General features: G+C 71.4%; 54 protein-coding genes and 5 tRNA genes (2 of these 59 only partly in view). 43 read left to right on the top strand and 16 right to left on the bottom strand.

Features of this window, described 5'->3' with window-relative positions; translation table 11 throughout:
- The 4 genes from ACIRB7_RS26275 to ACIRB7_RS26290 form a co-directional block, all read right to left on the bottom strand.
- Positions 1–26, bottom strand: the 5' end (the start) of a protein-coding gene (locus ACIRB7_RS26275; RefSeq protein ID WP_351214952.1) for an ATP/GTP-binding protein. Its footprint begins 556 nt before the window's first position; 26 of the gene's 582 nt are visible here — the first part of the coding sequence; the start codon lies at positions 24–26; the stop codon falls past the left edge of the window.
- Positions 7–411 carry a DUF742 domain-containing protein gene (locus ACIRB7_RS26280; protein WP_024756254.1) on the bottom strand — a complete coding sequence of 135 codons (405 nt, stop codon included), beginning with the start codon at positions 409–411 and terminating at the stop codon, positions 7–9. Before ACIRB7_RS26280 ends, ACIRB7_RS26275 begins: the two co-directional genes overlap by 20 nt.
- Positions 412–569: 158 nt before the next feature.
- Positions 570–983 (bottom strand): roadblock/LC7 domain-containing protein, encoded by a 414-nt coding sequence (locus ACIRB7_RS26285; RefSeq protein WP_030496942.1) that lies wholly within the window; start codon positions 981–983, stop codon positions 570–572.
- A gap of 9 nt (positions 984–992) precedes the next feature.
- Positions 993–4,865, bottom strand: coding sequence for a nitrate- and nitrite sensing domain-containing protein (locus ACIRB7_RS26290; protein WP_403603144.1), 3,873 nt, complete (start codon positions 4,863–4,865; stop codon positions 993–995).
- A 568-nt stretch (positions 4,866–5,433) separates the two neighbouring features.
- Here ACIRB7_RS26290 and ACIRB7_RS26295 point away from each other — a divergent pair.
- The 9 genes from ACIRB7_RS26295 (at position 5,434) to ACIRB7_RS26335 (ending at position 9,356) form a co-directional block, all read left to right on the top strand.
- Positions 5,434–5,637, top strand: coding sequence for a hypothetical protein (locus tag ACIRB7_RS26295; protein ID WP_403603146.1), 204 nt, complete (start codon positions 5,434–5,436; stop codon positions 5,635–5,637).
- A gap of 81 nt (positions 5,638–5,718) precedes the next feature.
- Complete coding sequence (locus ACIRB7_RS26300) at positions 5,719–6,504, top strand: fumarylacetoacetate hydrolase family protein (RefSeq protein WP_403603148.1); 786 nt, start codon at positions 5,719–5,721, stop codon at positions 6,502–6,504.
- On the top strand, positions 6,497–7,972 hold the full coding sequence (gltX, locus tag ACIRB7_RS26305) for a glutamate--tRNA ligase (protein WP_403603150.1): 1,476 nt from the start codon (positions 6,497–6,499) through the stop codon (positions 7,970–7,972). The genes ACIRB7_RS26300 and gltX overlap by 8 nt, the downstream gene beginning before the upstream one ends.
- A gap of 26 nt (positions 7,973–7,998) precedes the next feature.
- On the top strand, positions 7,999–8,721 hold the full coding sequence (locus tag ACIRB7_RS26310) for an HAD family hydrolase (protein WP_403603152.1): 723 nt from the start codon (positions 7,999–8,001) through the stop codon (positions 8,719–8,721).
- A gap of 92 nt (positions 8,722–8,813) precedes the next feature.
- Positions 8,814–8,885 (top strand) — tRNA-Gln (locus ACIRB7_RS26315).
- Between the two features lie 43 nt (positions 8,886–8,928).
- Positions 8,929–9,001 (top strand) — tRNA-Glu (locus tag ACIRB7_RS26320).
- Positions 9,002–9,085: 84 nt separating this feature from the next.
- Positions 9,086–9,158 (top strand) — tRNA-Glu (locus ACIRB7_RS26325).
- A gap of 14 nt (positions 9,159–9,172) precedes the next feature.
- Positions 9,173–9,244, top strand: a tRNA-Gln gene (locus ACIRB7_RS26330).
- A 39-nt stretch (positions 9,245–9,283) separates the two neighbouring features.
- Positions 9,284–9,356: transfer RNA gene (locus ACIRB7_RS26335), tRNA-Glu, on the top strand.
- Positions 9,357–9,481: 125 nt separating this feature from the next.
- Here the strand turns inward: ACIRB7_RS26335 and ndgR are convergent.
- Positions 9,482–10,198 carry an IclR family transcriptional regulator NdgR gene (gene ndgR / locus ACIRB7_RS26340; RefSeq protein WP_015036427.1) on the bottom strand — a complete coding sequence of 239 codons (717 nt, stop codon included), beginning with the start codon at positions 10,196–10,198 and terminating at the stop codon, positions 9,482–9,484.
- A gap of 140 nt (positions 10,199–10,338) precedes the next feature.
- On the opposite strand from ndgR, the gene leuC reads away from it, so the two are divergent.
- The 4 genes from leuC (at position 10,339) to ACIRB7_RS26360 (ending at position 13,552) form a co-directional block, all read left to right on the top strand.
- Positions 10,339–11,763, top strand: a complete 1,425-nt coding sequence (gene leuC, locus ACIRB7_RS26345) for a 3-isopropylmalate dehydratase large subunit (RefSeq protein ID WP_403603154.1) — start codon at positions 10,339–10,341, stop codon at positions 11,761–11,763.
- Positions 11,764–11,769: 6 nt separating this feature from the next.
- Positions 11,770–12,363: a 3-isopropylmalate dehydratase small subunit gene (leuD, locus tag ACIRB7_RS26350; protein WP_403603156.1), complete on the top strand. Its 594-nt coding sequence runs from the start codon at positions 11,770–11,772 to the stop codon at positions 12,361–12,363.
- Between the two features lie 104 nt (positions 12,364–12,467).
- A complete protein-coding gene (locus ACIRB7_RS26355; RefSeq protein ID WP_030206244.1) occupies positions 12,468–12,695 on the top strand; it encodes a hypothetical protein in 228 nt (75 codons plus the stop codon).
- 143 nt (positions 12,696–12,838) lie between these two features.
- Complete coding sequence (locus tag ACIRB7_RS26360) at positions 12,839–13,552, top strand: HU family DNA-binding protein (RefSeq protein ID WP_403603158.1); 714 nt, start codon at positions 12,839–12,841, stop codon at positions 13,550–13,552.
- A gap of 92 nt (positions 13,553–13,644) precedes the next feature.
- Here the strand turns inward: ACIRB7_RS26360 and ACIRB7_RS26365 are convergent, their stop codons facing one another.
- Positions 13,645–13,854: a hypothetical protein gene (locus ACIRB7_RS26365; protein WP_403603160.1), complete on the bottom strand. Its 210-nt coding sequence runs from the start codon at positions 13,852–13,854 to the stop codon at positions 13,645–13,647.
- Positions 13,855–13,864: 10 nt separating this feature from the next.
- Entirely contained in the window at positions 13,865–14,548 is a 684-nt protein-coding gene (gene cofC, locus ACIRB7_RS26370; RefSeq protein WP_403603162.1) for a 2-phospho-L-lactate guanylyltransferase, read from the bottom strand.
- Positions 14,549–14,675: 127 nt separating this feature from the next.
- Between cofC and ACIRB7_RS26375 the strand changes: the two genes are divergently transcribed.
- The 3 genes from ACIRB7_RS26375 to ACIRB7_RS26385 all read left to right on the top strand — a co-directional run bounded on the left by ACIRB7_RS26375 (position 14,676) and on the right by ACIRB7_RS26385 (position 17,651).
- A complete protein-coding gene (locus ACIRB7_RS26375) occupies positions 14,676–15,428 on the top strand; it encodes a lysophospholipid acyltransferase family protein (RefSeq protein WP_403603164.1) in 753 nt (250 codons plus the stop codon).
- Complete coding sequence (locus ACIRB7_RS26380; RefSeq protein ID WP_403603166.1) at positions 15,425–16,426, top strand: NAD(P)H-dependent glycerol-3-phosphate dehydrogenase; 1,002 nt, start codon at positions 15,425–15,427, stop codon at positions 16,424–16,426. Before ACIRB7_RS26375 ends, ACIRB7_RS26380 begins: the two co-directional genes overlap by 4 nt.
- Positions 16,427–16,511: 85 nt before the next feature.
- Positions 16,512–17,651: a D-alanine--D-alanine ligase family protein gene (locus tag ACIRB7_RS26385; protein ID WP_403603168.1), complete on the top strand. Its 1,140-nt coding sequence runs from the start codon at positions 16,512–16,514 to the stop codon at positions 17,649–17,651.
- A 50-nt stretch (positions 17,652–17,701) separates the two neighbouring features.
- Here the strand turns inward: ACIRB7_RS26385 and ACIRB7_RS26390 are convergent, their stop codons facing one another.
- Together ACIRB7_RS26390 and ACIRB7_RS26395 are read right to left on the bottom strand one after the other, a co-directional pair.
- Complete coding sequence (locus ACIRB7_RS26390; protein WP_403603279.1) at positions 17,702–18,181, bottom strand: DUF3515 domain-containing protein; 480 nt, start codon at positions 18,179–18,181, stop codon at positions 17,702–17,704.
- Positions 18,182–18,204: 23 nt separating this feature from the next.
- A complete protein-coding gene (locus tag ACIRB7_RS26395) occupies positions 18,205–18,438 on the bottom strand; it encodes an Lrp/AsnC ligand binding domain-containing protein (protein ID WP_351214925.1) in 234 nt (77 codons plus the stop codon).
- 233 nt (positions 18,439–18,671) lie between these two features.
- Between ACIRB7_RS26395 and ACIRB7_RS26400 the strand changes: the two genes are divergently transcribed.
- Positions 18,672–19,634 (top strand): thiamine-phosphate kinase, encoded by a 963-nt coding sequence (locus tag ACIRB7_RS26400; protein WP_073819075.1) that lies wholly within the window; start codon positions 18,672–18,674, stop codon positions 19,632–19,634.
- Positions 19,631–20,431 (top strand): bifunctional hydroxymethylpyrimidine kinase/phosphomethylpyrimidine kinase, encoded by an 801-nt coding sequence (gene thiD, locus ACIRB7_RS26405; RefSeq protein WP_403603171.1) that lies wholly within the window; start codon positions 19,631–19,633, stop codon positions 20,429–20,431. Before ACIRB7_RS26400 ends, thiD begins: the two co-directional genes overlap by 4 nt.
- Positions 20,432–20,557: 126 nt before the next feature.
- Here thiD and rpmB read toward each other — a convergent pair whose 3' ends face one another.
- Complete coding sequence (gene rpmB / locus ACIRB7_RS26410; protein ID WP_003957616.1) at positions 20,558–20,743, bottom strand: 50S ribosomal protein L28; 186 nt, start codon at positions 20,741–20,743, stop codon at positions 20,558–20,560.
- Between the two features lie 276 nt (positions 20,744–21,019).
- Between rpmB and ACIRB7_RS26415 the strand changes: the two genes are divergently transcribed.
- The 9 genes from ACIRB7_RS26415 (at position 21,020) to mutM (ending at position 29,943) form a co-directional block, all read left to right on the top strand.
- A complete protein-coding gene (locus ACIRB7_RS26415) occupies positions 21,020–22,630 on the top strand; it encodes a DAK2 domain-containing protein (RefSeq protein WP_403603173.1) in 1,611 nt (536 codons plus the stop codon).
- 27 nt (positions 22,631–22,657) lie between these two features.
- Complete coding sequence (recG, locus tag ACIRB7_RS26420) at positions 22,658–24,850, top strand: ATP-dependent DNA helicase RecG (protein ID WP_403603175.1); 2,193 nt, start codon at positions 22,658–22,660, stop codon at positions 24,848–24,850.
- 67 nt (positions 24,851–24,917) lie between these two features.
- Complete coding sequence (gene rsmD, locus ACIRB7_RS26425; RefSeq protein ID WP_403603177.1) at positions 24,918–25,499, top strand: 16S rRNA (guanine(966)-N(2))-methyltransferase RsmD; 582 nt, start codon at positions 24,918–24,920, stop codon at positions 25,497–25,499.
- A 26-nt stretch (positions 25,500–25,525) separates the two neighbouring features.
- Positions 25,526–26,005: a pantetheine-phosphate adenylyltransferase gene (gene coaD / locus ACIRB7_RS26430; protein ID WP_351215036.1), complete on the top strand. Its 480-nt coding sequence runs from the start codon at positions 25,526–25,528 to the stop codon at positions 26,003–26,005.
- A gap of 110 nt (positions 26,006–26,115) precedes the next feature.
- Positions 26,116–27,168, top strand: a complete 1,053-nt coding sequence (locus tag ACIRB7_RS26435; RefSeq protein WP_403603179.1) for an ATP synthase F0 subunit B — start codon at positions 26,116–26,118, stop codon at positions 27,166–27,168.
- 138 nt (positions 27,169–27,306) lie between these two features.
- Positions 27,307–27,960, top strand: coding sequence for a YceD family protein (locus tag ACIRB7_RS26440; RefSeq protein ID WP_403603282.1), 654 nt, complete (start codon positions 27,307–27,309; stop codon positions 27,958–27,960).
- Between the two features lie 2 nt (positions 27,961–27,962).
- On the top strand, positions 27,963–28,136 hold the full coding sequence (gene rpmF, locus ACIRB7_RS26445; RefSeq protein WP_015036448.1) for a 50S ribosomal protein L32: 174 nt from the start codon (positions 27,963–27,965) through the stop codon (positions 28,134–28,136).
- A 20-nt stretch (positions 28,137–28,156) separates the two neighbouring features.
- A complete protein-coding gene (gene rnc, locus ACIRB7_RS26450; RefSeq protein ID WP_403603181.1) occupies positions 28,157–28,969 on the top strand; it encodes a ribonuclease III in 813 nt (270 codons plus the stop codon).
- A gap of 113 nt (positions 28,970–29,082) precedes the next feature.
- Positions 29,083–29,943 (top strand): bifunctional DNA-formamidopyrimidine glycosylase/DNA-(apurinic or apyrimidinic site) lyase, encoded by an 861-nt coding sequence (gene mutM, locus ACIRB7_RS26455; protein WP_403603183.1) that lies wholly within the window; start codon positions 29,083–29,085, stop codon positions 29,941–29,943.
- A 28-nt stretch (positions 29,944–29,971) separates the two neighbouring features.
- On the opposite strand, the gene ACIRB7_RS26460 is transcribed toward mutM, so the two are convergent.
- Entirely contained in the window at positions 29,972–30,358 is a 387-nt protein-coding gene (locus tag ACIRB7_RS26460; RefSeq protein WP_403603185.1) for a winged helix-turn-helix transcriptional regulator, read from the bottom strand.
- 103 nt (positions 30,359–30,461) lie between these two features.
- Positions 30,462–31,430, bottom strand: a complete 969-nt coding sequence (locus tag ACIRB7_RS26465; protein WP_403603187.1) for a CAP domain-containing protein — start codon at positions 31,428–31,430, stop codon at positions 30,462–30,464.
- 209 nt (positions 31,431–31,639) lie between these two features.
- On the opposite strand from ACIRB7_RS26465, the gene ACIRB7_RS26470 reads away from it, so the two are divergent.
- The 4 genes from ACIRB7_RS26470 (at position 31,640) to ACIRB7_RS26485 (ending at position 37,996) form a co-directional block, all read left to right on the top strand.
- Positions 31,640–31,921, top strand: a complete 282-nt coding sequence (locus tag ACIRB7_RS26470; RefSeq protein ID WP_403603189.1) for an acylphosphatase — start codon at positions 31,640–31,642, stop codon at positions 31,919–31,921.
- A gap of 391 nt (positions 31,922–32,312) precedes the next feature.
- Positions 32,313–32,531, top strand: a complete 219-nt coding sequence (locus tag ACIRB7_RS26475; protein WP_030206333.1) for a hypothetical protein — start codon at positions 32,313–32,315, stop codon at positions 32,529–32,531.
- A 289-nt stretch (positions 32,532–32,820) separates the two neighbouring features.
- On the top strand, positions 32,821–36,384 hold the full coding sequence (smc, locus tag ACIRB7_RS26480; protein ID WP_403603191.1) for a chromosome segregation protein SMC: 3,564 nt from the start codon (positions 32,821–32,823) through the stop codon (positions 36,382–36,384).
- A gap of 178 nt (positions 36,385–36,562) precedes the next feature.
- Positions 36,563–37,996 carry a sugar porter family MFS transporter gene (locus ACIRB7_RS26485; RefSeq protein WP_403603193.1) on the top strand — a complete coding sequence of 478 codons (1,434 nt, stop codon included), beginning with the start codon at positions 36,563–36,565 and terminating at the stop codon, positions 37,994–37,996.
- 89 nt (positions 37,997–38,085) lie between these two features.
- Here ACIRB7_RS26485 and ACIRB7_RS26490 read toward each other — a convergent pair whose 3' ends face one another.
- Together ACIRB7_RS26490 and ACIRB7_RS26495 are read right to left on the bottom strand one after the other, a co-directional pair.
- Positions 38,086–39,057, bottom strand: a complete 972-nt coding sequence (locus tag ACIRB7_RS26490) for an LLM class flavin-dependent oxidoreductase (protein WP_403603195.1) — start codon at positions 39,055–39,057, stop codon at positions 38,086–38,088.
- Positions 39,058–39,115: 58 nt separating this feature from the next.
- A complete protein-coding gene (locus ACIRB7_RS26495) occupies positions 39,116–40,573 on the bottom strand; it encodes a cytosine permease (RefSeq protein ID WP_403603197.1) in 1,458 nt (485 codons plus the stop codon).
- Positions 40,574–40,658: 85 nt separating this feature from the next.
- Between ACIRB7_RS26495 and ftsY the strand changes: the two genes are divergently transcribed.
- On the top strand, positions 40,659–41,888 hold the full coding sequence (gene ftsY, locus ACIRB7_RS26500) for a signal recognition particle-docking protein FtsY (RefSeq protein WP_403603199.1): 1,230 nt from the start codon (positions 40,659–40,661) through the stop codon (positions 41,886–41,888).
- Positions 41,889–41,953: 65 nt separating this feature from the next.
- Here the strand turns inward: ftsY and ACIRB7_RS26505 are convergent, their stop codons facing one another.
- Positions 41,954–42,607 carry a bifunctional DNA primase/polymerase gene (locus ACIRB7_RS26505; RefSeq protein ID WP_403603201.1) on the bottom strand — a complete coding sequence of 218 codons (654 nt, stop codon included), beginning with the start codon at positions 42,605–42,607 and terminating at the stop codon, positions 41,954–41,956.
- Positions 42,608–43,033: 426 nt separating this feature from the next.
- Here ACIRB7_RS26505 and ACIRB7_RS26510 point away from each other — a divergent pair, with 426 nt between their 5' ends.
- The 6 genes from ACIRB7_RS26510 (at position 43,034) to ftsH (ending at position 52,749) form a co-directional block, all read left to right on the top strand.
- Entirely contained in the window at positions 43,034–44,509 is a 1,476-nt protein-coding gene (locus ACIRB7_RS26510; RefSeq protein ID WP_403603203.1) for a hypothetical protein, read from the top strand.
- Positions 44,510–44,840: 331 nt separating this feature from the next.
- Entirely contained in the window at positions 44,841–46,187 is a 1,347-nt protein-coding gene (locus ACIRB7_RS26515; protein WP_403603205.1) for an ammonium transporter, read from the top strand.
- Entirely contained in the window at positions 46,184–46,522 is a 339-nt protein-coding gene (locus tag ACIRB7_RS26520) for a P-II family nitrogen regulator (protein WP_015036464.1), read from the top strand. Before ACIRB7_RS26515 ends, ACIRB7_RS26520 begins: the two co-directional genes overlap by 4 nt.
- Before the next feature lie 20 nt (positions 46,523–46,542).
- Complete coding sequence (locus tag ACIRB7_RS26525; RefSeq protein WP_403603207.1) at positions 46,543–49,011, top strand: [protein-PII] uridylyltransferase; 2,469 nt, start codon at positions 46,543–46,545, stop codon at positions 49,009–49,011.
- 120 nt (positions 49,012–49,131) lie between these two features.
- Positions 49,132–50,685, top strand: a complete 1,554-nt coding sequence (gene ffh, locus ACIRB7_RS26530) for a signal recognition particle protein (protein WP_403603209.1) — start codon at positions 49,132–49,134, stop codon at positions 50,683–50,685.
- Between the two features lie 138 nt (positions 50,686–50,823).
- Positions 50,824–52,749 carry an ATP-dependent zinc metalloprotease FtsH gene (gene ftsH, locus ACIRB7_RS26535; protein WP_403603212.1) on the top strand — a complete coding sequence of 642 codons (1,926 nt, stop codon included), beginning with the start codon at positions 50,824–50,826 and terminating at the stop codon, positions 52,747–52,749.
- A 149-nt stretch (positions 52,750–52,898) separates the two neighbouring features.
- Here the strand turns inward: ftsH and ACIRB7_RS26540 are convergent, their stop codons facing one another.
- A complete protein-coding gene (locus ACIRB7_RS26540) occupies positions 52,899–53,621 on the bottom strand; it encodes a class I SAM-dependent methyltransferase (RefSeq protein ID WP_403603214.1) in 723 nt (240 codons plus the stop codon).
- A gap of 375 nt (positions 53,622–53,996) precedes the next feature.
- Between ACIRB7_RS26540 and ACIRB7_RS26545 the strand changes: the two genes are divergently transcribed.
- The 5 genes from ACIRB7_RS26545 to trmD form a co-directional block, all read left to right on the top strand.
- Positions 53,997–54,590 carry a hypothetical protein gene (locus tag ACIRB7_RS26545; RefSeq protein ID WP_351214884.1) on the top strand — a complete coding sequence of 198 codons (594 nt, stop codon included), beginning with the start codon at positions 53,997–53,999 and terminating at the stop codon, positions 54,588–54,590.
- Between the two features lie 155 nt (positions 54,591–54,745).
- Positions 54,746–55,189 (top strand): 30S ribosomal protein S16, encoded by a 444-nt coding sequence (gene rpsP, locus ACIRB7_RS26550; protein WP_030206380.1) that lies wholly within the window; start codon positions 54,746–54,748, stop codon positions 55,187–55,189.
- A gap of 2 nt (positions 55,190–55,191) precedes the next feature.
- Positions 55,192–55,431 (top strand): RNA-binding protein, encoded by a 240-nt coding sequence (locus tag ACIRB7_RS26555; RefSeq protein ID WP_030206382.1) that lies wholly within the window; start codon positions 55,192–55,194, stop codon positions 55,429–55,431.
- Positions 55,432–55,552: 121 nt separating this feature from the next.
- Positions 55,553–56,110, top strand: coding sequence for a ribosome maturation factor RimM (gene rimM / locus ACIRB7_RS26560; protein ID WP_403603217.1), 558 nt, complete (start codon positions 55,553–55,555; stop codon positions 56,108–56,110).
- Positions 56,107–56,273 carry the start of a tRNA (guanosine(37)-N1)-methyltransferase TrmD gene (gene trmD / locus ACIRB7_RS26565; RefSeq protein WP_403603219.1) on the top strand. The gene runs 655 nt beyond the window's last position, so only the first 167 of its 822 coding nucleotides appear in the window; it begins with the start codon at positions 56,107–56,109; its stop codon lies beyond the right edge, outside the window. The genes rimM and trmD overlap by 4 nt, the downstream gene beginning before the upstream one ends.

Genomic DNA, 56,273 nt, shown 5'->3' on the forward strand with positions numbered 1-56,273 from the left:
CCGCCGCTAGAGCTTGCGAAGTCCACTGAGCACCCTTTCGAGCAGTGTCACGTCCGGCGTACCGCCGGTCTCTCCGTTGCCCGGCTGGTGGATCGCCACCATGCCGGCCTCCGCCAGGTCGGCGACGAGGATGCGAGCGACACCGAGAGGCATCGACAGCAGCGCCGACACCTCGGCCACCGACTTCACCTCACGGCACAGGTGGCAGATCCGCTGGTGCTCGGGGAGCAGGGTGGCGAGATGCGCCGGGTCGGCCGTGGTGCTGACCAGTGCCTCGATGGCGAGCTGGTAGCGCGGCCGGGTCCGGCCGCCGGTCATCGCGTACGGACGCACCAGCGGCTGGTCGCCCTCGTATCCGTACTCGTCGACTGAGGCGCCGTACGGATCGTGAGAGGCGGGGGGCGGGGTCATGAATCCTCCGGGCGTGACAGCAAGACTTCTGCCGTCTGATGGGGCCGGTGGGGGGCCGGGTGGGGCGGCCGGACGGTGAACGGTGCCCAGGGCGGTACGGAGGGGCGTACCGCCCTGTCGGTCGGTCGTGCGGTGGGGTTGTCCGGGGGCGGTGCCGGCTAGTGGAGCAGGCTGCCCTGGAGCTCCGCGCGGAGGTCCGGGGTGAGGACGCTGCCGGCCCGGTCGACAAGCAGCGCCATCTCGTAGCCCACGAGGCCGATGTCGCACTCGGGGTGGGCGAGCACGGCCAGCGAGGACCCGTCGGAGACGGACATGAGGAAGAGGAAACCGCGCTCCATCTCCACGACCGTCTGTGCGACGGGGCCCCCCTCGAAGATCCGGGACGCGCCCGCGGTCAGCGAGGTCAGTCCGGACGCGACCGCCGCCAGCTGGTCGGCGCGGTCACGGGGGAATCCTTCGGACATGGCGAGCAGGAGTCCGTCGGCGGAGACCACCACCGTGTGCGACACCCCAGGGGTGTTGTCCACGAAATTGGTGATCAACCAGTTCAGGTTCTGCGCCGCCTGGCTCATCGCGTTCAACTAACGCTCCTGCTGATGGTTCGGACCGAGGTGGATGCTACCCGTGGTCGAGTTGCCCGCTTGTCGGCCCTGCTGGATGCCGCGGCGCAGATTGGTCAGCCGGCCGCGGACGTCGTCGGGTGCGCGCGAGACCTGGGGGCCGGCCGTGTGGGCCTGCTCCTGTGCGGTCCCGGGCACGAGGTTGGCCTTCGGCACGCGCCGCGGAAGACCGGAGGTGGTGACTCCGCCGGCCGCGGGCTTGCGCACCCGCTCGGCCTGGCGCACCAGCTCGTCGTTGGGCGAGGTCCGCCAGGCGCCCCCACCGTTCTGCCGGCCGGCGTCGGCGGCCGGGTCACCGGTCTGCCGGTGCGCCGGAGCGGACGGCTGCGGTGCGCCGGGAGCCTGCCCCTGGTGCTGGTGCCAGTTGGTCTCCAGCGTGTCGTACAGCGGCGTGCGGCCGTCGCCCGCGCCGCTCGCCGGCGGCAGGGCCTCCGGACGGCGCGGCTGCTGGAGCTGCGGCTGACGCTGCTGCGGCTGCTGGACCGGCTCGGAACCCGGGCGCGGAGCGCCGAAGTCACCGCCGTCGCGCTGGCGGGGGGCCGGCGGCTGCGGGGCCTGGGCCTGCTGCTGCGCCTGCGGTACGTAGGGCTGCCGGCCGAACTGCTGCTGCTGGCCGCCCTGGTACTGCTGCGGAGCCTGCTGCTGGGCCTGCTGCTGCGGGGCCTGCGGGGGCCGCCCCTGCAGCGGCTGCTGCTGCGCGCCGAAGTCCGGGCGCGGGAACTGGCCGGTGGAGCCGGGGCCCTGCGGGGCGCCGAGGTCCGGGCGCGGGAACTGGCCGGTGGAGCCGGGGCCCTGCGGTGCGTCGAAGTCGGGGCGCGGGAACTGCGCCGTCGACGCCGGGTCCTGGACACCGCCCTGGTACGCCTGCGGGGCCTGCTGCTGCGGACGGCCCTGCTGCTGCCCCGGCGCGCCGAAGTCGGGGCGGGGGAACTGGCCCGTGGAACCGGGGCCCTGGGGGGCCGCCGGAGCCCCGAACAGGCCCGACGTGTCCGACTCCTCGTGACCGCGCGGGGCGTCCAGCGGGGACATCTCCTGGCGCGGGCGCCGCACCGGCTGCTGCTGCGCCGGGTCGTTGCCCCAGCTCGCGGCCTGCGGGCGCTGCGACTGGGGGTTGCCCCCCGGCAGCTCGGCGCGCGGGGAGTCGTACCCACCGGGCCGCCCGCCGCCCTGGGGCGCCTGCTGCGGCGCGCCGGGTCCGGCCTGCGGACCGCCGGTGTTGCCCCACACGTCGGTACGGGAGGGGATGGCGCTCGCGGCGCCGCCGATGAGCCCGCCGCCGGGGCGCAGCGGATCGTGGCTCTGCGGGGCCTGCGGGGCCGGGGGGACCTGCGGCAGCTGGCCGGTCTGGTCGAGCTGAGCGTTCTGCGGCTGCGGGGTACGGGGCTGCGGGGCGCCCTGCGGGCCACCCGTGAGCGGAGCGCCGTCACGGGCGGGCAGCGCGGCCCGGGGACCGCTCGTACCGACCTGGCCGCGCGGGGCTCCGGTGCCGATCCGGCCGGCCGTCGCCGACGGCCCGCCGCCCTGGCCCGGACGTCCGCCGCCGGGGCCACCGGCCGCGCCGGGACCGCCGGGAAGCCGGCCGCCCGGAGCGGAGGCACCCTGCGGCATCGCGCCCTGGCCACCGGCGCCCGGCTTCGGCATGGGCTTCTTGCCGCCCTGGGCGACGTCGACCGGCAGCATGACGAGTGCGGTGGTGCCGCCCGAGTCGGAGGGGCGCAGCTGGATGCGGATGCCGTGTCGCAGGGACAGGCGGCCGACCACGAAGAGGCCCATGCGGCGGGAGACCGAGACGTCCACGGTGGGCGGCGAGGCGAGCCGCTCGTTGATCGCGGCGAGGTCCTCGGGGGAGAGGCCGATGCCGGTGTCGTGGATCTCGACGAGCACCCGGCCGTCGGGCAGCGCGTGGCCGGTGACCCGGACCTTGGTCTGCGGGGAGGAGAACGAGGTGGCGTTCTCGAGCAGCTCGGCGAGGAGGTGCACGAGGTCGTTGACGACGCGGCCCGCGACCTCGGTCGCGGGGACCGCGGCCAGCTCGATGCGCTCGTACTGTTCCACCTCGGAGGCGGCGGCACGCAGGACGTCGACCAGCGGGACCGGGCGGGTCCAGCGGCGGCCCGGCTCCTCACCGGCGAGGACGAGGAGGTTCTCACCGTTACGGCGCATACGCGTCGCGAGGTGGTCGAGCTTGAACAGCGAGGACAGCTGGTCCGGGTCGGCCTCGCGCGACTCCAGCTCGGAGATGAGCGAGAGCTGACGCTGGATGAGGCCCTGGGAGCGGCGCGAGAGGTTGGTGAACATCGCGTTGACGTTGCCCCGGAGGAGGGCCTGCTCGGCGGCGAGGCGGACGGCCTCGCGGTGCACGTCGTCGAAGGCCGCGGCCACCTGGCCGATCTCGTCACGGGAGTGCACACCGACGGACTCGACGGAGGTGTCGACGTCCTGCGGGTCGGACTCGGACAGCTGCTTGACGAGCTCGGGCAGCCGGTCCTGGGCGACCTTGGTCGCGGTGTCCTGGAGCCGGCGCAGCGAGCGGATCATGGACCGGGCCACGACGAAGGCGCCGATGAGCGAGACGCCGAGGACGAGGAGGATCAGCGCACCGTTGATGATGGCCTCGCGCTGCGACTCCTGCCGCAGCTCACGGGCCATGGTCTCCATGTCGCCGAGCAGACCGCGCTCGATGCGGTTCATGGCGGTGATCTTGGTGCCGTACTCGTCGGTGAAGTTCAGGTGACCGCGCCGGGTGCCGCTCTGCATGGCGTCGTCCATGTTGAGGACGCGCTCGGCGTACTTCTCGGCGGCGGCGATCGACGGGTTGCCGGTGTTCAGGGACGCCAGCCGCTCGGTGGCGTCACCACCCGTCGACTCGTAGATCGCCTGGAAGGACTTGAGCTCGTCACCCTCGGAGTTGAGCGCGGCCTCGCCGTAGAGACGGTCACCCTGCTGGATCTTGCCGGGGGTCCGGTCGCTCGCGGGCAGCGCCGCCGCGATGATCGCCTGCTGGATGGAGGCGTACTCCTTGGCGGACGAGAACGCGGCGAGCGCACGGGTCCGCTTGATCATCTCGGGGTTACTGGTCGCCTGCGCCATGTCCTGGGACAGGCTGAGCAGCGAGCGGATGAGGCGGCTGTACGCCTCGACCGTCACCGAGTGGGAGACGCCCTTCTCGTAGGCGTTGCCCCGGATGGTGTTGAGCTGGATGACCTGCGAGGCGATCCCGTTGACGTTCTGGCGGATGCTGCGCAGCGCCTCGTCGCCCTCGGTGGCCGGGATGTCCTCGGTGGCCTCCAGGAAGGCCTTGTACTCGAGGTCCGTCTTCCGGCGCGGGTTGGAGACCTGGTAGTCGCTGACCGGCCGGCCGTTGACCAGCGGGCCCGCGGACAGGTCGCGCTCGGCCTGCAGGGCCTGCGCGAGGTCGGTCGCCTCTCGGGTCAGCTTGGTGAGCAGCTGCATGTGGTCGAGCTGCTCCATGTCCTGGAGCGACTCGCTGATGCGGATGCCGCCCAGGGTGGTCGCGGCGACCACGGGGAGGGTGAGGAGCGCGACCAGGCGCGTGGAGATGCGCCAGTTGCGCAGGGCTATTCGCGGGCCGACCTCGTTCTCGGCCCGGGGCTTGGGGGTTGCCTCGGACGGCTCGGCGGAAGCGGCCGCGGCGCTCGTGCGCCTGCCGCCGTCACCGCCCTCGCCGGACGGTCCCTGACCCTGGTTCGGGGTGTGCGAGGCCGAGGGACCGCGGTCGGTCCCGGCACGCGGTTCCTGCTCCGCCGGAGTATCCGCACGGCCCTTGCGGGCCTGGGGAGACCCCGAGCCATCCCTCTTGAAACGTCCCTGCACTAGCGTCGCAACCTCTGGACCAGGCGCCCTTCCGAATGAACGGAGGACGGTGTCGGCGTCGTTCGGGGTGTGTGGAGCACCCCAGGTGGTCGTCGGTGACCGGCGCAGCTTCCCCCTTCCCCGCCACACGGCCGGCGCTGCGTTGCGCCCCCTGCGCGCCGGCTTGAAACCCGCGGCGGTGCGTGGAATTCCAGCACAGTGCCGGATCTCCAACAAGAGCCGCGTGTCGCGCCGGGAGAGTCATGACAACCCGTGCGCACAGTGTCACCGCATGTAGAAGATGATCACGGAGGATTCGGACTTTTCCCCTCCAATGGCTGTCCGCGCCCGTGTGTCCCAGTCGAGATGATCAGGAGCGGAATAGCGCATTCAGTGGCGGAATGTCCCTTTCCGTGACTCCGGACAGCAGTCCGTAATGCCCGGAATGTAGCGCTGGTGGTGAGCAAACTCACACGAGAATCGATGTCTTAGCCATGCATTCGAAGGGAATCGCATGTTTAGCCTGACGCTTTACACCCTCACGCGCCCGCATGCGGCGCCCGTTCCGGAACAAGGTCAGATCACCGCGATGAAGACGACGACGCCCGGCACCACGGCCAACCCCCGCCGTTCCACCCTCGTCCACCTCTCGGACGCCGCAGAGCTCGGCCGGGGCGCCCAGCCGGAGTACGCGGCCGAGCTGCCCACGCAGACGGCCAACCCGCGCCGCACCATCCTCATGCAGCCCCCGGCCCCGTACCAGCCCGAGCCGTACGCCGCCGCGTCCCGCTGATCACGCGGATCGGCCGCCCCGCGCCGCGTTAGCCTGGAGCGTCAGACTCCAGCCAGCACCAAGTGAGGGGCGACAGCACTCGTGCGCATCGCCAGATTCTCCATCGACGGCAATGTGGCCTTCGGCGCCGTCGAGGGCGAGGGAACCGTCGAGTCCGGCGGCCTCGTCCTCGACATCATCAAGGGCATTCCGTACACCGACTTCGAGCTCAGCGGCACCAAGGTCCCGCTGAGCAAGGTACGGCTCCTGCCGCCGGTGCTCCCCAACAAGGTCGTGGCCATCGGCCGCAACTACGCGGAGCACGCCGCCGAACTCGGTCACGAGGTCCCGGACGTCCCCGTCGCCTTCTTCAAGCCCACCACCTCGGTGGTCGGCTCCGGCGACGCGATCGAGTACCCCTCCTTCTCGAACGAGCTGCACCACGAGGCCGAACTGGCCGTGGTCATCGGCCGCATGTGCCGCGAGGTGCCCCGTGAGCGCGTGAAGGACGTCATCTTCGGCTACACCTGCGCCAACGACGTCACCGCCCGCGACGCGCAGGAGCGCGAGAAGCAGTGGGCCCGCGCCAAGGGCTTCGACACCTCCTGCCCGCTGGGCCCCTGGGTGGAGACGGACCTCGACCCCCGCGACCTGACCATCCAGGCCACGGTCAACGGCGAACAGCGCCAGCTGGGTCGGACGAGCGACATGATCCGCTCCATCGAGGACCTGGTCGTCCACATCACCGAGGCCATGACACTGCTCCCGGGCGACGTCATCCTCACCGGCACCCCCGCCGGGGTCGGCCCCCTCAACGTCGGCGACGAGGTCGCCGTCACCATCGAAGGCATCGGCACTCTCACCAATAAGGTGATCAAGCGTGGCTAACGCGAAAATCCGCGTCCGTTTCTGTCCCTCGCCGACCGGCAACCCCCACGTGGGCCTGGTCCGCACCGCCCTCTTCAACTGGGCCTTCGCCCGGCACAACCAGGGCGCCATGGTCTTCCGCATCGAGGACACCGACGCGGCCCGCGACTCCGAGGAGTCGTACGAGCAGCTGCTCGACTCCCTGAAGTGGCTCGGCCTCGACTGGGACGAGGGCCCGGAGGTCGGCGGCCCGCACGCGCCGTACCGCCAGTCGCAGCGGATGGACATCTACAAGGACGTCGCCGAGAAGCTGCTCGCAGGCGGCTACGCGTACCACTGCTTCTGCACCGCCGTGGAGCTCGAGGCCCGCCGCGACGCCGCCCGCCTGGCCGGCAAGCCGTCCGGCTACGACGGCACCTGCCGCAACCTGAGCGCCGAGCGCATCGAGCGCTACCGCGCCGAGGGCCGCGACTCCATCGTCCGCTTCAAGATGCCGGACGAGCCGATCACCTTCACGGACCTGGTCCGCGGCGAGCTCACCTTCACCCCGGACAACGTCCCGGACTACGGCATCGTGCGCGCCAACGGCGCCCCGCTGTACACCCTGGTCAACCCGGTCGACGACGCCCTGATGGAGATCACCCACGTCCTGCGCGGCGAGGACCTGCTCTCCTCCACCCCCCGCCAGATCGCGCTCTACAAGGCGCTGATCGAGCTGGGCGTCGCCAAGGAGATCCCCTCCTTCGGCCACCTGCCGTACGTGATGGGCGAGGGCAACAAGAAGCTCTCCAAGCGCGACCCCGAGTCCTCCCTCAACCTCTACCGGGAGCGCGGCTTCCTCCGCGAGGGCCTGCTGAACTACCTGTCCCTCCTGGGCTGGTCGTTCTCGGCGGACCAGGACATCTTCACCATCGAGCAGATGGTGTCGAAGTTCGACATCGCCGACGTCAACGCCAACCCGGCGCGCTTCGACCTCAAGAAGGCCGAGTCGATCAACGCGGACCACATCCGCATGCTCGACATGAAGACCTTCGCCGAGGCCTGCGAGCCCTGGCTGCGCGCCCCGCACGCCAACTGGGCGCCCGAGGACTTCGACCGCGCCGCCTGGGAGGCCATCGCGCCGCACGCCCAGACCCGCATCACCGTCCTCTCGGACATCACGGCCAACGTCGACTTCCTCTTCCTCCCGGAGCCGGTCTTCGACCAGCCCTCGTGGGACAAGGCGATGAAGGGCGAGCCCGCGGCCCTCCTCACCACCGCCCGCGAGAAGCTCGTCGACGCCGACTGGAGCGACCCGGAGTCGCTCAAGAACGCGGTCCTGGTCGCCGGCGAGGCCCACGGCCTCAAGCTCGGCAAGGCCCAGGCCCCGGTCCGCGTCGCGGTCACCGGCCGCACGGTCGGCCTGCCCCTCTTCGAGTCCCTGGAGATCCTGGGCAAGGAGAAGACCCTGACCCGCATCGACGCGGCCCTGGCGAAGCTCGCCGGCTGATCGCCTCCGCGCGGTACGGTCGGTCCATGACCATCCGCGCGGTGCTCTGGGACGTCGACGACACGATCTTCGACTACGCCCGCGCCGACCACATCGGCATGAGCGCGCACCTGACGGCCGAGGGCCTGGTGGACGGATTCGACTCCGTCGACCAGGCCCTCCGCCGTTGGCGGGAGCTGACCGCGGTCCACTGGCGCCGCTTCGAGGCCGGCGGGGTCGACTTCCAGGAGCAGCGCAGGGAGCGGGTCCGGGACTTCCTGACGGCGCCCGGGCTCACCGCGGCCCAGGCCGACGCCTGGTTCGAGCGGTACGTCTCCCACTACGAGGCGGCCTGGGAGCTCTTCCCCGACACCGTGCCCGTCCTGGACCTCCTGGCCGACGCGTACCGGCACGGGATCCTGTCGAACAGCAGCCTGCACAACCAGGACCGCAAGCTCCGCGTCCTGGGCGTACGGGACCGCTTCGAGGCCGTCCTGTGCGCCGCCGAGCTCGGCGTGGCCAAACCGTCCCCCGAGGCCTTCCACGCCGCCTGTACGGCCCTCGACCTGCGTCCGGACGAGGTGGCGTACGTGGGGGACCAGCCCGACATCGACGCGCGGGGCGCGGTGGAGGCGGGGCTGCGGGGCATCTGGCTGGACCGCGCCGGCACGGGCGGTCGGCCCGAGCTGAACCGGATCACGGATCTCCGCCAGCTTCCGGACCTGCTCAGCGGGGATACCCGTTTTGGAGCACCGTCCACCTTCGGGTAATGTTCTTCCTGCGCCGAGGGGAACAAGCCGAAAGGCAAGAACCCGGAAAGCGCAAGCCGAGCAAGATCCCCTTCGAGGGGAAGTTGCCCCGGTGGCCTATGGTGTAATTGGCAGCACGACGGTTTCTGGTTCCGTTAGTCTTGGTTCGAGTCCAGGTAGGCCAGCTCGCAGAGCTCATCTGCATCGTACGCGGATCGCATCCGCAAAGCCCCCGTTGTGTAGCGGCCTAGCACGCTGCCCTCTCAAGGCAGTAGCGCCGGTTCGAATCCGGTCGGGGGTACAGATCCATCCTGTAGATCACTTGGGTAGCTCCCGGTGGATCTGCGGTGACATCACCCGGTCACGACCGGGTGGGATCGCTAGGGCCCCCGTTGTGTAGCGGCCTAGCACGCCGCCCTCTCAAGGCGGTAGCGCCGGTTCGAATCCGGTCGGGGGTACGGTGTAACCACCATGGCCTATGGTGTAATTGGCAACACTACGGTTTCTGGTACCGTCATTCTTGGTTCGAGTCCAGGTAGGCCAGCTCGCAGAGCTCATCTGCATCGCGGATCTGATCCGCAGGGCCCCCGTTGTGTAGCGGCCTAGCACGCCGCCCTCTCAAGGCGGTAGCGCCGGTTCGAATCCGGTCGGGGGTACAAGACGAAGAAGCCCTTCCCTTCGGGGAAGGGCTTCTTCGCTGTCCGGCTCAGGACGCACAACTCCGGCCCACCGCTGCGGCGTTGAAGCGGTGGGCCGGGAGGAACGGAACAGAAGGAGAGCGTCAGCCGGTGCGGCGGAGGGCCTCGGACAGACGGGCGGCGGCGTCGATGACCGCCTGGGCGTGCATACGGCCCGGGTGGCGCGTCAGCCGCTCGATCGGGCCGGACACCGACACGGCGGCCACCACCCGGTTCGACGGACCGCGCACGGGCGCGGAGACGGACGCGACGCCCGGCTCCCGCTCGCCGATCGACTGGGCCCAGCCGCGCCGCCGTACGCCCGACAGGGCCGTCGCCGTGAAGCGGGCGCCCTGGAGGCCGCGGTGCAGCCGCTCGGGCTCCTCCCAGGCCATCAGGATCTGCGCCGAGGAGCCGGCCTTCATCGTCAGCGTCGAACCGACCGGGACGGTGTCCCGCAGGCCCGAGAGACGCTCGGCCGCCGCCACACAGATGCGCATGTCGCCCTGGCGCCGGTAGAGCTGGGCGCTCTCGCCGGTGACATCGCGCAGATGCGTCAGAACCGGGCCCGCGGTCGCGAGCAGGCGGTCCTCGCCGGCCGCGGCGGCGAGCTCCGCCAGGCGCGGTCCGAGGATGAACCGGCCCTGCATGTCACGCGCCACCATCCGGTGGTGTTCCAGTGCCACGGCGAGACGATGTGCCGTGGGTCGTGCGAGTCCCGTCGCCGCGACCAGTCCTGCGAGGGTGGCCGGACCGGACTCCAGGGCGCTCAGGACAAGGGCTGCCTTGTCGAGAACGCCTACGCCGCTAGAGTTGTCCATGCAACGATATTCACGTCTCACTCTGTGAAACGCAAGTTCAATTTCCCGAGGAACTTGTCACTCTGGTGAGGCGGCCGCACAACGGCCCGCGAAACGGGTCTCTAGTTGTGCCGGCGTAGACGTCGGCCGGAGGGAAAGCGATGGGTAGGACACTCGCGGAGAAGGTCTGGGACGACCACGTCGTCCGGCGCGCCGAGGGCGAGCCCGACCTCCTCTTCATCGATCTGCACCTGCTGCACGAGGTGACCAGCCCCCAGGCCTTCGACGGCCTGCGCCAGAACGGCCGGCAGGTGCGGCGCCTCGACCTGACCATCGCCACCGAGGACCACAACACCCCGACCCTCGACATCGACAAGCCCATCGCGGACCCCGTCTCCCGCGCACAGCTGGAGACCCTCCGTAAGAACTGTGCCGACTTCGGCGTCCGGCTGCACCCGCTGGGTGACGTCGAGCAGGGCGTCGTCCACGTCGTGGGACCGCAGCTGGGCCTGACCCAGCCCGGCACCACCGTGGTCTGCGGCGACTCGCACACCTCCACGCACGGCGCCTTCGGCGCTCTCGCCTTCGGCATCGGCACCAGCCAGGTCGAGCACGTGCTCGCCACCCAGACGCTCCCGCTGGCGCGCCCGAAGACCATGGCCATCACGATCGACGGCGAGCTGCCCGAGGACGTCACCGCCAAGGACCTGATCCTGGCGATCATCGCCAAGATCGGCACCGGCGGCGGTCAGGGCTACATCCTGGAGTACCGCGGCTCCGCCATCGAGAAGCTCTCGATGGAGGCCCGGATGACCATCTGCAACATGTCGATCGAGGCGGGCGCCCGCGCGGGCATGATCGCCCCCGACGAGACCACCTTCGCCTACCTCAAGGGCCGCGACCACGCCCCCGAGGGCGAGGACTGGGACGCCGCCGTCGCGTACTGGAGCACCCTGAGGTCCGACGAGGACGCGGTCTTCGACGCCGAGGTCGTCATCGACGCCGCCTCCCTGGCGCCGTTCGTCACCTGGGGCACCAACCCCGGCCAGGGCGCGCCGCTTTCGGCGAACGTCCCCGACCCGGCTTCGTACGAAGACGCTTCGGAGCGCCTCGCCGCCGAAAAGGCCCTGGAGTACATGGGGTTGACCGCCGGGCAGCCGCTGCGCGACATCAAGGTCGACACCGTCTTCGTAGGCTCCTGCACCAACGGCCGCATCGAGGACCTGCGCAACGCCGCCGGTCTGCTGGAGGGCCGCCAGGTCGCCGACGGGGTCCGCATGCTGGTCGTCCCCGGCTCCGTCCGGGTCGCCCTGCAGGCCGTCGAGGAGGGCCTGGACAAGGTCTTCAAGGAGGCCGGCGCCGAATGGCGGCACGCGGGCTGCTCGATGTGTCTGGGCATGAACCCCGACCAACTGGCGCCCGGTGAGCGCTCCGCGTCCACCTCCAACCGCAACTTCGAGGGCCGGCAGGGCAAGGGCGGCCGGACCCACCTGGTCTCGCCCCAGGTCGCCGCCGCCACCGCCGTCCTGGGCCATCTGGCCTCCCCGGCCGATCTGTCCGACGTCGCCACCACCGCGGGGGTCTGAGGAACCATGGAAGCTTTCACCACACACACCGGCCGGGCCGTCCCGCTGCGCCGCAGCAACGTCGACACCGACCAGATCATCCCGGCGCACTGGCTGAAGAAGGTCACCCGCGACGGCTTCGAGGACGGCCTCTTCGAGGCCTGGCGCAAGGACTCCGAGTTCATCCTCAACCGCCCCGAGCGGAAGGGTGCCTCGGTCCTGGTCGCCGGCCCCGACTTCGGTACCGGCTCCTCCCGTGAGCACGCCGTCTGGGCGCTCCAGAACTACGGCTTCCAGGCGGTCATCTCCGCCCGCTTCGCCGACATCTTCCGCGGCAACTCGCTGAAGAACGGCCTGCTGACCGTGGTCCTGCCGCAGGAGACGGTGGACGCGCTCTGGGAGCTGACCGAGGCCGACCCGACCGCCGAGGTCACCGTCGACCTGGAGCGGCGCAAGGTCCTGGCCGCCGGGATCGACGCCGACTTCGAGCTCGACGAGAACGCCCGCTGGCGGCTCCTGAACGGCCTCGACGACATCAGCCTCACCCTTCAGAACGAAGCCGACATCGCGACCTACGAGGCGTCACGACCGGCCTTCAAGCCCCGTACAATTACGGCCTGAGCAGCGCTTTTCCAAGACTGCGCCCCCCACCGCCCGGTGGGGGGCGCAGTCGCTTGTTGGGACCCTGTCGGGCGACAACTCGCCCTAGATGGCACAATCGGTGCATGGAACGCGACAGCCAACTCGAGCTCTACGAGGCAGTCGCAGCCCGATTGAAGGAAGCGCACACAAGAGTGCGCTCACTGCAAGTCCCGGAGGGCGTAAGGATGGCGCTGTCCCGGAAGCTGCTGGTCGTGACGGCCGCGGCGAAGCACGATCTCAAGGACGCGGCAGCGCGTCTGGACCGGTTGATGAAGGACCTCGACGAGGGCCGATTCCCAGAGGACGACTGACACCAGGAACTCCGCAGCGGATCTTCCGCGTTGCGGCACTAGGGTGATTAGACCGTTTCGTGTTTGATTTGCGGTATATACATGCCTAACGTGCGAAAAAGCTTGAACACTTTCGTTCTGGCAATGTCTCCGAAGGGGAAGACGTGAACAAGGCGCAGCTCGTAGAAGCGATTGCCGACAAGATGGGCGGTCGCCAGCAGGCCGCCGAAGCCGTCGACCACGTGCTCGACGCCATCGTGCGCGCCGTGGTCGGTGGCGACCGGGTCTCTGTGACGGGTTTCGGCTCGTTCGAGAAGGTCGACCGTCCGGCCCGCTACGCCCGCAACCCGCAGACGGGTGAGCGGGTGCGGGTCAAGAAGACCTCGGTCCCCCGCTTCCGTGCCGGTCAGGGCTTCAAGGACCTGGTCAGCGGCTCGAAGAAGCTCCCCAAGGGAGGCGAGGTCTCCGTCAAGAAGGCCCCGAAGGGCAGCCTCACCGGTGGCGCCTCCGCGACCGTGAAGAAGGCCGCGGCGAAGAAGGCCACCACCGCCAAGAAGGCCGCCGCGAAGAAGGCGACCCCGGCGCGGAAGACCACCACCGCGGCGGCCGCGAAGAAGGCGACCCCCGCGAAGAAGACCACCACCACGGCGGCCGCCAAGAAGGTGACCCCCGCCAAGAAGACGACCACCACCGCGGCGAAGAAGACCGCGAACGGCGCCGCGAAGAAGGCCACCACGGCCGCCGCCGCCAAGAAGGCGACCAAGGCCGCGGCCAAGAAGACCGCGCCGGCCGCGAAGAAGGCCACGGCGACGAAGGCGCCCGCCAAGAAGACGACGGCGCGCAAGACGACCGCCAAGAAGACCGCCGCCAAGAAGTAGGACGAGCGGTAGACACCCGCCGGGCCGGGCTCCCCCCAGGGAGCCCGGCCCGCGGCGCGTCCGTGCGCTCAACGCCAGGGGTGAAGCCCCGCTCAGAAGGTCTGCAGCGTCACCAGGGTGATCCGCGCGCCGGCCCCGGACGTGCCGGGCTCCACGTCGATCCGCACCCGCTGCCCCGGCCGCAGCAGCCGCAGCCCGCCCGCCTCGAAGGCCTCCGCCCCGAACTCCACGGGGGTGCCGTCGTCGAGCAGCACACTGCCGCTGCGGGTCTCGGGGTCGTACGTGAACGCGGTCGCCTGCATGGACCGCAGCCTATCCGGCCGCGGGCAGCCACCGGGCGGCCGTCCGCGGGCCGAGCCCCAGCGCCCCCGCCGCCACCAGATCCTCACCGGTGTCCACGTCCCGGCGTACGGAATCCACCCCGGCCAGCGTGATTTCCACCGCCCCCGAAGACAAATGCCGGAGCCTCGACGGGCCCCCGAATGCCGGTTCCAATTCCACCCCCGGAGCCGCCGAGAGGAATGTCGTACCTATTTCGGCGGCATCCGCGAGAAATGCCCTCGGAAATTTCCGGGCCACGTCGAGCACCCGGGCCAGCTCATCCGGCCGCAGCGCCGGCAGATCCGCGTTGAGCGCCGCCACGCGCGCGCACGGCCGCCCGGACCGCACGGCACGGACCCCGTGCGCGAGCGCCGCGTTGAGCCCCGCCGCCGGGGTGTCCGGCACGACCCGCGCACCCAGGGCGGCGAGGACCGGGGCGGCCGTGGGATCGTCCGTGACGACCACCACATCCCGTACGCGCGCGCAGTTCAGCACCGCCCCCACGGTGTCCTCCGCGAACGCCAGCGCGAGCCGGGGGCGCAGCCGGGCCCCGGCCGCGGCGGCCAGCCTGCTCTTCGCCAGGGCAAGGGGCTTCAGGGGGACGACCAGGGACCAGCCGTCATCCGCGTCCGTGTGCGGGGGGTGCATCGGGTGCCTCGCGTGCGTCGAGTTCATCGGGGGTCATTCTGTCCCGCCCACGCGTTCTCCCGGAGGGCCCGGGGCGTACGGTGTCACTCGACAGACCAGGAGCACGGGGCGACACTTGACCCTCTGCCAGCCAGTCCCGGAGAAAGGTGTCCGAGTGCCCCGCCGCAGAATCGGCTTCTGGTACCGCCTCGCGGCGGTCATCGCCAAACCCCCCCTGGTGGTTCTGTTCAACCGGGACTGGCGCGGTATGGAGCACATTCCGGCCGACGGCGGCTTCATCACCGCGGTCAACCACAACTCCTACCTGGACCCGCTGTCGTACGCGCACTACCAGTACAACACCGGCCGGGTCCCGCGCCTCCTCGCCAAGGCGGCCCTCTTCAAGACCCCCTTCGTGGGCATGATGCTGCGCGGCACCGGCCAGATCCCCGTCTACCGCGAGACGACCAACGCGCTCGACGCGTTCCGCGCCGCCGTCGACGCCATCGAGCGCGGCGAGTGCGTCGCCTTCTACCCCGAGGGCACCCTGACCCGGGACCCCGACATGTGGCCCATGGCGGGCAAGACCGGTGCCGCGCGGGTCGCGCTGCTCACCAAGGCCCCCGTCATCCCGGTGGCCCAGTGGGGCGCCAACCTGGCGATGCCGCCGTACGCCAAGGAGAACAAGCTCCGCCTGTTCCCCCGCAAGACGCTGATCGTGCAGGCCGGTCCGCCCGTCGACCTCTCGCGCTTCCACGGCCTCGAGCCGACGCCCGAGGTGCTCCGCGAGGCGACCGAGGTCATCATGGCCGCCGTCACCGCCGTCCTCGAGCAGATCCGCGGCGAGCAGGCGCCCGCCGAACCGTACGACCACCGCAAGGCCCGTCTCCAGCAGCGGCGCAAGGCGACAGAGGGGGGCACCAAGTGACCAAGGCAGCTGTCTTCGGCAACGGATCCTGGGGCACGGCCTTCGCCATGGTGCTCGCCGACGCGGGGTGCGAGGTGAGCCTCTGGGGCCGCCGCGCCGAACTCGCCAAGGAGATCAACGCCTCCCGGACCAACCCGGACTACCTGCCGGGCGTCGAACTCCCCGCGACGGTCACGGCCACCGCCGACCCCGCGGAGGCCGCCCACGACGCCGACTTCACCGTCCTCGTCGTGCCCTCGCAGACCCTCCGCGGCAACCTCGCCGCCTGGGCTCCGATGCTCGCGCCCGACACCGTGCTCGTCTCCCTCATGAAGGGCGTCGAACTCGGCACCGCCAAGCGGATGAGCGAGGTCATCACCGAGGTCGCCGACGTGCCCGCCGAGCGCGTGGCCGTCCTCACCGGCCCCAACCTCGCCAAGGAGATCGCCGCCAGGCAGCCCGCCGCCGCCGTCGTCGCCTGCGTCGACGAGACGGTCGCCCAGCGGCTCCAGACCGCCTGCCTGACCCCGTACTTCCGCCCGTACACCAACACCGACGTGGTCGGCTGCGAACTCGGCGGCGCGGTCAAGAACGTCATCGGGCTCGCCGTCGGCATCGCCAACGGCATGGGACTCGGCGACAACTCCAAGGCCACGCTCATCACCCGCGGCCTCGCCGAGACCACCCGGCTCGGCCTCGCCATGGGAGCCGACCCGCTCACCTTCTCCGGCCTCGCCGGCCTCGGCGACCTCGTCGCCACCTGCTCGTCGCCGCTCTCCCGGAACAACACCTTCGGCACCAACCTCGGCCGCGGGATGACCCTCCAGGAGACCATCGCGGCCACCAAGCAGACCGCCGAAGGCGTCAAGTCCTGTGAGTCGGTGCTGGATCTGGGCCGCCGCCACGGAGTCGACATGCCCATCACCGAGACCGTCGTCTCGATCGTCCACGAGGGCAAGCCGCCGATCGTCGCCCTCAAGGAGCTGATGTCGCGCAGCGCGAAGCCCGAGCGCCGCTGAGCGGGCCCCCGGCACTGGGCCGTACGGGCCCGCGGGCAGCGGGGCGCACGGCCGTTCGGGAGTCGCAAGGTACGCTCATCGCGATATGAGCGAGAACACCCAGAGCCCCCGTAAGCCGCGCGTGGCCGTCGTCTTCGGCGGACGCAGCTCCGAGCACGCCATCTCCGTCGTCACGGCGGGCGCCGTCCTGAGCGCCATCGACCGGGACAAGTACGACGTGCTGCCCATCGGCATCACGACGGACGGGCGCTGGGCGCTCACCGCCGACGCCCCCGAGCGCATGGCCATCGCCGACCGCGCCCTGCCGAACGTCGCCGACCTGGCCGAGTCGACGGAGGGCGGCGTCGTCCTCTCCGTCGACCCCGCCAACCGCGAGGTCGTCCTCAGCGAGCCGGGCTCCGTGCCCAGGGCGCTGGGCGAGGTCGACGTGGTCTTCCCGATGCTCCACGGCCCGTACGGCGAGGACGGCACCCTCCAGGGCCTCCTGGAGCTCTCCGGCGTCCCCTACGTCGGCGCGGGCGTCCTCGCCTCCGCCGTCGGCCAGGACAAGGAGTACATGAAGCGGGTCTTCGTCTCCTTCGGTCTCCCGGTCGGCCCGTACGAGGTCATCCGGCCCCGCGAGTGGGAGCAGAACCCGGCCGCCGCCCGTAAGAAGATCGTCGAGTTCGCCGCCGACCACGGCTGGCCGCTCTTCGTGAAGCCGGCCCGCGGCGGCTCGTCCATGGGCATCACCAAGGTCGACGACCTCTCCGGCCTCGACGAGGCCATCGAGGAGGCCCGCCGCCACGACCCCAAGATCCTCGTCGAGTCGCTGCTGCGCGGCCGCGAGATCGAGTGCGGCGTCCTGGAGTTCGAGGACGGCCCCCGCGCCAGCGTGCCGGCCGAGATCCCGCCGGTCACCGACCACGACTTCTACGACTTCGAGGCCAAGTACATCGACTCGGCCTCCGGCATCGTGCCCGCCCCGATCGGGGACGAGGCCACCGCCGAGGTCCAGCGTCTGGCCGTCGCCGCCTACGAGGCCGTCTCCTGCGAGGGCCTGGTCCGCGCCGACTTCTTCCTCACCGAGGACGGCGACTTCGTCATCAACGAGATCAACACCATGCCGGGCTTCACGCCCATCTCCATGTACCCGCGCATGTGGCAGGAGAGCGGCGTCGGCTACTCGGAGCTGGTCGACCGGCTCATCCAGGCCGCGCTGAACCGCTCCACGGGCCTGCGCTGACCGGACCCGGCCGGACGGGACAGCACCCGGAAAGACCGTGCCCCGGCCTCTCAGAGGCTCGGCGGCACGGTCTTCCGTACGGGAGCGGCGAGATCGGCGAGCGGCGTCACATCGTGCGCGTACCGCTCGTCGAGCGTCACCTCGACGTACGCCTTGCGGTACGTCGAGGTGAGACGGGGCCCGCTGCCCTCCGGGCGCTCCAGCATCCAGTTCACGCCGTTCGCCTCGATGCCCTGCGCCTTGGGGTCGCTCATCTTTTCGGGCCGGGGCACCCCGCAGCGCAGTACGATCGCACCGTCGCCCCAGCCGGCGGTCAGCTCGGAGCCGGGCTCCGGGTCACTCCGCTCAAGACCCGCCACGGTGTCGGGAAGCTCCTTCGCCAAGGCCTGGCAGAAGGCGGCCTCCGCCGCGGGGGGACGGGGAACCACGACGGACGCCTCGGCGTCCGACGAGGAGCAGCCGGCGGCGGCCAGCAGCGATACGGCGGCCGTCACGGCGGCGGGCAGGCCGAAGGGCCGGTGCGAAGACATCACCGGCCAAGCGTAGACGGGGGCTACAGATGAACGACCGGGCAGGTGAGGGTGCGCGTGATGCCGTCCACTTGCTGGACCTTGGCGACCACCATGCGGCCGAGCTCGTCGACCGTGTCCGCCTGCGCGCGGACGATGACGTCGTACGGACCGGTCACGTCCTCGGCCTGGAGCACCCCCGGGATCTTGGAGATGGCGTCGGCGACGATCGACGCCTTGCCCACCTCGGTCTGGATGAGGATGTACGCCTGAACCACGGAACCTCCAGGGCGACCACGAGGATCTTGTGGGAGAAAGGGACGCCACGGTACCGCGTCGCCACGGGCCGCGGGGAGACCCGCGCGTCCCGGGGCACTGCCGGGGTGGCGTACGCAGGACAGAAGTTGACGGTCTACTTGACGGTACCCAGCACGGTGACGGCCCGCGACCCGCGGCGCGCGACGACGCGCCCCCGCCCGCCGGCCGGCACGAAGACACGAGGTGAGGCGCGGTGAAGGGCACAGTCGGAGAGCTGGGCGAGTTCGGGCTCATCAGAGAGCTCACGTCCCGGCTCACCTCCACCCCGGCGGTACGGATCGGGCCGGGCGACGACGCCGCGGTCGTCTCCGCACCCGACCGGCGCGTGGTGGCCAGCACGGACATCCTCCTCGAAGGACGTCACTTCCGCCGCGACTGGTCGACGGCGTACGACGTCGGCCGCAAGGCCGCGGCGCAGAACCTCGCCGACATCGCCGCCATGGGCGCGGTCCCCACCGCGCTCCTCCTCGGCCTCGTCGTCCCCGCCGAACTGCCCGTCACCTGGCCCACCGAACTCATGGACGGCCTGCGCGACGAATGTCAGGTCGCGGGCGCGGCGGTGGTCGGCGGCGACGTCGTCCGCGGCGACACGATCATGGTCTCCATCACCGCCCTCGGCGACCTCCGCAACCACGACCCGGTCACCCGGGGCGGCGCCCAGCCCGGCGACGTCGTCGCCTACACCGGCTGGCTCGGCTGGTCCGCCGCCGGGTACGCGGTCCTCTCCCGTGGCTTCCGCTCCCCGCGCGCCTTCGTCGAGGCCCACCGCAGGCCCGAACCGCCGTACCACGCGGGTCCCGCCGCCGCCGGTCTCGGCGCCACCGCCATGTGCGACGTCAGCGACGGCCTCATCGCCGACCTCGGCCACATCGCCGAGGCCAGCAAGGTCCGCATCGACCTGCGCTCGGGGCTCATCGACATCCCCACCCAGATGAACGACATCGGCCAGGCCGTCGGCGTCGACCCCATGCAGTGGGTGCTCACCGGGGGAGAGGACCACGCCATCGTGGCCACCTTCCCGCCGGACGTGAAACTCCCCGCCCGCTGGAAGGTCATCGGGGAGGTCCTCAACCCCTCCGCGCTGCCGCAGGTCACCGTGGACGGCGCCCCCTGGCACAGCGTGGGCGGCTGGGACCACTTCGGGGAGACGGAATGACGTCCCGGCCTCCGCTGGTGCTGACCGTCGCCGGCTCCGACTCCGGCGGCGGCGCCGGCATCCAGGCCGACCTGAAGACGATGCTCGCGCTCGGCGTCCACGGCATGAGCGTGCTCACCGCCGTCACCGCGCAGAACTCGCGGGGCGTCCAGGGCGTCTGGGAGCTGCCGGTGGAGGCCGTCCGCGCCCAGTACCGGGCCGTCGTCGACGACATCGGCGTCCAGGCGGTCAAGACCGGCATGCTGGCCACGGCGGCGCTCGTGGAGACCGTCGCCGACCTGCTCGCGGACACCGCCGCCCAGGTCGTCGTCGACCCGGTCGGCGTCTCCAAGCACGGGGACCCGCTGCTCGCCGAGACCGCGCTCGACTCCGTACGCGAGAGGCTGCTGCCCCGGGCGACCGTCGCCACCCCCAACCTGGACGAGGTGGCGCAGCTCACGGGCGTGCACGTCGTCCACGAGAGCGACATGCGGACCGCCGCGGAGGCGATCCTGTCGTACGGGCCGCGCTGGGTCCTGATCAAGGGCGGGCACCTGCCCACGGGCGAGGAGGCCGTCGACCTGCTCACGGACGGCTCCGATGAGCACTGGCTGCGCGCCCCGCGCCACGACAACCGGCACACCCACGGGACGGGCTGCACGCTCGCCTCGGCGACGGCCGCCGGGCTCGCCAAGGGGCTCGGGGTGCCGGACGCGGTGCGGCAGGCCAAGGAGTACGTGACCGGGGCCATAGGCGCCGGGTTCGCCCTGGGCTCGGGCATCGGCCCGGTCGACCACGGCTGGCGGTTCAGGACCTGAGGACCCCGCCGGGCCCCCGGGCCGGCGGGACCCGTCCGCGTCCGGGCATGGCAAAAGGCCGGTTCACCTAGGTGAACCGGCCTTTCAAGGCAACCGCAGGGGCTGCGCTACGACAGAACGTCGCGATTAGCGCGAGACCTTGCCGGCCTTGATGCACGAGGTGCAGACGTTGAGCCGCTTCGGCGTCCGACCGACCACGGCACGCACGCGCTGGATGTTCGGGTTCCAGCGACGGGACGTACGGCGGTGCGAGTGCGAAATGTTGTTGCCGAAGCCCGGCCCCTTGCCGCAGACGTCGCAGTTGGCAGCCACGGGTCACTCCAAAAGCTTCAGGATTTACAGTGAATTCCGGCGCACCGGAATCAGGAGTCTGAAGTGGCTTGCCGGGGGACGGCCCGGTGTGAACCGGGCAACCGAAGCAGCATACAACGCCTGCCTCGGTGGAACGAAACTACCACGATCCGCTCGGACCCCGTCCCGGGCCCTGGTCACTGGGGGTCCCCCCTGGTCGAGCGAAGCCGAGAGCTTGGGGGAGGGAGTCCCCGGGCTCTACCCTGCGGTGAGCTCACCGCCGAAGGAGGACCCCCGTTGTCGCGAGCCCTTCAGCCCTTCGAGGAGCTCGTCGAGCTCGACGCGGAAGCGGTCAGGTCCTGGTGCGCGCGGACGCTCGACGCGCTCGGCCGGGAGCGCGAGGAGATCGACGCGATCAACGTCTACCCCGTGGCCGACGGGGACACCGGCACCAATCTCTACCTGACGGCGGAAGCCGCCCACCAGGCCGTCGAGGCCGTCTTCGCCGCCTCCGCGCCCGACACCGCAGAGACCGTACGGGCCATGGCGCACGGCGCCCTGCTCGGCGCCCGCGGCAACTCCGGAACCATCCTCTCCCAGCTCCTGCGCGGCATGGCCGGGGTGCTCGCCGAGGGGTGTGACGGTGCTCACCTCGCCCGCGCCCTCGCCGAGGCCGCGAGCGCGGCGCGACGGGCCGTCGCCCACCCCGTGGAGGGCACCATCCTCACCGTCGCGGGGGCCGCGGCCGCGGCCTGCGCCTCCGGCGGCGGACTCGTGGAGGTGGCGAGGAACGCCCACGAAGGGGCCAGGACCGCCCTCGCCGCCACCTCGGGGCAACTGGACGTCCTCGCACGCGCGGGGGTCGTCGACGCCGGCGGCCGGGGCCTGGTGACGGTCCTCGGCGCCCTCCTGGAGACCGTCACCGGACAGGCCCCGCCCCCCGCCGACACGGCCGCCGTCCCGTACGCCCCCCGCGAGGAGTGCCCCACCGAGGGCGGGCCCGCCTACGAGGTGATCTACCTCCTGGAGGCCGGGGAAGCCGCCGTGGAGCTGCTGCGGGCCCGGCTCGACGCCCTGGGGGAGTCCCTCGTCGTCGTCGGCGGCGACGGCCTGTGGAACGTCCATGTGCACGTCGACGACGCGGGCGCCGCCGTCGAGGCCGGCGTCGAGGCCGGCCGGCCGCACCGCATCCGGATCACCCACTTCGCGGCCGATACGGCCGCGACCCCCGGCCCGGGCGAGCGCGCCCAGCGCGCCGTCGTCGCCGTCGTCCCCGGCGAGGGCCTCGCCGGGCTGTGCGCCGAGGCGGGCGCGACCACCGTACGGACCCTGCCGGGCGAACCGCCCGCCGGCGACGAACTCCTCGACGCCATCCGCCGGGCCCACGCGCGCGAGGTCGTCCTCCTGCCCAACGACAGCGACCTGCGGCAGACGGCCGTCGCCGCCGCCGAACGCGCCAGGGCCGAGGGCATCCGCGTCGCCCTCATCCCGACCCGGGCCGCCGTCCAGGGCATCGCCGCCCTCGCCGTCCACGAACCCGACCGGCGCTTCGACGAGGACGTCGTCGCCATGACCGCGGCCGCCGGCGCCACCCGCTACGCCGAACTCGCCGTCGCCGAACGGCAGTCCTTCACCTCCGCGGGCGTCTGCCAGGCCGGCGACGTCCTCGGCCTCATCGAGGGCGACGTCGCCGTCATCGGCGAGGACCTCACCGAGACCGCCCGCACGGTGCTCGACCGGATGCTGTCCGCCGGCGGCGAACTCGTCACCCTCGTCGTCGCCGACGACGCCCCGCCCGGGCTCGCCCCCGACCTGGAACGCCACGTCCGGAGCGGCTACCTGGCCGTCGACACCCTCACGTACCACGCGGGCGCGGGGGCCCCACCGCTGCTCATCGGGGTGGAATGACCACGACTGTCGGTCCCGTGGTGTGCAATGGAACGCGTGCCCGCGCTCGACGAACCACTCAAGAAGTCCCTCGGCCCCGCCACCGCCAAGGTCATGGCCGAGGCACTCGACCTGCACACGGTCGGTGACCTGCTCCACCACTACCCCCGCCGGTACGCCGAGCGAGGGGAGCTGACCACCCTCTCCGACCTGCCGCTCGACGAGCACGTCACCGTGGTCGCCCAGGTCGCCGACGCCCGTGTGCTCACCTTCAACGGCTCCAAGGGGCGCGGCCAGCGCCTCGAAGTGACCATCACCGACGGCAGCGGCCGCCTCCAACTGGTGTTCTTCGGCAAGGGCGTGCACAAGCCGCACAAGGACCTGCTGCCGGGCACCCGGGCGATGTTCGCCGGCAAGGTCTCGCTCTTCAACCGGCGCCTCCAGCTCGCCCACCCGTCGTACGAACTCCTCCGCGGCGACAGCGAGGAAGCCGTGGACGTCTGGGCCGGCGCCCTCATCCCGATCTACCCTGCCACCACCAAGCTGGAGTCCTGGAAGATCGCCAAGGCCGTCGACGCCGTCCTGCCCAGCGCCGTCGACGCCGTCGACCCGCTCCCCGACGCCCTCCGCGAGGGCCGCGGCCTCGCCGAGCTCCCCGAAGCCCTGCGCCTGATCCACCGGCCCCGTACCAAGGCCGACATCGCCACCGCCCGCGAGCGCCTCAAGTGGGACGAGGCCTTCGTCCTCCAGGTCGCCCTCGCCCGCCGCCGGCACGCCGACACCCAACTCCCCGCCGTCGCCCGGCGTCCCGTCCCCGACGGCATCCTCGACGCCTTCGACGCCAAGCTCCCCTTCACCCTCACCGACGGCCAGAAGAAGGTCTCCAAGGAGATCTTCGACGACCTCGCCACCGAGCACCCCATGCACCGCCTCCTCCAGGGCGAGGTCGGCAGCGGCAAGACGATGGTGGCGCTGCGCGCCATGCTCGCCGTCGTCGACTCCGGGGGGCAGGCCGCCATGCTCGCCCCCACCGAGGTCCTCGCCCAGCAGCACCACCGCTCGGTCACCGAGATGATGGGCGAGCTCGCCCAGGGAGGGATGCTCGGCGGCGCCGAGCGGGCCACCAAGGTCGTCCTGCTCACCGGCTCCATGGGCGTCCCCGCACGCCGGCAGGCACTCCTCGACCTGGTCACAGGGGAGGCGGGCCTCGTCATCGGCACGCACGCGCTGATCGAGGACAAGGTCCAGTTCCACGACCTGGGCCTGGTCGTCGTCGACGAGCAGCACCGCTTCGGCGTCGAGCAGCGCGACGCCCTCAGGAGCAAGGGAAAGCAGCCGCCGCACCTCCTCGTCATGACCGCCACGCCCATCCCGCGCACGGTCGCCATGACGGTCTTCGGAGACCTGGAGACCTCCGTCCTCGACCAGCTGCCCGCCGGACGCTCCCCGATCGCCAGCCATGTCGTCCCCGCCGCCGACAAACCGCACTTCCTCACGCGCGCGTGGGAGCGGGTCCGCGAGGAGGTCGAGAAGGGACACCAGGCGTACGTGGTCTGCCCGCGCATCGGTGACGAGGAGGACCAGAAGAAGAAGTCCAAGGCGTCCGCCGAGGACGAGGCCGAGAAACGCCCGCCGCTCGCCGTCCTCGACGTCGCCGAGAAGCTCCGCACCGGCCCCCTCACCGGCCTGCGGATCGCCGTCCTCCACGGCAGGATGCACCCCGACGACAAGGACGACGTGATGCGCCGCTTCGCCGCGGGCGAGCTCGACGTCCTCGTCGCCACCACCGTCATCGAGGTCGGCGTCAACGTCCCCAACGCCACCGCCATGGTGATCATGGACGCGGACCGCTTCGGCGTCTCCCAGCTCCACCAGCTGCGCGGCCGCGTCGGCCGCGGCTCCGCCCCCGGCCTCTGCCTCCTCGTCAGCGAGATGCCCGAGGCGACCCCCGCCCGGCAGCGCCTCGGCGCCGTCGCCGCCACCCTCGACGGCTTCGAGCTCTCCCGTATCGACCTCGAACAGCGACGCGAGGGCGACGTCCTCGGCCAGGCCCAGTCCGGCGTCCGCTCCTCCCTGCGGGTGCTCACCGTCATCGACGACGAGGAGGTCATCACCGCCGCCCGCGAGGAGGCCACCGCCCTCGTCCTCACCGACCCCGACCTCACCGCCCACCCGGGGCTGCGCACCGCGCTCGACGCCCTCCTCGACAAGGACAGGGAGGAGTACCTGGAGAAGGGCTGACGCGGGGTGGCGGCCGCCGCCCTAAGCTGTTGCTTACCGCAATGGCCCATGGAGAACGAGGACACCGATGACCCGCGTGATCGCCGGCACCGCCGGCGGGCGCCGCCTGGCCGTGCCGCCCGGCAACGGCACCCGCCCCACCTCCGACCGGGCGCGCGAGGGCCTCTTCTCCACCTGGGAGGCGTTCCACGGCCTGGCCGGTTCGCGCGTCGCCGACCTGTACGCGGGCTCCGGCGCCGTCGGCCTCGAAGCGCTCTCCCGGGGCGCCGCCCACGCCCTGCTCGTCGAGGCGGAGCCGCGCGCCGCGAAGACGATCCGGGACAACATCCGGTCGATCGGGCTGCCCGGCGCCGAACTCCGTACCGGCAAAGCGGAGCAGATCGTGACGGGACCGGCGCCGGCCGAGCCGTACGACCTGGTCTTCCTGGACCCGCCTTACGCCGTCTCCGACGACGATCTTCGCGAGATACTCCTCACACTCCGCTCGGGGGGCTGGCTCACGGACGACGCCCTCGTCACCGTGGAGCGCAGCACCAGAGGCGGGGAATTCGGCTGGCCGGCCGGTTTCGAACCACTGCGGGCCCGTCGTTACGGCGAGGGAACGTTTTGGTACGGTCGCGCCGCCTCTACGTGCGAAGACGCACGATGACCGGACCGGAGAGCGAGGGACCCACGTTGCGCCGCGCCGTCTGTCCGGGGTCATTCGACCCCATCACCAACGGACACCTCGACATCATCGCCCGCGCCTCCAAGCTGTACGACGTCGTACATGTCGCGGTGATGATCAACCAGTCGAAGAAGGGCCTGTTCACGGTCGACGAGCGGATCGAGCTGATCCGCGAGGTGACCGCCGACCTCGGCAACGTCGAGGTGGAGTCCTTCCACGGGCTGCTCGTCGACTTCTGCAAGCAGCGCGACATCCCCGCCATCGTCAAGGGCCTTCGCGCGGTCAGCGACTTCGACTACGAGCTGCAGATGGCGCAGATGAACAACGGCCTCACGGGAGTGGAGACCCTGTTCGTCCCCACCAACCCGACCTACAGCTTCCTCTCCTCCTCGCTGGTCAAGGAGGTCGCGGCCTGGGGCGGCGATGTCTCCCACCTGGTGCCCCCCGCGGTGCTCACCCGTCTGACCGAGCGCCTGGCGCAGAAGTGACGCGCGGCCACCTCCACTGACGCTCCGTCACCTGGTGTCGGATGGACACCGACTGCCCTTACAGTCGTCCCGTCCGTCTCCATCCAGCTGTAGAGAGTGGCGAGCACCCGGTGGACGTACAGAAGAAGCTCGACGACATCGTCGCGACCGTGCAGGGCGCCCGCTCCATGCCCATGTCGGCATCCTGCGTGGTCAACCGGGCCGAGCTGCTCGCCCTGCTCGAAGAGGTACGGGAGGCCCTGCCCGGCTCCCTCGCCCAGGCCCAGGAGCTGATCGGCGGCCGCGAGCACATGGTCGAGCAGGCCCGCCAGGAGGCGGAGCGGATCATCGAGGCCGCCCACGCCGAGCGCGGCTCGATCGTCTCCGACACCCAGGTCGCCCGGCAGTCGCAGGAGGAGGCCGACCGCATCCTCTCCGAGGCCCGCCGCGAGGCCGAGGAGGTCCGCGCGGAGGCCGACGACTACGTCGACTCCAAGCTCGCGAACTTCGAGGTCGTCCTCAACAAGACGATCGGCTCCGTCGACCGGGGCCGCGAGAAGCTCCTCGGCCGCGGCCCGGGCCTCGACCAGAACGGTTACGCGGACGAGGACGCCCCCGAGTACAGCGCCGACCCGCAGACGCTGATCCACCGGGCCGACGAGTACGTCGACGCCAAGCTCGGCGCCTTCGAGGCCGTGCTCAGCAAGACCCTGGAGGCCGTGGGGCGGGGCCGGCAGAAGCTGCACGGCCGGATCGCCTCCGACGCACTGGGCGAGCACATGGCCGCGCAGGACGGCCTCGGCGGCGGCGGTGGGCACACCAGCGACGCCGACTACCTGGCCGGACTCGCGGAGCTGTCCGACCCGGAGCCGGTCCAGATCCCGGCTCAGCAGCAGCCCCAGCAGCAGCCCCACCCCGAGCCGTACGCGGCGTACCAGCAGGTCCCGCAGCAGCAGGACCCGTACGCCGCCTACCAGCAGCAGGTCCAGCAGCAGCCCGACCCCTACGCCGCGTACCAGCAGCCGCAGCAGGCCGACCCGTACGGCTACCAGCAGCAGGACCCGTACGCGTACCAGCAGCCCGTCCAGCCGCAGCAGCAGACCGCCGCGCTCGACGAGACCAGCTTCTTCGACACGAGCATGATCGATCTGGAGCAGCTGCGCCGGTACGAGCAGGGGCACTAAGGTCCCCTAGGCCCGGATTGGGCCCTGGGCGAAGCGTCCAGTATCCTGGCCCTTCGGTCGCGCGTATTCCGCGATCCTTGCTGCCCACGTTCCGGCAGCCTCCTCACGATGTGACACGATCCGAAAGCAGGAAGAGCCCTGAGCACGCGCCTCGACCACCGCAACCCCCTCGTGTTCGACACACACGAGCTGGGGCGGCGTCCTGGTGCCCTCCAGCGGATCTCGCGTTCGATCGAGGCCCCCAGGGACCTGGGCGTCGAAGGAGTGATCGGAGTGCCCGAGGGCGCTCCGGTGGACATCGATCTCCGTCTCGAGTCGGTCATGGAAGGGGTGCTTGTCACAGGCACCGCCCGTGCATCGGCCGAGGGGGAGTGCGTAAGGTGTCTGGAGCCCGTCGAGCTCGAGCTCGACGTGGACTTCCAGGAGATGTTCTCGTACCCCGACTCCGACGACCGGGGCCGCTCGAAGGCGGCCGCGGACGACGAAGCCGAGGAAGACGAGGACATGATCCCCCTCGAGGACGGCATGTTCGACCTCGAACCCATGCTGCGTGATGCGGTGGTGCTCGCACTGCCGATGCAGCCGGTGTGCCGGGAGGACTGTGCAGGCCTGTGTTCCCAGTGTGGAACCAACCTGAACGAGAACCCGGACCACCACCACGACGTCGCCGACATTCGTTGGGCGGCGCTGCAGGGACTCGCCGGTTCGCTGGGAACCGATGAGAAGGACAACATGAGCGGCAAAGCCTCTGACGGGGACGTCCGAAGCGCCGCCGAGAAGCAGGAGAAGTAGCCGTGGCTGTTCCGAAGCGGAAGATGTCGCGCAGCAACACGCGCCACCGCCGGTCGCAGTGGAAGGCTGCGGTCCCCACCCTGGTTTCGTGTGAGCGTTGCCAGGAGCCGAAGCTGCAGCACATCGCGTGCCCGAGCTGCGGCACCTACAACAAGCGCCAGGTCCTCTCGGTCTGATTGGGCTGGTGAGAGGCGCAATGTCTGAGTCCCGCAAGACGGACGACAAGACGGACCATGCCTCGTCCCACACGCTTCTGGAAGGGCGGCTCGGCTACAAGCTCGAGTCCGCCCTTCTGGTGCGTGCGCTGACCCACCGTTCGTTCGCGTACGAGAACGGCGGTCTGCCCACCAACGAGCGTCTGGAGTTCCTCGGGGACTCCGTGCTCGGCCTGGTGGTCACGGACACGCTGTACCGCACCCACCCCGACCTGCCGGAAGGCCAGCTGGCCAAACTGCGGGCCGCGGTGGTCAACTCGCGTGCGCTGGCGGCCGTGGGGCGCGAACTCGAACTCGGCTCCTTCATCCGGCTCGGCCGGGGCGAAGAGGGCACGGGTGGCCGGGACAAGGCGTCCATCCTCGCCGACACCCTTGAAGCGGTGATCGGCGCGGTCTATCTCGACCAGGGCCTCGAGGCGGCGTCCGAGCTGGTGCACCGGCTCTTCGACCCGCTGATCGAGAAGTCCTCGAACCTCGGTGCGGGCCTGGACTGGAAGACCAGTCTCCAGGAGCTCACCGCGGCCGAGGGCCTGGGCGTGCCGGAGTACCTCGTCTCCGAAGAGGGCCCCGACCACGAGAAGATCTTCACTGCTGCCGCCCGCGTCGGTGGTGTCTCGTACGGCACCGGCACCGGCCGCAGCAAGAAGGAAGCGGAACAGCAGGCGGCGGAGTCCGCGTGGCGCGCGATTCGCGCGGCCGCGGACGAACGCGCGGCGGCGGCGAAGGCCGCGGCCGAGGCGGGAACGGGAGAGGTCGCCGACCCCTCTCCGACCGTCCACCGGGCGTCGGCCTGACGGCCCGCACCCGTCGCTTCCCGGGAACCCCGCCCCAGGGCGGGGTTCTCGCATGTCCGGGTACCGGCCCCCGGTAGGGTTGAAGCGCTGTCGAAGACGTCCTGAGGAGTGCCGTGCCCGAGCTGCCCGAGGTCGAGGTCGTACGGCGAGGTCTGGAGCGCTGGATCGCCGGGCGGACCGTGACCGAGGTCGAGGTGCTCCACCCGAGGGCCGTCCGGCGTCACCTGGCGGGCGGCGCCGACTTCGCGGCCCGGCTGAAGGGGCAGCGGTTCGAGGTGGCGCGGCGGCGCGGCAAGTACCTGTGGCTGCCGCTGGCCGACACCGGGACCTCCGTTCTCGGCCACCTCGGTATGAGCGGGCAGCTGCTCGTCCAGCCGGAGAAGGCCCTCGACGAGAAGCACCTGCGGATCCGGATCCGCTTCGACGACGCCGCCGGCACCGAGCTCCGCTTCGTCGACCAGCGCACCTTCGGCGGGCTCTCGCTCCACGACCAGACCCCCGACGGGCTGCCGGACGTCATCGGGCACATCGCCCGCGACCCCCTGGACCCCGAGTTCGACGACGCCGTCTTCCTGAGCGCGCTGCGCCTGCGCCGTACGACCGTCAAGCGGGCGCTCCTCGACCAGTCGCTGATCAGCGGCGTCGGCAACATCTACGCCGACGAGGCACTCTGGCGGTCCCGGCTGCACTACGACCGGCCGGCCGGGACACTGACGCGACCGCGCTCGGCCGAGCTCCTCGGGCACGTCAGGGACGTGATGAACGAGGCACTCGCCGTCGGCGGCACCAGCTTCGACAGCCTGTACGTGAACGTCAACGGCGAGTCCGGCTACTTCGACCGCTCCCTCGACGCCTACGGGCGGGAGGACGAGCCCTGTCGCCGCTGCGGTACGCCGATGCGGCGGCGGCCCTGGATGAACCGCTCCAGCTACTTCTGCCCGCGCTGCCAGCGCCCGCCGCGCGTGACGCTGTAGGGGAGGGGCGCGAGGCGATGGCCGAGGTTCAGGCGGTGGCCGGAGCCGCGCGCTCCGCGTCGTAACTCTCCCGGGCCGCCTCGATCTGGGGCATCCGCCCCTCCACCAGCTCGATCAGGCCGACCAGCCGCTCCGCGACCTCGCGGCCGAGCGGGGTGAGCCGGTAGTCGACCCGCGGCGGGTTGGTGGGCTGTGCCTCGCGGTGGACGAGACCGTCGCGCTCCAGCGCGTGCAGGGTCTGCGACAGCATCTTCTCGCTGACGCCGTCGATCCGTCGCCGCAGCTCGTTGAAGCGGAACGTCCCGTCGTGCAGCGCGCCCAGCGCCAGGCCGCCCCAGCGGCCCGTCACGTGTTCGAGCGTCCCGCGCGAGGGGCAGGCCCGCGCGAACACGTCGTAGGCGAGGTCGTCAGTCATACTGTCCACCGTACTCCCGTGCAGCGCTTACTTCCAGGGGTGCGCTGTCGATGAGTTAGTGCCCTGCCCTGCCCTGCCCTGCCCTGCCCGTGGCCGTACGGGCTCAGTAGCCGAAGTTCTGCGTCCACCAAGGGCCGCCGTCGCCGAAGTGGACGCCGACGCCCAGGGTGGTGAAGTCGCAGTTCAGGATGTTGGCGCGGTGGCCGTCGCTGTTCATCCAGGACTCCATCACGGCCGCCGCGTCCGCCTGGCCGCGGGCTATGTTCTCGCCGCCCAGACCCGAGACGCCCGCCTTCTCGGCGCGCGCCCACGGGGTGTTCCCGTCCGGGTCCGTGTGGTCGAAGAAGCCGCGGGCCGCCATGTCCGAGCTGTACGCCCCGGCCAGCGCGGCCAGCTGCGCGCTCGCGCTGACGGCGGAGCAGCCCACCTTGGCACGCTCGACGTTGACCAGGCGGAGGACCTCGGCCTCGGCGGCCTCGGCCCGGTCGGAGGTGGAGGGGGTCGAGGTCTTCTCGACCGGGGCCTCGGTCGTCGGGTCCGGCTTCGGCGCGGGGGCCTTCGTGGAGGGTGCGACCGTGATCCTCGGCGTCGCGGGCGCGGTCTGCGCGGGCTTGGTGGCCCTGGGGGTCTTGGGAGCGGCCGGCTTGGTCGGAGTCGGCGTCGCCTTCGGGGTCGGCTTCGTGGACGGGGTGGTCGACGGCTTGGCCGACGCCTTGCCGCGGTCCGTACCCGTGCTCGATCCCGTACGCGCGCCCGTGCCGTCGCCGGTGGAGGCGGAGTCGCCCGTCGGGGTCTGGGTGGCCCCGCCCTGTGTCGTCAGCTCCGGGGCCTGCCGGGACTGGCTCGGCCGCTCGGTCGTGCCGGCGCTGCCGACCGTGAACGTGTCCCCGCCCGGCAGCAGGCCGGTCGCGACGGCGACGGCGCCCATCGCGACCGCGGCGGAGGCGCCGAGCAGGCCGGTGCGGACGGGCGCGCCGCGACGCTTGCGGCGGGCACCCCGGTGCCCGCGGTCCGTACCGGCCGCGTACTCTTCTGCGGCGGGTGCGGCTCCGGCGCGACGGTGGCGTCCCATCTGCTCTGCCTTCCTCTGTTGGTGCTGCTGGGTGTGCTGGTTCGACCGGGCTTTGCTGGAACTTTGCTGATCTTTGCTGTCGGTGCCGTTCCGGGCCACCAGTCGAACAGTGCGCGCCCGAACGGGTGAGGCGTGTTCGGTCGGGACTGTAGCCCATGCGCGCCGGGGGTGAAGTGCTCATCGGGCAATCCGCCCGCTAGCGTGCAGTCATGAACGACGACGTACGGATGACCGCCTGGGTGCGCGGCCGGGTACAGGGAGTGGGCTTCCGCTGGTTCACCAGGGCAAACGCCTTGGAGATCGGCGGCCTGGTGGGCTTCGCCCTGAACCTCGACGACGGCCGTGTGCAGGTGGTGGCCGAAGGGGCGCGTGAGAATTGCCACCGTCTCCTCGCCTGGCTCCACTCCACCGACACACCCGGGCGTGTGGACGGCGTCACTGAGATCTGGGCCACCCCGCGCGGCGGCTACGACAGCTTCGCCATCCGCTGAGGGCCTCCGCGCCGCGACCCCGTCCGGTGACCGAGAGGGGCGCCGGGAGGACGGCCGGTAACAGGCGTCTGACGAGCAAAGCCCCTGGTGGTTGCCAAGAAGCGTCCGCCGTGGAAGGCTGCCCGGTAAGGATGATCGCGACGCCCTGAGGCACCGAGTCTGCGAGCCCCCGCCGCCCCCTGGGCGGCCCGGGACTCCTCGGTCGCCCCTGCGAACGGGGCGTGATCGTGTTGACCGTCAAACTTTTTGGTGAGACTCTGGAAGCCCCGCGCACCTTAGCTGTTTGGCAGTGGAACGGGCACGACAGAGCAGTACTGCCGAGCACCGCGGGTGCGAATCCCTCACGACCCAACCGCTTCGGTCGGTCACTCATTGTGGAGGACCATCCATCATGGCAAAGGCGCTTCTCGGTTACGTCGGCGGCTCCGACCCGCGACTCCTCGCCGAGATGCGACGGCTTCAGCAGCGCGTCCAGGACCTCGAATCCGAGCTGGTACGGATCCAGTCCGAGAACGACTCGCTTGCCGCTGCCGCCGCTCATCACCAGGGAGAGTCGCTGCTGAACAGCATCGACCTCGACGTACCCCAGGCGGAGCCTGCGCTCACCTGACAACCCAGCCCCGAGGGGCCAGGTGGGAAACACTCACGCCGGCACAGCCCGACCGGTACATCCGGTCCGGTACAGCCGACTGGTACATCCACGTCGGCAGGGCCGACTGCTCCATCAGACCGGCAGAGCCGACCGGTAGATCAGGACGGCCCAGCCGGGCATGCAAGGGACGCTTCGGCGTCCCTTCTTTGTTTCACCCGTCGTTCCCCCCACGTCCCACCCCTCTCCACCGAGGATCTGCCCTGCGCCTTCGCAGGTGAAACGCGCGGCCCCCGGTAGAGTCCCCGGGGTGCACCTCAAGGCCCTGACCCTCCGCGGATTCAAGTCGTTCGCCTCGGCCACCACCCTGCGGTTCGAGCCAGGAATCACCTGTGTCGTGGGCCCCAACGGATCGGGCAAGTCCAACGTCGTGGACGCCCTCTCCTGGGTCATGGGCGAGCAGGGCGCCAAGTCGCTGCGCGGCGGCAAGATGGAGGACGTCATCTTCGCCGGCACGACCGGGCGCCCGCCGCTCGGCCGCGCCGAGGTCTCCCTCACCATCGACAACTCCGACGGCGCGCTGCCCATCGACTACGCCGAGGTCACCCTCACCCGGATCATGTTCCGCGGCGGCAGCAGCGAGTACCAGATCAACGGCGACACCTGCCGGCTGCTCGACTTCCAGGACCTGCTCTCCGACTCCGGCATCGGACGCGAGATGCACGTCATCGTCGGACAGGGGCAGCTCGACTCCGTGCTGCACGCCGACCCGATGGGCCGCCGCGCCTTCATCGAGGAGGCCGCCGGCGTCCTCAAGCACCGCAAGCGCAAGGAGAAGGCGCTGCGGAAGCTCGACGCGATGCAGGCCAACCTCGCGCGCGTGCAGGACCTCACCGACGAACTCCGCCGCCAGCTCAAGCCCCTCGGCCGACAGGCCGCCGTCGCCCGCCGCGCCGTCGTCATCCAGGCCGACCTGCGCGACGCACGGCTCCGCATCCTCGCCGACGACCTCGTCCACCTCCAGCAGGCCCTCCACGCCGAGGTCGCCGACGAAGCGGCCCTCCTCGCCCGCAAGGAGGCCACCGAGAACGAGCTGCGGACCGCGCTGGCCCGCGAGGCGGAGCTCGAAGCGGAGGCCCGCGCCCTCGTGCCCCGCCTGGAGCGCGCCCAGGAGAACTGGTACGCCCTCTCCCAGCTCGCCGAACGCGTCCGCGGCACCGTCTCCCTCGCCGACGCGCGCGTGAAGAGCGCCACCGCCGCGCCCACCGAGGAGCGCCGCGGCCGCGACCCGGAGGACCTGGAGCGGGAGGCGGCCCGGGTCCGCGAGCAGGAGGCGGAACTGGAAGCCGCCCTGGAGGCCGCCGAGCGCGCCCTCGACGACACCGTCGCCCACCGCGCCGAGCTTGAACAGGCGCTCGCCGCCGAGGAACGCCGCCTCAAGGACCTCGCCCGCGCCCTCGCCGACCGGCGCGAAGGCCTCGCCCGCCTCCACGGCCAGGTCAACGCGGCCCGCTCGCGCGCCGCCTCCGCCCAGGCCGAGATCGACCGGCTCGCCACCGCCCGCGACGAGGCGGGGGAGCGGGCGGCCACCGCCCAGGAGGAGTACGAACAGCTCCAGGCGGAGGTCGAAGGACTCGACGCGGCGGACACCGCGCAGGCGGAGCGCCACGAGGCCGCCCGTCGCGAACTGGCCGACGCCGAGGCCGCGCTGAGCGCCGCCCGCGAGGCCGCCGGCGCCGCCGAACGCAGCCGCGCCGCGACCCGCGCACGACACGACACCCTCGCCCTCGGGCTGCGCCGCAAGGACGGCACCGGCGCGCTGCTCACCGCGGGGCTCAGCGGAATCCTCGGCCCGGCGGCGGAACTCCTCACCGTCACCCCGGGGTACGAGATCCCCGTCGCCGCCGCCCTCGGAGCCGCCGCCGACGCGGTCGCGGCCACCGGGCCCTCCGCCGCCGTCGAAGCCCTCAGGCTGCTGCGCAAGCAGGACGCGGGCCGCGCCGCCCTGCTCCTGACCGGAGCCCCGGAACCGGCACCCCGCCCGGCCGCCGAAGGGCACCCGTACGCCGCCGACCTCGTGCGAGGTCCCGTCGAACTCATGGGCGCCGTCAGCCGGTTGCTCGCCGGAGTCGTGGTCGTCGGAGACCTGGACGAGGCCGCCGAGCTGGTCAGGACCCGGCCCGCGCTGACCGCCGTCACCGCGGAGGGCGACCTGCTCGGGGCCCACTTCGCGCGCGGAGGCTCCGCGGGGGCCCCGAGCCTGCTCGAAGTCCAGGCCTCGGTGGCCGAGGCCGCCGCCGAGCTCGACGAACTGGCCGTACGGTGCCAGGAGTCGGCCACGGCCCAGCGCGAGGCCGACGAGCGCCGCCGTACCGCCGCCGCACTCGTCGAGGAACTCGACACCCTTCGCCGTACCGCCGAGCGCGAGAAGTCGGCCGTCGCCAAGGAACTCGGGCGGCTCGCCGGGCAGGCCAGGGCGGCGGCGGGGGAGGCCGAGCGGAGCGCCGCGGCGGCCGCACGCGCCCAGGATGCCCTGGAGAAGGCGACCGCCGAGGCGGAGGAGCTGGCCGAACGGCTCCTCGTGGCCGAGGAGGCCGTCGCGTCCGGGGACGGCGGGGACGAGGAACCCGACACCACCGCCCGCGACCGGCTCGCGCTCGACGGCTCTCACGCGCGCCAGACCGAGATGGAGGCGCGGCTCCAGGTCCGTACCCACGAGGAGCGGGTCAAGGCGCTCGCCGGCCGCGCCGATTCGCTCGACCGGGCGGCCCGCGCCGAACGGGAGGCACGCGCGCGTGCCGAGCAGCGGCGGGCCCGGCTGCGCCACGAGGAGCGGGTCGCGGGCGCGGTCGCCGCCGGCGCCCGGAGCCTCCTGGCCCATGTCGAGGTGTCGCTGGTCCGTGCCGAGCGGGAGCGGGTGGCGGCCCAGGCGGCCCGCGCCGACCGCGAGGAGGGCCTGACGGCCGCCCGGGTCCGGGGCCGGGACCTCAAGGCCGAGCTCGACAAGCTGACCGACTCCGTCCACCGGGGCGAGGTCCTCGGCGCCGAGAAGCGGCTGCGGATCGAGCAGTTGGAGGCGAAGGCCCTGGACGAGTTCGGGGTGGAGGCGGTCGCCCTCGTCGCCGAGTACGGTCCGGACCAGCCCGTGCCCCCGTCGCCGACCGTCGAGGGGGCCGACGAGGGGGCGGAGGAGGCCGATGGCGCGGCTGCCGGGCCGCGCCCCTTCATCCGTTCGGAGCAGGAGAAGCGGCTCAGGGCCGCCGAGAGGGCGTACCACCAGCTCGGCAAGGTCAACCCGCTGGCCCTGGAGGAGTTCGCGGCCCTGGAGGAACGGCACCGCTTCCTGTCCGAGCAGCTGGAGGACCTGAAGAAGACCCGGACCGACCTGCTTCAGGTCGTGAAGGAGGTCGACCTGCGGGTCGAGCAGGTCTTCACCGAGGCGTACCGGGACACGGCCCGTGAGTTCGAGGGTGTCTTCTCGCGGCTCTTCCCGGGCGGCGAGGGCCGGCTGATCCTCACCGATCCCGAGAACATGCTCACCACGGGCGTCGAGGTGGAGGCCCGCCCGCCGGGCAAGAAGGTCAAGCGGCTCTCGCTGCTCTCGGGCGGTGAGCGTTCACTCACCGCCGTGGCGCTGCTCGTGTCGATCTTCAAGGCACGGCCGAGCCCGTTCTACGTGATGGACGAGGTCGAGGCGGCGCTCGACGACACCAACCTCCAGCGGCTGATCCGGATCATGCGGGAGCTCCAGGAGTCCTCGCAGCTGATCGTGATCACGCACCAGAAGCGGACGATGGAGGTCGCGGACGCGCTCTACGGCGTTTCCATGCAGGGCGACGGGGTATCCAAGGTCATCAGTCAGCGACTGCGCTAACGGTCCGTTCAAGTGTTGAAGTCATGTAGGCCTGCCGTGCTCATAAAGTCACACGACATCGGGTATTGACTTCGAAACTTGAAGGCATAGTCTCTGCAACGTTGCTTTTACCTTCACGTGGTGGGCGGCGTGAAGTTGTGCGCCACTGGAAGGGCTTTCCCCCCACCGAGGAGTCCATGTGACCAACACCGCGCAGGCGCCCACGCCGCCGCCTTCCCAAGGCCGAGCCGCCCACCCGGACCACCTCGGCCACGTCATCTTCATCACGGCGTCCGCCGCGATGGGCGGTTTCCTCTTCGGCTACGACAGCTCCGTCATCAACGGCGCCGTCGAAGCGATCCGGGACCGCTACGACATCGGCTCCGGCACCCTCGCGCAGGTCATCGCCGTCGCCCTGATCGGCTGTGCCATCGGCGCCGCCACCGCCGGCCGGATCGCCGACCGCATCGGCCGCATCCGCTGCATGCAGATCTCCGCCGTGCTCTTCGCCGTCAGCGCCGTGGGCTCCGCCCTCCCCTTCGCGCTCTGGGACCTGGCCTTCTGGCGGGTCATCGGCGGCTTCGCCATCGGCATGGCCTCCGTGATCGGCCCCGCCTACATCGCCGAGGTCGCCCCCGCCGCGTACCGCGGCCGCCTCGGCTCCTTCCAGCAGGCCGCGATCGTCATCGGCATCGCCATCTCCCAGCTGGTCAACTACGGCATCCTCCAGCTCGCCGACGGCGACCAGCGCGGTGAGATCGGCGGCCTGGAAGCCTGGCAGTGGATGCTCGGCGTGATGGTCGTGCCCGCCGTCCTGTACGGCATGCTCTCCTTCGCCATCCCCGAGTCCCCGCGCTTCCTCATCTCCGTCGGCAAGACCGACCGGGCCAAGGAGGTGCTCGCCGAGGTCGAGGGCCACGGCGTCGACCTCGACCGCCGCGTCGCCGAGATCGACCGGGCCATGCGCAGCGAGCACAAGTCGACGTTCAAGGACCTGCTCGTCGCCGGCGGCCGCTTCAAGCTGCTGCCCATCGTCTGGGTCGGCATCGGACTCTCCGTCTTCCAGCAGCTCGTCGGCATCAACGTCGCCTTCTACTACTCCGCGACGCTCTGGCAGTCCGTCGGCATCGACCCGTCGAGCTCGTTCTTCTACTCCTTCACCACGTCGATCATCAACATCATCGGCACCGTGATCGCGATGGTCCTGGTCGACCGGGTCGGCCGCAAGCCGCTCGCGCTCGTCGGCTCCATCGGCATGGCGGTCGCCCTCGCCTTCGAGGCCTGGGCCTTCTCCGCCGACCTCGTCGACGGCAAGCTCCCCGAGACCCAGGGTGTCGTGGCGCTCGTCGCCGCCCATGTCTTCGTGCTCTTCTTCGCCCTCTCGTGGGGCGTGGTGGTCTGGGTCTTCCTCGGCGAGATGTTCCCCAACCGGATCCGCGCCGCCGCCCTCGGCGTCGCCGCCTCCGCCCAGTGGATCGCCAACTGGGCCATCACCGCCAGCTTCCCGTCCCTCGCGGACTGGAACCTCTCCGGCACGTACGTCATCTACACGGTCTTCGCCGTGCTCTCGATCCCCTTCGTGCTCAAGTACGTCAAGGAGACCAAGGGCAAGGCGTTGGAGGAGATGGGCTAAACCCCGCTGCCCCGCTCCTCTTTCACGGAGACTGCCCCGGCCCGAGGCTCACGCCTTGAGCCGGGGCAGTACGCCGTGGGCCCAGGCCCTCACGCCGTCAGCCGTGGCAGTACGCCGTCGCAGAACAGCCGCAGGCTCCGCCAGCCCTCCTCGACCGGCATCCCGCCGCACAGCGGATGCAGCACCAGGCTCTCCAGACCGAGCGTCAGGCACTCCTCGGGCGTGACGACCCGGTACACCCCCTCCGCGCGCAGCTCCGCCACCGTCGTCGCCGCCGACCGCACCGCCGAGCGGATGTCCTTCGACTGCCAGGAGGCGTACGTCCTGGCCTCGTGCAGGAAGTGCTCCCCGTACGCGGCCCAGGTCCGGTCCGGGTCCTCCGACAGGTGCAGCAGCGGGGTCTCCTCGGCCGGCATCATCGTCCACCCCTCCGTGCCGTACTCGGCGCACCGCTCCCGGTAGTACGCCTCGAGCTCCGGCAGGTGCGCGCTCGGGAAGAACGGCAGCCCCAGCCGGGCCGCCCGCCGCGCCGCCGCCCGCGACGAACCGCCGACCAGGAGCAGCGGACGCGGCTGGGTGAAGGGCCGCGGGGTGACCCGTACCGTACGCCCCTGATACGTGAACGGCTCCCCGGTCCACGCCGTGAGCAGCGTCTCGAGGAGCAGGTCCTGGAGCTTGCCGCGCCGGCCCCAGTCGACCCCGCGCTCCTCGTACTCCTCCGGCCGGTAGCCGATGCCGGCGACCGTCACCAGACGGCCCCGGCTCAGCAGGTCCAGGACCGCGATGTCCTCGGCGAGCCGCAGCGGGTCGTGCAGCGGGCCGATGATCGCCGAGACGGTGACGGCGATCCTCTCCGTGGCGCCGAAGACCGCGCCCGCGAAGGCGAAGGGGGAGGGCAGCCAGTTGTTCGCGACCCCGTGGTGCTCCTCGGTCTGGACCGTGTCGACCCCGTGGGTGTCGGCGTACGCCGCCATGGCGAGGGCGGCCCGGTAGCGCTCCGAGAGGGACTCCGGGGTGGCGCGGGGATCGACGAGGTTGAACCGTACGACTGTGAAGGGCATGGAAAGTCCCCCTCCGCGGGTGGGATGCCGGCGAAGGGGGACGGTAGCTGACGCAGCGTCAGATGGAAACGGTCTCGCGCGCCCCGACGTCCTCGGCCGGAGCCTTCTCGGGCGTCCGCGGCAGTACGGCGTACAGCGCGCCGGCCATCACGATCGTCACCGCCCAGCCCAGACCGTTCCCGCCGATCCAGGAGGAGGCGAGCGGACCGGCGAACCAGTCGACCTTGGTGAACAGCAGGCCCACGAGCAGGGCCACGGCCCACGCCGTCATCGCCTGCCAGGCGAAACCGCCCCGGTACCAGTAGGCGCTGGTCCGCGTGGTGTCCATGAGCGCCACCGCGTCGTACGAGCGGCGCCGCAGCATGTCCACCCCGAAGACCCCGATCCAGGCGGAGAACGCGACCGCGAGCAGCGTCAGGAACGAGATGAACGAGCCGATGAAGCTGGTCGCCACGACCATCAGCAGGAAACCGAAGACCAGGCTGATCACCGCGTTCACACTGACCGCCGCCGCCCGCGAGACCTTGATGCCCAGCGTCTGCGCGGTGAAGCCGGCCGAGTACATCGACATCGAGTTGATCAGCAGCATCCCAAGGAGGGCGATCACCAGGTACGGCACGGAGATCCACATCGGAAGCAGCTCACCGATGAAGGAGACCGGGTCCTGCGCCGAGGCCAGGTCCGGCGTCGACACCGCCATCACCGCGCCCATCAGCACCATCGGCAGCACGACGATCCCGGCGCCGCCGACCGTCGAACCGACCATCGCCTTGGAGGAGGCCGTACGCGGCAGATAGCGGGTGAAGTCGGGGCCCGAGGGGACCCAGCTGATGCCGCCGGCCGCGATCGTGCCGATGCCCGCGATCATCATCGCCGTCGAACCGGCCGGCTTGTCGAAGACCGCCGACCAGTCCGTGTTCGCCACCAGATAGACCAGGACGAGCACCGAGAAGGCACCGAAGAGGTACGTGGACCACTTGCTGCACACCCGCAGCGCGTTGATCCCGAGCCCCGAGACCAGGAAGGTGCAGGTGACGAAGAGCAGCAGCGTCACCACGATGAGAAGCGTGTTCGACTTCACGCCGAAGAGCAGGTCGAGCACGGTGAGCACCGCGTAGGCACCCGTCACCGCGTTGATGGTCTCCCAGCCCCAGCGGGCCACCCAGATCAGCGCGCCCGGGAAAAGGTTTCCGCGCTGGCCGAACACGGCCCGCGACAGCGCCATGCCCGGCGCCCCGCCCCGCTTCCCCGCGATCGAGATCAGGCCGACGATCCCGTACGAGAGGACCGGCGCGGCCACCGCGACGGCCAGGACCTGCCAGAAGTTCAGGCCGTTGAAGACGATCAGGCCGGCGCCCATCGTGAGCAACAGCACACTGATGTTCGCGGCGACCCAGGTCGGGAAGAGCTCGCGGACCCGGCCGGTCCGCTCGGCGTCGGGGACGGGTTCGAGACCGCGGGTCTCCATGGCGCCGTCGTGCGTCGCGCCTGCGGCTTCGGAGGCGTCGTGGGGCATGGGGGTACTCCGTACACAAGTGGGGGGACCCACCCAGCGTACGTGCTCCGCCCCCGGGCGCTTCTTGGCCGATACTGGGGGGGTTATGGGAATCGAAATCCTCATCCTTGCCGTCGTCATCGCCGTCGTCGCGCTCGGTGTGACCAGCGGGCTCGTGATCAGCGGCCGCAAGAAGAAGCAGCTGCCGCCGGCCGAGCCGCCGTCCACCACGCCGACCATCACCGCTCCGCCCGCCGAACCGCACGTCGGCGACGAGGCGGAGACCCCCCGGGAGGAACCACGCCGCACGGTCGAGGAGGTCCCGCTCCCCGCCGAGGAGGCCGTCGAGACGCCGGCCGCCGTCGAGGACCCCGTCGTCGCCGAGCCCCCGGCCCCCGCGATCGAGGTCCCGGAGCCCACCGCCGGCCGTCTCGTCCGGCTCCGGGCCCGGCTCGCCCGCTCCCAGAACTCGCTCGGCAAGGGGCTGCTCACGCTCCTGTCCCGCGAGCACCTCGACGAGGACACCTGGGAGGAGATCGAGGACACGCTCCTCACCGCCGACGTCGGCGTCGCTCCCACCCAGGAGCTCGTCGAGCGGCTGCGCGAGCGGGTCAGGGTCCTCGGCACCCGCACCCCGGAGGAGCTGCGCGGGCTGCTCCGCGAGGAGCTCGTCACCCTCCTCGGCCCCGACCTCGACCGCCAGGTGCACACCGAGAGCCCCTCCGACGTCCCGGGCGTGGTCATGGTCGTCGGCGTCAACGGCACCGGCAAGACCACCACCACCGGCAAGCTGGCCCGCGTCCTCGTCGCCGACGGCAAGTCCGTCGTCCTCGGCGCCGCCGACACCTTCCGCGCCGCCGCCGCCGACCAGCTCCAGACCTGGGGCGAGCGCGTCGGTGCCCGGACCATCCGCGGCCCGGAGGGCGGCGACCCGGCGTCGATCGCCTTCGACGCCGTCAAGGAGGGCATCGCGGAGGGCGCCGACGTCGTCCTCATCGACACCGCGGGCCGCCTCCACACCAAGACCGGCCTCATGGACGAGCTCGGCAAGGTCAAGCGGGTCGTCGAGAAGCACGGCCCGCTCGACGAGATCCTCCTCGTCCTCGACGCCACCACCGGCCAGAACGGTCTGATCCAGGCCCGCGTCTTCGCCGAGGTCGTCGACATCACCGGCATCGTGCTCACCAAGCTCGACGGCACCGCCAAGGGCGGCATCGTCATCGCGGTCCAGCGCGAGCTGGGCGTCCCGGTCAAGCTGATCGGCCTGGGCGAGGGCCCGGACGACCTGGCTCCCTTCGAGCCGGGCGCCTTCGTCGACGCCCTGATCGGCGACTGACCCGCGGTCCACGCGCACGCGTGAGGGCCCCCGCCGTATACCGGCGGGGGCCCTCGACGTATGCCTCAGAAGTGCGTGCGGTGGCAGATGTACGCCAGAGTGCCGAGCAGCAGCCGCGCCTGCGGCGGCGCGCCCGCCGTGTCGAGCGTCGGGGGCCGCAGCCAGCGCACCGGACCGAGCCCGCCCAGGTCCGACGGGGGAGCGGTGATGTGGCTGCCGGGCCCCAGGCAGTGCAGGTCCAGATCGGCGTCGTCCCAGCCCATCCGGTACAGCAGCTGCGGCAGCTCCGCCGCGGCGCCCGGCGCCACGAAGAACCGTGCCCGCCCGGTCGGCGTCGCGCACACCGGGCCCAGTGGCAGCCCCATGCGCTCGAGCCGTACGAGCGCCCGTCGGCCCGCCGCCTCCGCGACCTCGATCACGTCGAAGGCCTTGCCGACCGGAAGCATCAGGGCCGCGCCCGGGTACTCCGACCACGCCTTGGCCGCGTCGTCGAGGCCGGCGCCCGCGGGGACCGGCTCCGCGAAGGAGAGGGGGTGCGCGCCCGGGGCCGTACACGCCCGATCCCCGCAGGAGCACTGGCCGGAGGCGCCCCGCGCGCCGGGGACCACGTCCCAGCCCCACAGTCCTGTGTACTCGGCCACCGCTGTGCACTCCGTGGTGCGTACGCGGCGGCGTGCGCCGGACCGCATCTCACGAATGCCGCCGATCGTGAAACCCATGTCCCCTCCAACGGGTCGAGCGCGCCGGTGGTTACGACCCGGAGTGCCGTCGTCACCTCTCGTCACGGTCCGTCGCCACCGATTGGCGCGCGGTCGCTCGTGGGGTGGTGCGGGCCGGTGCGCGCGCCTCTCCGCGCATCCGTCCGCCGACTCCGGTTCGTCGCATGTCAAGTGAATCGCGTTCCATGGGCGGCGAGTTCATTCGAAGGGGTGGCGAATGGTGGCGTTTCTTGAATCGCCCTCGTAGAGCGGTGATCGTAGGATTACTTTCGGTACTCGAAACCTGGGACCGCATGCGCACGCGGGTATGCCGGAGGCAACCAGGTTTCCAGTTCGAAGGAGTGCGAACGCCGGACGGGTGCCGCAAGAGGCGGCATTCTGATAGGGGTTCGCAGGACAGACAATCAGGTGGATGGGGGCGTTCCAGTGGGCGGCAACGGCGCAGACGGTACGACTGCCGGCAAGCGCCCGAACGAGCAGCTGGGCTCGTGGTTCGTGCGCAGCGGCTGGTCGAAGGGCGAACTGGCGCGGCAGGTGAACCGCAGGGCGCGCCAGATGGGCGCGCACCACATCTCCACCGACACCTCGCGGGTGCGCCGCTGGCTCGACGGCGAGCAGCCGCGCGAGCCCATCCCGCGCATCCTCTCCGAGCTGTTCTCCGAGCGCTTCGGCTCCGTCGTCGCCGTCGAGGACCTCGGCCTGCGCACCGCGCACCAGTCGCCCTCCGTGTCGGGCGTCGACCTGCCCTGGGCAGGCCCGCAGACCGTCGCCCTGCTCAGCGAGTTCTCCCGCAGCGACCTCATGCTCGCCCGCCGGGGCTTCCTCGGCTCCTCCCTGTCGCTCGCCGCGGGCCCCGCCCTCATCGAACCGATGCAGCGCTGGCTCGTCCCCACGCCCGTCGGCGACATCGAGCGGCCCGACACCCTCGCCGACGCCCGCCGCCCCAACCGGCTCTCCGAGATCGAACTCGACCTCCTGGAGTCCACCACCGCCATGTTCCGCAAGTGGGACGCCCAGTGCGGCGGCGGACTGCGCCGCAAGGCCGTCGTCGGCCAACTCCACGAGGTCACCGACCTCCTCCAGGAGCACCAGCCGGCCGCCACCGCCAAGCGCCTCTTCACCTGCGCCGCCGAACTCGCCGAACTCGCCGGCTGGATGAGCTACGACGTGGGCCTCCAGCCCACCGCGCAGAAGTACTTCGTGCTCGCCCTGCACGCCGCCAAGGAAGCCGGCGACAAGCCCCTCGGCTCGTACATCCTGTCCTCGATGAGCCGCCAGATGATCCACCTCGGCAGGCCCGACGACGCCCTCGAACTCATCCACCTCGCCCAGTACGGCAGTCGAGACTGCGCCACCGCGCGCACCCAGGCCATGCTGTATGCGATGGAGGCCCGCGCCTACGCCAACATGGGCCAGCCCTCCAAGTGCAAGCGGGCCGTCCGGATGGCCGAGGACACCTTCGCGGACGTCGGCCTCGACGGCGAGCCCGAGCCCGACTGGATCGGCTTCTTCTCCGAGGCCGAGCTCAACGGCGAGAACTCCCACTCCTACCGCGACCTCGCCTACGTCGCCGGGCGCTCCCCGACGTACGCCTCGCTCGCCGAGCCCGTCATGGAGCGGGCCGTCGAGCTCTTCGAGAAGGACCCCGACCACCAGCGGTCGTACGCGCTCAACCTCATCGGCATGGCCACCGTGCACCTCCTCAAGCGCGAGCCCGAGCAGTCCGTCGTCCTGGCGGAGAAGGCCCTCGGGGTGGCCCGCAGCATCCGCTCCGAGCGGGTCAACACCCGGCTCCGCAAGACCGTCGACCACGCCGCCCGCAACTACAGCGACGTCGCCGAGGTCGTCCAGCTCACCGACCGGCTCACCCAGCTGCTGCCCGAGGCCGCCGAAGCGGTCTGACCCCCCCGGCCCGGCCGCACGGGCCCGCGAAGACCCCGGCCGCGCCGGACGTCCCGTACTGCCCGACTCGGCTCCCCCGCCGCAAGGTCACACGGACGCCCGACGCGGCCGGTTTGCTCGTCGCCCGGAGCGTACGGGCGTCACCTCGTCGTGATCCGGCCGTTCACGGTCACGTAACACGCCCCACCCCTTCGTCACCGCTCCGAAACATCGAGCGGCATCGGCGGAAACCGCGCTGCGCGAATCTCTGGCCCATAACCGGCCACCCTCACGGCCGGCCGCTCTCTCCGGCCCCGCCCCGCACGGCCGTACCGACGACGAGGAGACGCCGATGGCACCAGCCATCACGACCCTGGCAGCAGACGCCCCCGAGCTGTCCGCCGCCAACACCGGGTTCATGCTCATCTGCTCCGCCCTGGTCATGCTGATGACCCCGGCACTCGCCTTCTTCTACGGAGGCATGGTCCGCGTCAAATCCACCCTCAACATGCTGATGATGAGCTTCATCAGCCTGGGGATCGTCACGATCCTGTGGGTGCTCTTCGGCTTCAGCATGGCCTTCGGCACCGACATCGGCTCGATCGTCGGCTGGTCCTCCGAGTACGTCGGCCTCAGCGGCATCGGCGTCACCGAACTGTGGGACGGCTACACCATCCCGGTGTACGTCTTCGCCGTCTTCCAGCTGATGTTCGCCATCCTCACCCCGGCCCTGATCAGCGGCGCCCTCGCCGACCGCGTCAAGTTCACCGCCTGGGCCCTCTTCATCACCCTCTGGGTCACGGTCGTCTACTTCCCCGTCGCCCACTGGGTCTGGGGCGCCGGCGGCTGGCTCTTCGAGATGGGTGTCATCGACTTCGCCGGTGGTACCGCGGTCCACATCAACGCCGGCGCCGCCGCCCTCGGCGTGATCCTCGTCATCGGCAAGCGCGTCGGCTTCAAGAAGGACCCGATGCGCCCGCACAGCCTCCCGCTGGTGATGCTCGGCGCCGGACTCCTCTGGTTCGGCTGGTTCGGCTTCAACGCCGGCTCCTGGCTCGGCAACGACGACGGCGTCGGCGCCGTGATGTTCGTCAACACCCAGGTCGCCACCGCCGCCGCCATGCTCGCCTGGCTCGCGTACGAGAAGATCCGCCACGGCTCCTTCACCACCCTCGGCGCCGCCTCCGGCGCGGTCGCCGGTCTCGTCGCCATCACCCCGGCCGGCGGCTCCGTCAGCCCGCTCGGCGCGATCGCCGTCGGCGCCATCGCCGGCATCGTCTGCGCCATGGCCGTCGGCCTCAAGTACAAGTTCGGCTACGACGACTCCCTCGACGTCATCGGCGTCCACCTCGTCGGCGGTGTCATCGGCTCCCTCCTCGTCGGCTTCTTCGCCACCGGCGGCGTCCAGTCCGACGCCAAGGGCCTCTTCTACGGCGGCGGCCTCGACCAGCTCGGCAAGCAGGCGATCGGTGTCTTCGCGGTCCTCGCCTACTCTCTGATCGCCTCCGCGGTCCTCGCCCTGATCATCGACAAGACGATGGGGATGCGGGTCAGCGAGGACGACGAGGTCTCCGGCATCGACCAGGTCGAGCACGCCGAGACCGCGTACGACTTCAGCGGAGCCGGTGGCGGCGCGTCCTCGCGCTCCACCGCCGCCCCCGCCCCGGTTGTCACGGAGAACAAGAAGGTGGACGCATGAAGCTCATCACCGCGGTCGTGAAGCCGCACCGGCTCGACGAGATCAAGGAGGCCCTCCAGGCGTTCGGCGTCCACGGCCTCACGGTCACCGAGGCCAGCGGCTACGGCCGCCAGCGCGGCCACACCGAGGTCTACCGGGGCGCCGAGTACACCGTCGACCTGGTCCCCAAGATCCGCATCGAGGTCCTCGTCGAGGACGAGGACGCCGAACAGCTCATCGATGTCGTCGTCAAGGCCGCCCGAACCGGCAAGATCGGTGACGGCAAGGTGTGGAGCGTGCCGGTCGAGACCGCCGTACGGGTCCGCACCGGCGAGCGCGGTCCGGACGCACTGTAAGCACACGAAGGAGCCGCCGGGTGACGAGCCTCGAAGTCAGCGAAGAGACCGAAGACGCGGGACCCGGCGGTTACGCGGCGGCCCGGCTGCTCCTCCTCCACGAGAAGGAGCGGTCCGGGCCGCCGCGCCGTACCGCCCTCGCCCGGCTCACCGACGACTGGCTGGCCGGACTCTTCTCCGCCGCCGCCCCGCCCCGGGGCGTCGCCCTCGTCGCGGTCGGCGGCTACGGCCGCGCCGAGCTCTCCCCGCGCAGCGACCTCGACCTCCTCCTGCTCCACGACGGCAGCGCCGACAAGGCCGCGATCGCCGCCCTCGCCGACCGGATCTGGTACCCCGTCTGGGACCTCGGGCTCGCCCTCGACCACTCCGTCCGCACCCCCGCCGAGGCCCGCGCCACCGCGGGCGAGGACCTCAAGGTCCACCTCGGACTCCTCGACGCCCGCCCCCTCGCCGGAGACCACGGACTCGTCGCCGCACTGCGCACCACGATCCTCGCGGACTGGCGCAACCAGGCCCCCAAGCGCCTCCCCGAACTCGACGCGCTCTGCCGGGAACGCGCCGACCGCATGGGCGAGCTCCAGTTCCTCCTCGAACCCGACCTCAAGGAGGCCAGGGGCGGACTCCGCGATGCCCAGGTCCTCCGCGCCGTCGCCGCCTCCTGGCTCGCCGACGCCCCCCGCGAAGGCCTCGACGCCGCCCGCCGCCGCCTCCTCGACGCCCGCGACGCCCTCCACCTCACCACCGGCCGCGCCACCGACCGGCTCGCCCTCCAGGAACAGGACGCGGTCGCCCAGGAACTCGGCCTTCTCGACGCCGACACCCTGCTCCGCGAGGTGTACGAGGCCGCCCGGACCATCTCGTACGCCACCGACGTCACCTGGCGCGAGGTCAACCGCGTCCTCAAGGCCCGCTCCGCCCGGCCCCGGCTCCGGGCCCTCCTGACGGGCCGTACGGGCGTCGCGAAGCCGCCCGTCGAACGCACCCCGCTCGCCGAGGGCGTCGTCGAGATGGACGGCGAGGTCGTCCTCGCCCGCACCGCCCGGCCCGAGCGCGACCCCGTGCTGCCCCTGCGGGCCGCCGCCGCGGCCGCCCAGTCCGCCCTGCCGATCTCCCTGCACGCCGTACGCCGCCTCGCGGCCACCGCCAAGCCCCTGCCCGTGCCCTGGCCCGCCGAAGCCCGCGAGGAGCTCGTCACCCTCCTCGGCGCGGGCGAGGCCACCGTGCCCGTCTGGGAGGCCCTGGAGGCCGAAGGGCTCGTCACCCAGCTGCTCCCCGACTGGGAACGCGTCCGCTGCCGGCCCCAGCGCAACCCCGTCCACACCTGGACCGTCGACCGCCACCTCGTCGAGACCGCCGTACGGGCCTCCTCGCTCACCCGCCGCGTCGGCCGCCCCGACCTCCTCCTCGTGGCCGCCCTCCTCCACGACATCGGCAAGGGCTGGCCGGGCGACCACTCCGTCGCGGGGGAGACCATCGCCCGCGACCTCGCCACCCGCATCGGCTTCGACCGCGCCGACGTCGCCGTCATCGCCACCGCCGTCCGCCACCACCTGCTCCTCGTCGAGACCGCCACCCGGCGCGACCTCGACGACCCCGCCACCGTCCGCTCCGTCGCCACCGCCGTCGGCACCCTCGGCACCCTGGAGCTCCTGCACGCCCTCACCGAGGCCGACGCGCTCGCCACCGGGCCCGCCGCCTGGTCGTCCTGGCGCGCCTCCCTCGTCGCCGACCTGGTCAAACGGGTCGCGGGCGTCCTCGCGGGCGAGACCCCGCCCGACCCCGAGGCCGCCGCCCCCAGCGCCGAACAGGAACGGCTCGCCATCGAGGCGCTGCGCACCGGCGAACCCGTCCTCGCCCTCCACACCAGCCGGACCGCCGAAGAGACCGCCGAGGAACCCCTCGACCCCGAGGAGCCCGAGCCCGTCGGCGTCGAACTCGTCATCGCCCTGCCCGACCAGCCCGGCGTCCTGCCCGCCGTCGCCGGTGTCCTCGCCCTCCACCGGCTGACCGTCCGCGCCGCCGACCTGCGAGCCATCGAACTGCCCACCGGACTCGGCGCCGGCTCCGTCCTCGTCCTCGACTGGCGCGTCGCCGCCGAATACGGCTCACTGCCCCAGGCCCACCGGCTCCGCGCCGACCTCGTCCGCGCCCTCGACGGCTCCCTCGACATCCCCGCCCGCCTCGCCGAACGCGAGGCCGCCTACCCGCGCCGCCGCGGCCTCACCGCCCCGCCGCCCCGCGTCACCGTCGCCGCGGCCGACTCCCGCCTCGCCACCGTCATCGAGGTCCGCGCCCAGGACGCCCCCGGCCTGCTCCACCGGATCGGCCGCGCCCTGGAGGGAGCGGCGGTACGCGTCCGCAGCGCACACGTGTCCACGCTGGGCGCGAACGCGGTCGACACCCTGTACGTGACCCGGCCCGACGGCACCCTCCTCCCCGACGAAGAGGCGATCGACCTGGCCCGGACCCTGGAGTCGGCGCTCCGCTGAACCCCCGCCCCGACCCGCCCCCGCGCGCCGGATCCGGCAGGCGGGGGCACACACTTCGAGCGGCCCGATACCCTGGAGGGCAGTCCGACCGCCCCCGACACCTGAGGATCCGCGACCGCCGTGTTCGATACCCTCTCCGACCGCCTTGCAGCGACCTTCAAGAACCTCCGCGGCAAGGGCCGTCTGTCCGAGGCGGACATCGACGCCACCGCCCGCGAGATCCGTATCGCGCTGCTCGAAGCGGATGTCGCCCTGCCGGTCGTCCGGTCCTTCATCAAGCAGGTCAAGGAGCGCGCCACCGGCGTCGAGGTCTCCCAGGCCCTGAACCCGGCCCAGCAGGTCATCAAGATCGTCAACGAGGAGCTCGTCTCCATCCTCGGTGGCGAGACCCGGCGCCTGCGGTTCGCCAAGACCGCGCCGACCGTGATCATGCTCGCCGGTCTCCAGGGTGCCGGTAAGACCACCCTCGCCGGAAAGCTCGGTCTCTGGCTCAAGGGCCAGGGCCACTCCCCGCTGCTCGTCGCCTGCGACCTCCAGCGCCCCAACGCCGTCACCCAGCTCGGCGTCGTCGCCGACCGCGCGGGCGTCGCCTTCTACGGCCCCCAGCCGGGCAACGGCGTCGGTGACCCGGTCCAGGTCGCGAAGGACTCGATCGAGTACGCGCGGACCAAGATGTACGACGTCGTCATCGTCGACACCGCCGGCCGCCTCGGCATCGACCAGGAGCTGATGCAGCAGGCCGCGGACATCCGCGACGCCGTCAGCCCCGACGAGGTCCTCTTCGTCGTCGACGCCATGATCGGTCAGGACGCGGTCAACACCGCCGAGTCCTTCCGCGACGGCGTCGGCTTCGACGGAGTCGTGCTCTCCAAGCTCGACGGCGACGCCCGCGGTGGTGCCGCGCTCTCCATCGCGCACGTCACCGGCAAGCAGATCATGTTCGCCTCCAACGGCGAGAAGCTGGACGAGTTCGACGCGTTCCACCCGGACCGCATGGCGTCCCGCATCCTCGGCATGGGCGACATGCTCTCCCTCATCGAGAAGGCCCAGCAGACCTTCGACGAGGAAGAGGCCGTCAAGATGGCCTCCAAGCTCGCCTCGAAGAAGGGCCAGGAGTTCACGCTCGACGACTTCCTGGCGCAGATGGAGCAGGTCCGCAAGATGGGCTCCATCTCGAAGCTGCTCGGGATGCTCCCCGGCATGGGCCAGATGAAGGAGCAGATCGCCAACATCGACGAGAAGGACGTCGACCGTACGGCGGCCATCATCAAGTCGATGACCCCGGGTGAGCGCCACGACCCGACCATCATCAACGGCTCGCGCCGCGCCCGTATCGCCAAGGGCTCCGGCGTCGAGGTCAGCGCCGTCAAGGGCCTGGTCGAGCGGTTCTTCGAGGCCCGCAAGATGATGTCCCGCATGGCCCAGGGCGGCGGTCTCCCCGGCATGCCGGGGATGCCGGGCATGGGCGGCGGCCCCGGCCGGCAGAAGAAGCAGATCAAGCAGGCCAAGGGCAAGCGCAAGAGCGGCAACCCGATGAAGCGGAAGGCCGAGGAGCAGGCCGCGGCGGAGCGCCGCGAGCAGACGCAGGCCGGCGGCGCGTTCGGCCTCCCGGCGGCGGGCCAGGCGCCGAAGGACTTCGAGCTCCCGGACGAGTTCAAGAAGTTCATGGGCTGACGCCGGACACGGCGTGAGCAGGGGCCCGGAGCGGTACGAAACCGCTCCGGGCCCCTTTTCACTCCTCCGCGCCGCCCGCGATGCCGGGTTTCTCCCGCTCTTCGATACTGGGGCCACAGCCGCCCCGAGGAGAGCCACGTGGCCAACCCCGTTCCCCCGCGCGACCGGACCGATCAGCCCTGGCGCTCGGAAGGGGCTCCGCCGCCCCCGCCGCCGAAGAAGAAGATGCCCGGCGGCTGGGGAGGGCTCATCCTCACCGCCCTGATCGTCTACCTGATCGCCAACCTCGTGCTGTCGTTCTTCAACCGGGGCGACGAGCCGACGATCTCGTACACCGAGTTCAGCAAGCAGGTGACCTCCGGCAACGTCACCAAGATCTACTCCAAGGGCGACGCCATCCAGGGTGAGCTGAAGAACAAGCAGCCTCTGCCCAACGGGGACAAGGGCGACTACAGCAAGTTCGTCACCCAGCGGCCCGCGTTCGCCGGCGACGACCTGTGGGCGCAGCTGACCAAGCAGAACGTCACCGTGACGGCCGAGCCGGTCGTCCAGGAACGCAGCTTCCTCGCCAACCTCCTCATCTCGCTCGCGCCGATGCTGCTGCTCGTCGTGCTGTGGATCTTCATCGCCCGCCGGATGAGCTCCGGGATGGGTGGCGCCGGCGGCATGCTGGGTCGCAAGGCCCCGCCCAAACCCGTCGAGCTGGAGGCCGGGGCCAAGCGCACCACCTTCGCCGACGTCGCCGGCATCGACGAGGTCGAGGGCGAGCTCAACGACGTCGTCGACTTCCTCAAGAACCCGGAGGCCTACCGCGCGATGGGCGCCAAGATGCCCCGGGGTGTACTTCTCGCGGGGCCGCCCGGCACCGGGAAGACGCTGCTCGCCCGCGCCGTCGCGGGCGAGGCCGGAGTGCCGTTCTTCTCCGCGTCGGCGTCCGGGTTCATCGAGATGATCGTGGGCGTCGGCGCCTCCCGGGTACGGGAACTGTTCGCCGAGGCCCGCAAGGTCGCCCCGGCGATCGTCTTCATCGACGAGATCGACACCATCGGCCGGGCCCGGGGCGGCGGAGCCGGCATGGGCGGGCACGACGAACGCGAACAGACCCTCAACCAGATCCTCACCGAGATGGACGGCTTCACCGGCTCCGAGGGAGTCATCGTCCTCGCCGCCACCAACCGCCCCGACGTCCTCGACCCCGCCCTCACCCGGCCCGGCCGCTTCGACCGGATCGTGCACGTCAACCCGCCCGACCGGGGCGGCCGCGAGGCCATCCTCCGGATCCACACCCGGGAGATCCCGCTCGCCAAGGACGTCGACCTGGAGCACGTCGCCCGCACGACCCCCGGCATGACCGGCGCCGAACTCGCCAACCTCGCCAACGAGGCCGCCCTCCTCGCCGTCAAGCGCGAGCAGCGGACCGTCACCCAGTCCGACCTGTCCGACGCCCTGGAGAAGGTCCAGCTCGGCGCGGAACGGCCGCTCGTGATGCCCGCCGACGAGCGGCGCCGGACCGCGTACCACGAGAGCGGACACGCCCTCCTCGGCATGCTCCAGCCCGGCGCCGACCCGGTCCGCAAGATCACCATCGTGCCGCGCGGCCGGGCCCTCGGCGTCACCCTCTCCACCCCCGACTCCGACAAGTACGCGTACACCGAGGACTACCTGCGCGGCCGGATCATCGGCGCCCTCGGCGGCATGGCCGCGGAACAGGTCGTCTTCGGCGTCGTCACCACCGGGGCCGAGAGCGACCTGGAGCAGGTCACCAACATCGCCCGTGGCATGGCGGGACGCTGGGGCATGAGCGAGCTCGTCGGCCGCCTCACCGCCATCCCGGGCGACGCCCAGCAGGCGTACGGCCTGGCGGCGGCCCCCGCGACCCTCGACACCGTCGACGCGGAGATGCGCCGCATCGTCGAGGAGTGCTACGAGAGCGCCGTACGCCAGCTCCGCGCCCACCGCGACCAGCTGGACGCGCTGGCCACCGCCCTCCTGGAGAACGAGACCCTGGAAGAGGCCGAGGCCTACCGCGCGGCGGGCATCGCGCGCGCGGTACGGGAGGACTGACCCGGGGGCACGCCCCCAGGGTCCCGGCCCGGCGGGGCTCCTGTTGTGTGTCCCGGCCCGGCGGGGCTCCTTCTGCGCGCCCCGGCCAGGTGGCGGGGGCGCCCGCCGCGGAGGCCGGGGCACGCCCCGGGGCCCCCGCGCGTCGGCTCCTACGCCACCCGGGCGATCACGTACCGGAAGACGTTCGGCATCCAGACCGTCCCGTCCGCCCGCACGTGCGGGGCGAGGGCCTCCTCGATCTCCTTCGCCACCTGCGAGGGATCCGTCGCCCGGACCGCCTGGTCGAACGCGCCCGTCGACAGCAGACCGCGTACCGCGCTGCCCTCGCTCGCGTACCCGAAGGGGCAGGCCACCCGCCCCGAGCCGGCCGGCCGCAGCCCCGCCGCCGCCACGAGGCCGTCCAGGTCCGTCCGGACCGTGGACCGGCGGTCCGCGAGCCGGGCCGCGACCCGCAGCACCGGTTCCGTGGCGCACCGCTCAGGCGGCCCCCATCCGGCGAGCACGACGGCCGCACCCGGTTGCGCCGAACGGGTGAGCGCCCTCAGTTCGGGGAGCAGCCCGTCGGTGGCGTGGAAGGCCGTGATGACGTCGTACGGGCCACCCCCGGGCTCCTCCGTGACCGTGACGTCCTCGGGCAGCCGCTCCCTGGCCAGCTCCACGCGCGCGTGGTCCCGGTCCGCGCCGGCCACCCGGGCGCCCCGCGCGGCCGCCATGAGAAGGGCCAGGCCGGAGCCACAGCCGAGGCCGAGCACCCGCGTACCGGCGCCCACGTCGAGGCGCTCGTACACCGCCTCGTAGAGCGGGACGAGCATCCGTTCCTGGATCTCGGCCCAGTCACGCGCGGGGTGGTGCGGGACGAGCGTAGGTGTCATGGAAAAGTGCCCCAATCCGTGCTCGGACGACAGCCCCCCGTAGCCAGGGAACTGCGCATCCCGGGCCGCGTCCAGTGCTCGCACCGCACCGATTCGCCCGGGGGAGGGGCGGTGCGCCGCCTTGCGCGGCAACCCGGTAGTGTCCTCGCGATCCTCCCCGGGCCGTCACGGCCCCCCCGAGGGCGCGCGCACCGCGGCCACGCGCCGGGGCGTATGCGCTACTACGCACCAGCTTGACGCCCCCTGCGCGGCTTCTCCGCAGATCGGCGCACTGGCCCGCGTCAGGACGCATCAACGGCAACTGACGGGTACGTGCAAAATATTTGGGATGCCCCGGAATGGAACCCGTACGGGATCCGGCTCGTTGTACCCGACGTGAGCACGACACCACCTGTTCTCGCCGCAGAGCTGGCACAGGCGTGGGCCGACATTCAGCGGCACCACCCCGAGCTGCCCGATCTTGCCGCGCCCGAGTCCCTGATCGGAGAGTCCTCGTCCGCCTGCGGCGCCGAGCTCTCCTTCGAACGGCTGCTCCACGAGGCAGTCCACGGCATCGCCGCCGCCCGAGGTGTCCGCGACACCTCCCGTGCCGGCCGCTACCACAACCGCAGATTCCTCGCGATCGCCGAGGAGATGGGCCTCGACCACTCCGAGGAGCCACACGCCAGCAGCGGCTTCTCCCTGGTCACGCTCAACCCCGAGGCGAGGCGGCGCTACCGGCCCACCATCGAGCGGCTGCAGCGCGCCCTCAAGGCCCACACGGTCGCCACGGCGGCCGACACCAAGCGTTCCTTCCGTGGACCGGCCGCCCGGCACGGATCCTCGGGCGGAGGCGTGCGCGTCAAGGCCGTCTGCGACTGCGGGCGGAACGTGCGCGTGGTGCCCTCGGTGCTCGCCCAGGCCCCGATCGTCTGCGGCGGCTGCGGCAAGCCCTTCCGTATTCCGGAGACGGTGGGCGCCGCCAGCTGAGCCGGCGGCGTGTGGCACAATGGCTAGCTGTACTCGACAGTCGCACAGGACCCCTCTCTCCTCCGGCTGACGCGTCCATCGGGCATCCGAGTACCGCAACCCCACGTGGCATCTCAAAGTGCCCAACCACGTCAAGACCAGGAGACACCACTCCAGTGGCAGTCAAGATCAAGCTCAAGCGCCTCGGCAAGATTCGCCAGCCGCACTACCGCATCGTCGTCGCCGACTCCCGCACCCGTCGTGACGGTCGCGCGATCGAGGAGATCGGCCTCTACCACCCGACGTACAACCCGTCGCGTATCGAGGTCGACTCCGAGCGTGCGCAGTACTGGCTGTCTGTCGGCGCGCAGCCGACCGAGCCGGTTCTCGCCATCCTCAAGCTCACCGGTGACTGGCAGAAGGCCAAGGGCCTCCCGGCCCCCGAGAAGGCTCTGCTCGTCCCGGCGACGAAGGAGGCGAAGCGCGCCTCGTTCGACGAGTTCGCGAAGACCCTCGAGTCCGGCGACGACAAGGGTGAGGCCATCACCCCGAAGGCCAAGAAGGCCGACAAGAAGGCTGACGAGGCCGAGGCCGCGTCGACCGAGTCGACCGAGGCCTGAGCATGCTCGAGGAGGCTCTCGAGCACCTCGTGAAGGGCATCGTCGACAACCCCGACGATGTGCAGGTCGCCTCGCGCAACCTGCGCCGTGGCCGCGTGCTCGAGGTCCGGGTTCACCCCGAAGACCTCGGCAAGGTGATCGGCCGCAACGGCCGCACCGCGCGTGCGCTGCGTACCGTCGTGGGCGCCATCGGCGGCCGTGGGATCCGTGTCGACCTCGTCGACGTGGACCAGGTCCGCTGAACAAGTCGGCCACATCGGTTGAATGATGTGCCGGCACGGGCCGGGGAGGGCTTACGAGCCCGCCCCGGCCCGTTGTCGTTTGTGTCGTCGTACGAGCTGTGTGACAGGAGAGTGTGGAGCAGTGCAGTTGGTAGTCGCGCGGATCGGCCGCGCCCACGGCATCAAGGGCGAGGTCACCGTCGAGGTGCGGACGGACGAGCCCGAGCTCAGGCTCGGCCCCGGTGCCGTACTGCTCACCGACCCGGCCTCGACCGGGCCGCTGACCATCGAGACCGGCCGGGTCCACAGCGGCCGGCTGTTGCTGCGCTTCGAGGGCGTCCGTGACCGCACCGGCGCCGAGGCCCTGCGCAACACCCTCCTCATCGCCGAGGTCGACCCCACGGAGGTGCCCGAGGAGGAGGACGAGTACTACGACCATCAGCTGATGGACCTCGACGTGGTCCTCGCCGACGGCACCGAGATCGGGCGGATCACCGAGATCTCGCACCTGCCGTCCCAGGACCTCTTCATCGTCGAGTGCCCCGACGGCACCGAGCTGATGATCCCGTTCGTCTCGGAGATCGTCACCGAGATCGACCTGGAGGAGCAGCGGGCCGTCATCGACCCTCCGCCCGGCCTCATCGACGACCGCGCCGAGATCGTCTCCTCCCGCGACGCCGAAGAGGATGACGACGCATGAGGCTCGACGTCGTCACGATCTTCCCCGAGTACCTCGAACCGCTGAACGTCTCCCTGGTCGGCAAGGCACGCGCGCGCGGGCAGCTGGACGTCCACGTCCACGACCTGCGCGAGTGGACCTACGACCGGCACAACACCGTCGACGACACCCCGTACGGCGGCGG

Source organism: Streptomyces sp. NPDC093795 (assembly GCF_044764665.1).
Classification (GTDB): Bacteria; Actinomycetota; Actinomycetes; order Streptomycetales; family Streptomycetaceae; genus Streptomyces.

What these genes read in the sequence shown, in the direction of transcription:
- ACIRB7_RS26460 (WP_403603185.1), bottom strand. Translation starts at nt 30,358, where the DNA reads ATGACTGACGACCTCGCCTACGACGTGTTCGCGCGGGCCTGCCCCTCG.
- cofC (WP_403603162.1), bottom strand. Translation starts at nt 14,548, where the DNA reads ATGAACTCGACGCACGCGAGGCACCCGATGCACCCCCCGCACACGGAC.
- ACIRB7_RS26495 (WP_403603197.1), bottom strand. Translation starts at nt 40,573, where the DNA reads ATGCCCCACGACGCCTCCGAAGCCGCAGGCGCGACGCACGACGGCGCC.
- ACIRB7_RS26555 (WP_030206382.1), top strand. Translation starts at nt 55,192, where the DNA reads ATGCTCGAGGAGGCTCTCGAGCACCTCGTGAAGGGCATCGTCGACAAC.
- ACIRB7_RS26385 (WP_403603168.1), top strand. Translation starts at nt 16,512, where the DNA reads ATGAGCGAGAACACCCAGAGCCCCCGTAAGCCGCGCGTGGCCGTCGTC.
- ACIRB7_RS26355 (WP_030206244.1), top strand. Translation starts at nt 12,468, where the DNA reads ATGGAACGCGACAGCCAACTCGAGCTCTACGAGGCAGTCGCAGCCCGA.
- rsmD (WP_403603177.1), top strand. Translation starts at nt 24,918, where the DNA reads ATGACCCGCGTGATCGCCGGCACCGCCGGCGGGCGCCGCCTGGCCGTG.
- ACIRB7_RS26475 (WP_030206333.1), top strand. Translation starts at nt 32,313, where the DNA reads ATGGCAAAGGCGCTTCTCGGTTACGTCGGCGGCTCCGACCCGCGACTC.
- ACIRB7_RS26280 (WP_024756254.1), bottom strand. Translation starts at nt 411, where the DNA reads ATGACCCCGCCCCCCGCCTCTCACGATCCGTACGGCGCCTCAGTCGAC.
- ACIRB7_RS26390 (WP_403603279.1), bottom strand. Translation starts at nt 18,181, where the DNA reads ATGTCTTCGCACCGGCCCTTCGGCCTGCCCGCCGCCGTGACGGCCGCC.
- leuD (WP_403603156.1), top strand. Translation starts at nt 11,770, where the DNA reads ATGGAAGCTTTCACCACACACACCGGCCGGGCCGTCCCGCTGCGCCGC.
- ACIRB7_RS26465 (WP_403603187.1), bottom strand. Translation starts at nt 31,430, where the DNA reads ATGGGACGCCACCGTCGCGCCGGAGCCGCACCCGCCGCAGAAGAGTAC.
- ACIRB7_RS26505 (WP_403603201.1), bottom strand. Translation starts at nt 42,607, where the DNA reads ATGGGTTTCACGATCGGCGGCATTCGTGAGATGCGGTCCGGCGCACGC.
- ACIRB7_RS26470 (WP_403603189.1), top strand. Translation starts at nt 31,640, where the DNA reads ATGAACGACGACGTACGGATGACCGCCTGGGTGCGCGGCCGGGTACAG.
- rnc (WP_403603181.1), top strand. Translation starts at nt 28,157, where the DNA reads ATGTCTGAGTCCCGCAAGACGGACGACAAGACGGACCATGCCTCGTCC.
- recG (WP_403603175.1), top strand. Translation starts at nt 22,658, where the DNA reads ATGGAACGCGTGCCCGCGCTCGACGAACCACTCAAGAAGTCCCTCGGC.
- ndgR (WP_015036427.1), bottom strand. Translation starts at nt 10,198, where the DNA reads ATGGACAACTCTAGCGGCGTAGGCGTTCTCGACAAGGCAGCCCTTGTC.
- ACIRB7_RS26365 (WP_403603160.1), bottom strand. Translation starts at nt 13,854, where the DNA reads ATGCAGGCGACCGCGTTCACGTACGACCCCGAGACCCGCAGCGGCAGT.
- ACIRB7_RS26310 (WP_403603152.1), top strand. Translation starts at nt 7,999, where the DNA reads ATGACCATCCGCGCGGTGCTCTGGGACGTCGACGACACGATCTTCGAC.
- leuC (WP_403603154.1), top strand. Translation starts at nt 10,339, where the DNA reads ATGGGTAGGACACTCGCGGAGAAGGTCTGGGACGACCACGTCGTCCGG.
- ACIRB7_RS26520 (WP_015036464.1), top strand. Translation starts at nt 46,184, where the DNA reads ATGAAGCTCATCACCGCGGTCGTGAAGCCGCACCGGCTCGACGAGATC.
- ACIRB7_RS26490 (WP_403603195.1), bottom strand. Translation starts at nt 39,057, where the DNA reads ATGCCCTTCACAGTCGTACGGTTCAACCTCGTCGATCCCCGCGCCACC.
- ACIRB7_RS26295 (WP_403603146.1), top strand. Translation starts at nt 5,434, where the DNA reads ATGAAGACGACGACGCCCGGCACCACGGCCAACCCCCGCCGTTCCACC.
- thiD (WP_403603171.1), top strand. Translation starts at nt 19,631, where the DNA reads ATGACGTCCCGGCCTCCGCTGGTGCTGACCGTCGCCGGCTCCGACTCC.
- ACIRB7_RS26515 (WP_403603205.1), top strand. Translation starts at nt 44,841, where the DNA reads ATGGCACCAGCCATCACGACCCTGGCAGCAGACGCCCCCGAGCTGTCC.
- ACIRB7_RS26285 (WP_030496942.1), bottom strand. Translation starts at nt 983, where the DNA reads ATGAGCCAGGCGGCGCAGAACCTGAACTGGTTGATCACCAATTTCGTG.
- ftsY (WP_403603199.1), top strand. Translation starts at nt 40,659, where the DNA reads ATGGGAATCGAAATCCTCATCCTTGCCGTCGTCATCGCCGTCGTCGCG.
- ACIRB7_RS26540 (WP_403603214.1), bottom strand. Translation starts at nt 53,621, where the DNA reads ATGACACCTACGCTCGTCCCGCACCACCCCGCGCGTGACTGGGCCGAG.